Genomic DNA, 56,306 nt, shown 5'->3' on the forward strand with positions numbered 1-56,306 from the left:
GCGGCGTTCGTGCATCAGGCCGTCGACGATTTTCAGTTCGAGCGGCGTCAGCGACGCGAACAGCGCCGATTCTTTCAGGCGCAGCAGGCGTGGCGACAGCTCGGGCGATTTCAGGAAGCCGAAAATCAAGGGGGAACTCCAAGGTAAAGGGGGATGGCGACCTGTATTGTCGCCGGTTTTGTCCGCTTCCTGTGATTTTGTTGTTAAGAAATCACAGCTGCACGGTGCTGTTCAGCGGCAATGCCGGCTCCAGGTGGCTGGTCAGCAGGATGCACTGGCGCGCCAGCCGTTCCGGCGCCGACAGCTGCTGGCGCAGGTAAGCCACCGCGTCGACATCGAGGCCGTTGAACGGTTCGTCGATCAGCAGCAGGCGCACCGGCAGCGCCAGGGCCAGCGACAGTTGCATCTTCTTGTGCTGGCCCAGCGACAGCGTGGTCACCGGCTGGTCCAGCGTCGGCAGCAGATGGAAGGCGGCCAGCTCGGCGTTGAGCAGCGCGGCGTCGGCGCCCGGATACAGCGAGACGTGCATGTCCAGCACTTCGCGCACGGTCAGCCACGGCAGTTGCGGCGTGTCGCCGCCGCAGTAGTAGCAGTGCAGGCGGTAGGCCAGCGGCTGCGCGCGCAGTTCGATGTCGTCGATCCAGACCGTGCCGGCATGCGGCGTCAGCGCGCCGCCGGCCAGTTTCAGCAGCGTGGTCTTGCCGGCGCCGTTTTCGCCGCGCAGCCAGGTGACGCCGGCGCCGAGGCGCAGGCTGAACTGGCGGAACAGCGGATGGCTGGCGTATTCAAAGGTGAGCTGCTCGATTCTTAATTCCATAATTCGCTTCCGATGGCGGTCAGGATGAGGATGGCGCCGAGGACCAGGCCGACGCGGCCGCGCACACTGAGCTGGCGCAGAACAATGAGCGCCAGCTGGGCGACGGCGGCGGCGCACAGCCAGACGATGGCGACCGTGTGGCTGTAGCCTGGCGTGCTGCGGCCCAGCGTCAGCACGGCGAAGCACGCCATCACGGCCAGCGCCGGCAGCAAGGTGAACAGCATCGCCAGCCGGTACAGGCGTTCGGTGCGCAGCGGCCAGTCGGCGGCGAGCGGACGCAGCAGCGCGATCTGTTCGGCCACCGCCTTGTCGCCACGGTCGGTGAGCAGCATCAGCAGCAGCGCGGCGCAGGCGCCCCACAGCGCCGGCGGCACCACGGGCGGATGCCACATCCAGGCGCCGACACTGAGCAGCGCGCCTGCCAGCAGCAGGGTTTGCTGAATGCCGACCACGTTCTCGGCGCGCCAGTAGGGCAGCCAGAACAGCTGGAACCAGAAGCGCGCCAGACCGCCGCGCGACGGCACGTAGCTGGTCGGCGCGGGTCGCGCGCGGCCCGGCTGGCGCGCCGCCGGCATGCGGGCGCGATGGAACAGCATCAAGGTGGACAGCAGCCATGCCAGCAGCAGCGAGGCCAGCGTCAGCAGCAGCGCCTGCGGCGCCACGGGGCGCAGCCAGTCCGGCCACTGCTGCAGCCAGATCAGGGTGGACAGGGCGTAGGCCGCCGCCAGCGGCCCGACGATCATGCCGGCCACCGCCGCTTCGGCGATCCACTTGCTGCGCGCGGCGATCGGCAGCGGCAGGCTCCACGTCACCACCGCCGCCGGATGCAGGCGCTTGCGCAGCAGCCATACCGGCGCGCTGGCCAGCACGACCTGGCCGGCGAACAGTCCCAGCGCTTGCGGCCACGGCAGGGTGGCGGCAAACAATCCGGGCAGGGCGATGCAGGCGAGCAGTCCGACCATCACCGGGCCAAACGCCAGCAGGATGTATTCGAGCGAGCTTTGCAGGCTGCGGGCAAACTGCAGCAGCGCGTGGCGGGCCAGCCTGAGGCGGAAGCGGAGGTAGGAAGTTTTCATTGCCAAGCAGCTTACACCGACAATCTGAGGCGGAAATGAAAAAAGGCCTGATGCGAACATCAGGCCTTCTTCGGAATATTGGCGGAGCGGACGGGACTCGAACCCGCGACCCCCGGCGTGACAGGCCGGTATTCTAACCAACTGAACTACCGCTCCAATTCGTTGTTTATAAGTTTAGCTGGTGGGTGCTGAGAGGCTCGAACTCCCGACCTACGCCTTGTAAGGGCGCCGCTCTACCAACTGAGCTAAGCACCCAGAAAACTTATCAGCGTTGTTTCATTTAACTGCTACAACTGCTGAACGAGGCCGTATTCTATAGGAGCCTGATTCGATTCCGCAAGGGGTTTTGTAAATTATTTAGAAAATTGTGCCGGCGGCAGCGCGTCGAGAATTTCGCGCGTGCCGTCATGGAACAGCTGGCGCGTGATGTCGGCGCCCAGATAGTGTTCGTACAGGTGCTGCATGGTGCCGTCGGCAACAATGGAGCGCAGCGCGTCGGCATAGCGTTGCAGCACTTCCGGCGGCACCTTGTTGGCGACATACAGGCCGACCATGGCGCGCGGCGATTCCGTCACCATCGACGCGCGCATCTTGCCGAGCATGCCGAACTGGCGCTGGTTCAGCAGGTGGATGGTGGCCGGCGCCAGCGTGCCCTCGGCGCGGCCGGCCAGGATCTTGCGGAACACCACGCCGTAATCGTTGACGTATTCGAGCCGCCCCAGCTTTTGCAGGCGGTCCAGCTGCACCTGCGTCTCCGGCGTGTAGAAGATGCCGCGCGTGATGTTCAGGCGCGCCGTGCTGTGTTCGACGAATTCGGCCAGGCTGCGGAATTTTCCCGCGTGCTGGTTCAGCAGCACCAGTTCAAAGCGGGTGTAGGTGTAGGGCAGCCAGGTGCCGTAGCGGTCGCGTTCGGCGGTGCGCAGCGAGGCGCCGGTCATGTCCAGCTGCTTGTTGAAGAATTCCGCGTACAGGCGGCTGCGCGGGAACCAGCGCACTGTCAGCGGGCAGCCGCTGCGTTTTTCGATCGCTTCCAGCACATCCACATTGCTGCCGCGAACGACGCCGCCGTCCAGGTAGGACGAGTAGCCGAGATCGCTGACGCCGACCGTGGCCGGCGGACAGGCAGGCGCAGCCGCCGCGTGCGCACAGGCGAGCGGCAGCCACGAAGCCAACAAAACGGTGGTCAGGCGTTTGGTCATGCGAAGAGTGTAGCACCGACAACTTGCAGAATGGCTGGTTTCGAGAGATACTGTATGTATCCACAGTAATCATCTCCGACCATGGCTGAAATGGCTGAAATGGCTGACGCCGCGCGCCGCATTGCCCACATCGACATGGATGCGTTTTTCGCATCGGTCGAGCTGTTGCGTTATCCGCAGCTGCGCGGCCAGCCGGTGGTGATCGGCGGCCGTGGCTACGATCCCGAGCAGCGCGAGGACGGTTCCTACGTCTTCAAGCGCCTGCGCGACTATGTCGGTCGGGGCGTGATCACCACCGCCACCTACGAGGCGCGCGCCTTCGGCGTCGGTTCGGCCATGGGCATGATGAAGGCGGCCAAGCTGGCGCCGGACGCCATCCTGCTGCCGGCCAACTTCGACGCCTACCGCCACTACTCGCGGCTGTTCAAGGACACCGTGGCCGCCATCGCGCCGGACATCGAGGACCGCGGCATCGATGAAATCTACGCCGACCTGACCGACGTGCCCGGCGAAACGCATGAGCTGGCCACGCGCATCAAGCAGGCCGTGCACGCGGCCACCGGGCTGACCTGTTCGGTGGGCGTCACGCCCAACAAGCTGCTGTCGAAGATCTGCTCGGACCTGGACAAGCCCAACGGCCTGACCGTGCTGGGCTTTGAAGATATCCCGGCGCGCATCTGGCCGCTGAATGTGCGCAAGGTCAACGGCATCGGCCCCAAGGCCACCGCCAAGCTGGCCTCGCTGGGCATCGAAACCGTGGGCCAGCTGGCGCTGGCCGACCAGGGCCTGCTGCAGGATTATTTCGGCGCGCATTACGCCGCGTGGCTGGCGCGCGTGGCGCACGGCATCGACGAGCGCGAGATTTCCACCAGCCGCGAAAGCAAGTCGATCTCGCGCGAGACCACCTTCGAGCGCGACCTGCATGCGCGCCAGGACCGCGCCACGCTGTCGGGCATTCTGGTCACGCTGTGCGAGCGGCTGGCGGACGACCTGAAGCGCAAGGGCTACGTCAGCCGCACCATCAGCATCAAGCTGCGCTACGACGATTTCCAGATCGTCAGCCGCAACGTGACGCTGCCGCAGTCGGTGGCCGAGCCGGCCGCCATCCTGCAGGCGGCGCGCGAATGTTTAAAACGGGTGCCGCTGCAACGCAAGCTGCGCCTGCTGGGCGTGCGCGCCAGCACGCTCGAACCTCCCGGCGCCATGGCGCGCACGCCACAGCCGGTGCAAGGCGATCTATTCGCCTGAGCCCGTGCGGTGCGTCAGCGTGTAAAATGGCGCTCCTTTTGCAAATCTCCGAAACAAGGCCTGTCAACTTTATGTGGTTCAAGAATCTACAGATTTACCGTCTGCCGGCCCCTTGGGCCTACACTCCCGAACAACTGGAAGAAGCGCTGTCCTCGAACGCCTTCACGCCGGCCAGCAGCAATGAATTGCTGCGCCAGGGCTGGGACAAGCCGCGTCCTAACGGCGGCCTGGTCCACGTGGTCAACAAGCAGATGCTGATCCTGCTGGGCACCGAGAAGAAACTGCTGCCGGCCACCGTGATCAACCAGGTGGCCAAGGCGCGCGCCGCCGAAATGGAAGAAGCCCAGGGCTTCGCACCGGGCAAGAAAGCCATGAAGGAACTGAAGGAACGCGTGGCCGACGAACTGCTGCCGCGCGCCTTCTCGATCCGCGGCAACGTCTGGACCTGGATCGATCCGGTCAACGGCTGGCTGGTGGTGGACGCCGCCAGCCCGGCCAAGGCCGACGAAGTCATCAAGCTGCTGCTGAAGGCGGTCGACCGCATGCCGCTGGAAAGCCTGCGCGTGCAGCGCTCGCCGGTGGGCGTGATGACCGAATGGCTGCAGACCGACGAAGCGCCGGCCGGCTTCACGGTCGACATGGACACCGAGCTGCGCGCCACCGGCGAGAGCAAGGCGGCGGTACGCTACGTCAAGCACTCGCTGGACCCGGAAGAAGTGCGCCGCCACATCGCGGCCGGCAAGCAGTGCACCCGCCTGGCCATGACCTGGGACAGCAAGATTTCCTTCGTGCTGACCGAATCGCTGGCGATCAAGGGCGTCAAGCCGCTGGACGTGCTGGACGAAAAAGACGCCGGCGTGCGCAACGACGACGAACGCTTCGACGGCGATTTCATGCTGATGACGGGCGAGCTGGCCAAGCTGATGGCCGACGTGGTGGAAGCCCTGGGCGGTGAAGCCAAGGCTTGAACCTGAAATTACTTGCCGTTAAAGTAAAAATGCCGTGAAGTCGTTGATTTCGCGGCATTTTTTTTGACTGTTGGTGAAAAATTTCTGCATTGCCACGAAGAAAGTAAGAGAAATTCTGCTATAGTGAAAAGTCTTATCAAAAGAGGAACTTCCTATGAGCGGGCCCATTGGACTGACTACCCAGCAGATCGCCAATCTGACCTCGCAGCAACTGGCGGCCTGGACCACTGATGATATCGCCGCGCTGACCCTGGCCCAGGTGCCGGCGCTCAAGCCCGCCGTGCTGAACGCGGCCAGCAGCGCCACCACCGCGCTGATGGCCGCGCTGTCCGCCGACCAGATCGCCGCGCTGAGCACCGCCCAGGTGGCGGCGCTGGGCACGCGCGCCTTCACCAGCCTGGCGCCGGGAGCGATTGCCTCGTTTGAAACCGCCGACATCGGTGCCCTGAGCACCGCCAACATCGCCGCGCTGGAAACCGCCGACATCGCGCTGATGCTGGACCCGCAATTCGCCGCGCTGAAAGGCGCCCAGCTGGCCGCCTTTTCCACCGCCGACATCCGCGCCATGCGCGACACCGGTTTCGCCCAGCTGACCACGCAGGCCGTGGCGGCGCTGGCCAGCCAGCAGATCGCCGTCCTGACCGCCGCCCAGACCGTGGCGCTGACCACCCGCCAGGCTGCGGTCTGGAACTCGGCGCAGCTGGCGGCGCTGTCCAGCGCCAATCTGGCGGTGCTGGAAGCGGAAGACCTGGGCGCCATGAAAACCGCCGCCATCGCCGGCCTGTCGACCCACCAGGTCGGCCTGCTGTCGCTCGACCAGCTGGGCGGCATGAGCAGCGCCCAGTTTGCCGCGCTGAGCACCAGCCAGGTGGCGGCGCTGAGCAACGCGGCGCTGGCCAGCCTGGTCACTGCCGACTTGGCCGCCTTGAGCACCGCCGCCGTGGCGCAGCTGTCCACCGCCGCGCTGGCGCAACTGAGCAGCGACCAGATCCGCGCCTTCACCACCCAGCAGATCCTGGCGCTCGGCAGCGCCCAGATCGCCGGCCTCGACAGCGACCAGCTGGCCAATCTGCGCACCGCGCAGCTGGCGGTGCTGGGTTCGCGCCAGGTGGCCGGACTGTCGCTGGACGATATCGGCGCGCTGGACGGGGGCGACCTGCCTTACCTGAGCACGGCTGCGGTCGGCGCGCTGACCTCGGCGCAGTTCAGCGTGCTGGGCGGTGCCGACTTCAGCGCCCTCGCCAGCCTGACCACGGCGCAGATGGCGGCGCTGCGCACCAGCACCCTGGCCGCGCTGAGCGCCGGCCAGGCCGCCGTGCTGGGCACGCGCCAGGTCGCCGCCCTCAGCAGCGCCCAGGTCAGCGTGCTGTCGGCCGCCGCCATGCAGGCGTTGCCGGCCGCCGATCTCGGCGCGCTGCGCACCAATGCGGTGGCCGCGCTGTCGACCCAGCAACTGGCGGCGCTGACCAGCGAGCAGCTGGGCGCCTTCACCAGCGCCCAGTTCTCGGCCCTGGGCAGCCGCCAGCTGGCGGCGATCAGCAGCGACACCTTGGCCGGCCTGAGCAGTTCGTCGCTGGCGGCGCTGAGCACCAGCGCTGTCTCGCAACTGAGTCCATCCCTGCTGGCGGCGCTGAGCGTGGCGCAGATCGCCGGCTTCAGCTCGCGCCAGCTGTCCGCGCTGAGTTCGGCGCAGATGGCGGCCTTCGACGAGAGCCAGGTGGCGTCGCTGAGCACCGCGCAGATCGTCGGCCTGGGCAGCACGCAGATCGTCGCCCTGAGCGACAGCGACGTCGCCGCGCTGAGCACGCGCGCGCTGCGGGCGCTGGGCACCGGCGCCATCGCTGCGCTGGGCTCGAACCAGCTGGCCGCCATTGGCGGCTTCGACAACGGCGCCTCGTTTGCCGCGCTCACCACGGCGCAGATCGCCGCGCTGCGCACCGGCGCGCTGAGCGCCATCACCAACGACCAGGTCATCGCGCTGACCACGGCCCAGGCCGCCGCACTGAGCAGCAGCCAGGTCGCCGCCATGCCCGGCGCGATGCTGGCGTCGCTGGACACCGCCGACCTGGCGGCCTTGAAGACCAGCGTCATCGCCAGCCTCAACACGGCGCAGCTGGCGCTGCTCGGCAGCGACCAGGTCACGGCGCTGACCACCGCCCAGGCCGGCGCGTTGACGTCGAGCCAGGTGGCCGCGCTGACGGCCGAGAGCCTGGCCGGCCTGCAAAGCGCCGACCTGGGCGCGCTGGCCACCGCCGCCATCGCCGGCTTCGACAGCGATACCCTGGCGGCCCTGAACACCGCGCAGTTGAGCGGCCTGGCCACGCGCCAGATCGCCGTGCTGAACAGCAGCCAGCTGAACGCCCTGAGCACCGAACAACTCGCCAGCCTGCGTTCGGCGCAGGTGGCCGCGCTGAACTCGCGCCAGATCACCGGGCTGAGCGTCGATGCCGTGGCCGCCCTCAGCAGCACCGGCGTGGCCGCGCTGAGCACCGCCGCGATTGCCGCACTGAGCGCGCCGCAGCTGGGCGCGCTGCAACTCGACGTCCAGGCCTTGAGCACCACCCAGATCGCCGCGCTGCGCACCAGCGCGCTGCTGGGCCTGACCGTCGACGAAGTGGTGGCGCTGAGCACGCGCCAGGTCGCGGCCCTGAGCAGCAGCCAGGTGCGGGCCCTGCAGACCGAGGTGTTGCACGCGATGGAGGCGGCCGACTTTGCCGCCCTGCGCACCGCCGCCATCGCCGCGCTGAGCAGCGACCAGATCGGCGCACTCAACAGCGACCAGCTGAGCGCCATGACGCCGGCGCAGTTCGCCGCGCTCAGCTCGGCCCAGCTCAACGCCCTGCCGACCGACTCGATCGCCGGCTTCTCCAGCGACAGCCTGGCCGCGCTGGGACCGGGCTTCCTCGCCACCATGTCGGCGGAGACCATCGCCAGCCTGAACGCGGCGCAACTGAGTTCGCTGACCTCGCAACAATTCGGCGTCTTCAGCAGCGCCCAGCTGGCGGCGCTGAGCGCGGAGCAGGTGACCTTCCTCGGCAGCAAGCAGATCGTCGGCCTCAGCACGCGCAGCCTGGCGGGCCTGAACGCCGAAGACATCGCCGCCCTCGGCAGCGACAGCCTGCGCGCGCTGAGCAGCAGCATGCTTCAGGCGCTGAACACGGCGCAGCTGGCGGCGCTGGGCGCCAATCCCGATGGCAACCTGTTCGGCACCCTGAGCACCGCACAGATCGGTTCGCTGAGCACGCGCGTCATCAGCCAGCTGACCACCGACCAGATCGTCGCGCTGAGCACCGCCCAGGCCGCCGTGCTGAGCAGCACGCAGCTGCGCGCGCTGACCACCAGCGACATCGTGGCGCTGGAGACGGCCGACCTGGCCGCGCTGCGCACCGCCGTGCTGAGCACGCTGACCACGCTGCAGGTGGCCACGCTCAGCAGCGAACAGGTGACGGCGCTGACCAGCGCCCAGATCGCCGCGCTGACCGCCGCCCAGTTCTCCGCGCTGAGTTCGGATGGCGTGCAGGGCCTGGCGCTGTCCGATATTCCCGTGCTCAACACCGGCGTCATCGCCGGCATGGGCACGCGCGCGCTGGCCGCGCTCAGCACCGAACAGGTCGCCGCGCTGGCGACGCGCCAGATCGCCGTACTGGGCACCGCGCAGCTGAACGCGCTGACCAGCGACCAGATGCTCAACCTGCAATCGGCGCAGATCGCCGCGCTCAGCTCGGCGCAGGTGGGCGGCTTGTCGCTGCGCGAAATCGCCGCCATCAATCCCGACCTGCTGGTGGCGCTGAAAACCTCCGCCATCGCCGCGCTGAATTCCGCGCAGCTCAGCGTGCTGGGCAACGATCCCTTCGGCAGCGGCGAGACCGCGATCGCGGCGCTGACCACGGCGCAGATCGCCGCGCTGCGCACGGCGGCGCTGGCCGGGCTGCGGGTGCAGCAGGCGGCGGCGCTGAGCTCCGACCAGGTGGGCGCGCTCAACAGCGCGCAGCTGGGCGCCTTGTCGAACGCCGATGTCGGCGCCTTCGACCTGGAAGACATCGTGGCGCTGAAAACCAGCACCATCCGCGGCCTGTCGTCGGGCCAGCTGTCCGGCCTCAGCGGCGATCAGTTCGGCGTGCTCAGCACCAGCCAGTTCGCCGCCCTGGGCAGCGGCGCCATGCGCGGCCTGACCGGCGCGCAGGCGGTGGCGATCACCGTCGAGCAGGCCAGCGTGATGACCAGCAGCCAGCTGTCGGCGCTGTCGCTGGGCGCCATCGGCCAGCTGGAAGGGGAAGATGTCGCGGCGCTGCGCACCAGCACCATCACCGGCCTGACCTCGGCGCAGATGACGGCGGTGACCGCCGCGCAACTGGCGGCGCTGTCGACCGCGCAGGTGGCGGTGCTCAACAGCGCGCAGGTGGGGGCGCTGTCGGCCGCCAACGTCATCAGCCTGTCGGGCGAGGACCTGGCGGCGCTGAGCACCGCCGCGATCAGCGCGCTGAATACCGCCGGCCTGTCGCAGCTGAACGGTGACCAGATTCTGAGCCTGACCACGCGCCAGATCGCCAGCCTGACTTCGCGCCAGATCAGCGCGCTGCAGGCGTCGCAAGTGACCGCGCTGAGCGCGGAACAGGTGGCGGCGCTCAACGTGCGCCAGATCGGCGGCCTGTCGCAGGCCGACATCATCGCCCTCGACAGCGACGTCGGCGCGCTGAGCACGCAGGCGGTGGCGGCGCTGACGGCGTCGCAGATCGGCGCGCTGGGCATGGCCGGCAACGGCACGGCCGGCAATTTCGGCCTGATCACCACGGCGCAGATCGCCGCCATCGCCACGCTGGCGCTGCAATTCCTCAATGCCGCGCAGTTGCAGGCCTTCAGCAGCGAGCAGGTCGGCGCGCTGAACCCGGCGCAGATCAAGGCGTTCTCGCCGACCTTCCTGTCGACCTTGAACGGCGCGCAGCTGGCCGGTCTGACCACGGCCCAGATGAGCGCCCTGAGCACGGCCCAGCTGGGCGGCATGAAACCGGCCCAGTTCGCGACCTTGAGCGCGGCCCAGGTGCATGCGCTGACGGCGGCGCAGTTCGCCAGCCTGACGGTGGACGACATCGCCGCGCTGAGCAACGAGGCGCTGGCGGCGGTCAGCGTGGCGGCGATCGCCGGCCTGACGCCGGAGCAGCTGAACGCGCTGGGCGGCAAGGGCCAGGGCATCGCGGCCCTGAGCGCGGCGCAGATCGCGGCGCTGAGCACCAAGGCCATCGCCGCCCTCAGCACGGCGCAGGCGGTGACGTTGACGGTGACCCAGGCGGCGGCGCTGAGCGCGGCCCAGGTCGGCGCCATGCCGCTGACCGTGGTGGGCGCGTTGGACGCCGACGATATCGCGGTACTGAAACCGGCGGTGGTGGGCGCGCTCAAGACCCATCAGCTGCTGGCGCTGAAGAGCGACCAGATCGCCGCGCTGAGCGCCGACCAGGTGGCGGCGCTGGGCAGCGCGCAGCTGGCGGCGATGGCGGCCACGCAGGTGGTGTACCTGGACCCGAACGACGTGGCGGTCATCAACCCGGTGCTGCTGAACGCCGCCGCGCGCGACGGCAACCTGCTGGCGGCGCTGAACACCGCGCAATTGCAGGCGATGACGGTGGCGCAGTTCGGCGCGCTGAACTCGTCGGCCATCGCGCGCCTGCTGCCGTCGTCGCTGGCGGCGCTGGAAGCGATCGACGTCGCCGCCCTGAGCACCGGCGTCATCAGCGCGCTGAGCGACGCCCAGCTGCTGGCGCTGACCGTGCGCCAGATCTCGGCGCTGACGCTGACCCAGGTGGCGGCGCTGACGCCGCGCGACAACGTCAACCAGTTCACCAGCGGCCAGATGGCGGCCTTCTCCGGCGCCCAGCTGGCGGCGATGAGTACGGCGCTGATCGCCGACCTCAGCCCCGACAACCTGCGCGCCATCGAAGTGGCGGACATCGCCAGCCTCGGCACGCGCCAGATCCGCGCGCTGACGCCGTTCCAGATGGCGGCGCTGACCAACGCCCAGCTGACGCAGCTGACCACGGCGCAGACCCATGCGATGACGGCGACGCAGTACAACACCATGTCGGCGGCGCAGCAGGCGGTCTTCACGGCCGAGCAGAAAGCGGCGATGACCTTCGTCACGCCGCTGGTGCTGGACCTGGACGGCAACGGCGTGCGCACGCTGGGGCTGGAAGCCGGCGTGCGCTTCGACCTGGCGGCCAGCGGCGAGCAGCGCGCCACCGGCTGGGTCGGTTCCGGCGACGGCCTGCTGGCGCTGGACCGCAACCATGACGGCGTCATCAACGACGGCAGCGAACTGTTCGGCTCGGCCACCAGGCTGGCGGACGGCAGCACCGCCGCCAACGGTTACGTGGCGCTGGCGGCGATGGACAGCAATGGCGATGGCGTGATCGACGCCAAGGACGCGCAATACGGCGACCTGCGCGTGTGGGTGGACGCGGATGCCGACGGCGTCAGCCAGGCAAGCGAGCTGAAGACGCTGGCCGAGCTGCACATCACCAGCCTCAAGCTGGACGCGCAGCGCGGCGGCGCCACCGACAATGGCAACCTGATCGGCATGACCTCGACCTACACCACGGACGACGGCGCGTCGCACGCGGCGGCCGACGTCTGGTTCGCGCAGGGACTGAGCGGCAAGGTCAGCGGCATGGCGCAAGCCTTGTCGGCGTTTGCCGGCGACGGCGGCAGCGGCGGCGCGGCGGCGAGCGGACAGCTGGCGTCGCACACCGCGCGCCTGGCCGAAGCGCTGCATCAATACAGCGCCGCACCGCTGAGCGCCGGCGCGGCCCATGCGGAGCACGACACGCTGCGCCTCAAAGCGCTGCAATCCGCCGCCGCCCAGGGCCTGCTGGCGGCCCGTTAAACCCGGGGTCAGGTCCTTCATTTCTACACGAGCTGTGCCGTAGCGCCTGCTACGGCACAGCTCGTGTAGAAATGAAGGACCTGACCCCGGAGCTTACAGCGGCTGGAACACGCCGGCCGCCTTGTTTTTCTGTACATTGTCCCAGGCGAAGATCTGGCCGTTCATGGCGACGTAGACGCCTGGCGGCAGGGTCTGCGCCACGCCGGCCGCAAAGCCGAGGTTGAACAGGGCGTCGGAGTTGGCGATCTCGTAAGGAATCATGGCGCCGGTCAGCACGATGGTCTTGCCCAGGTTGGCCGGACCGACCACCTGCGCCGTCTGCGGCATGGTGTCGGTGCCGTGGATGATGACGATGGCTGTTTCCGGCGCCGCCTGGCACGCCGCCAGGATGCGCGCGCGGTCGGCGTCCACCATGTCCAGCGAATCCATCAAAGGCAGCTGCTCCAGCGCCACATCTATGGTCAGACGGCAACGTTTCAGCAGGTCCGGCACGTGGCTGTCGGCAAAGCCCAGAGTGCCGTTCAGTTCGTTGTAGTGTTTGTCGAAGGTGCCGCCGGTGGCGAGTATGCGCAGGGTCATGATAAAAGCTCAAGCTGATGAAAAATGATCTGCATCATAACCCAAACGCCGGACTGGAAACTTGGGCATACTATGTCTACACTGGTTTCTTTGTTCGTCTGCAGACTATGAAAGCGCTCGCTCCCGGCACCGTTATTTTTCACCGCCACCGCGGCTATGGCGTCATCACGGCGGTCAATTTGTTGACCGGCTGGATTTCCGCCCGCTTCGGCAACGAGTCGCGCACGCTCGATTTGAACCTGTCCACCGACGAGGTGCAGTTTGCCGACGGCGAGGCCATCCTGTTCCGCCGCGCGCCGCCCGACCGCATGCCGCACGCGCGCCTGATGGCCATGGTGCGCGCGCTGCACCAGGCCGGCTATCAGAAACTCTATCTGTATGCGTGGCCCAAGCCGTCCGGCCTGCACTGGCGCTGGCACCTGTTCACCGGCCAGCGCGACTGGATGCAGCGCTCCTGGCGCGAGGGCTGGTACGGCTCGGGCGCCGACTACAACGGCAACCCGGTGATGGGCTGGGGCGACACGCCCGGCGCCACCACCGAGGAGCTGATCCATGCGCTGGCCAAGTTCGATCCGCAAGGCCTGGCGCAGGCGCTGGGCCGCGACGAGGACCACACCGCCTGGTTCGCCGGCGTCTGCGATGCCTTGCTGCCAGGCTATATGTACAGCCTCGACATGCAGCGTCCCAACGGCGGTCCGCTGACCGAGATGCCGCCGGTGCCGGTGATCCCGGTGCGCGCCACGCTGCCGCCCTACGCCGGCCCGGACATCGGCTGGCCGCCCGGCTGGGCCGGCCTGTGGAGCAAGGTCCATGTGATGCCGGCGCCGCGCATCAATCTCACCGGCCGGCCGGAAGTGCCGGAACAGACCGACTAGCCGCGCGCCTTGGCCTGGTAGTCCGGATTGTGGATGTTGCTTGGCGTGCCGTTGGCGAAGTTCACCACGTTCTGGAACGCGTGCTGGAAGTACAGCTCATAGCTGTCCTGCTCGACGTAGCCCAGGTGCGGCGTCGCCAGCACGGTCGGGATGCGCAGCAGCGGCGCATCGGCCGCCAGCGGCTCCGAGGTGAACACATCCAGCGCCGCATGGCCGGGACGGCCCCTGGTCAGCGCCTGCTCCAGCGCATCGGTCTGCACCAGCTCGGCACGGCTGGTGTTGACGAACAGCGCATCGGGCCGCATGCGCGCCAGATCCGCCGGCGTGACGATGCCGCGCGTGGCGTCGTTGAGCCGCAGGTGCACGCTCAACACATGGGCCTGCTCGAAGAACGCCTCGCGCGACGGCGCCGCCGTGTAGCCGTCGGCCACCGCCTTGTCGCGGCTGGCCTGGCTGCCCCACACCATCACCTGCATGCCGAAGGCGCGGCCATAGCCGGCCACGGTCTGGCCGATCTTGCCATAGCCCCAGATGCCCAGCGTGCGGCCCTTGAGCACAAAGCCCAGTCCGTTCAGTTCCGGGTTGATGGACGCCGTCTGCCACAGCCCGTCCTTCAGATTGTTTGCGTACGGCACGATCTTGCGCGCCGCCGCCATGATCAGCGCCCAGGTCAGCTCGGACGGCGCGGTCGGCGAGCCGATGCCTTCGGCGATGGCGATGCCCAGTTCGGTCGCGGCGGCCACATCGACGTGGCCGGCCAGCTTGCCGGTCTGCGAAATCAGTTTCAGGTTGGGTAATTTTTCCAGCAGCGCGCGGTTGAAGGCGGTGCGTTCGCGGATCAGCACCAGCGCATCGTAGGGCTGCAGGCGGATGGCCAGCTGGCCCAGTCCGCGCGTTGTACTGTTGAACACTTTTACGTCGTGGCCTGCCAACAACTCATAGCTTTTCAGGCTCTGGGTTGCATTTTGGTAATCATCAAGAATGGCGATTTTCATGGAAGATAAACGATCTTTTAATAAATTTCGTAGGGAAATAACAAGCTGCAGGCCAAGCCAAATAGCCTACTACTTTACTCAACTAATTCTCCTACATTTTTGTATGGAACGCCTGTTGACGGGTGTACAATCGGCCGAAAAACAGCGCCCGTCGACCAGATCCGGGCCGCCGCACGACCGCCGTATGACCGCCGACCCATTTCGAATGGACCTCTGAGCGCCTGGCCAAAAGCTGACGACGATCCTGCCGCTATCGAATTCTTAATTAGCATTGGAGGTACCATGAATCAGCCCGTGATGGGTGGCGTTGCACCATTGAACGCCCCAGCTTACATCAAACAGCAAAAGCTCATCAATTGGGTGGCGGAAATCGCCGCCCTGACCAAGCCTGACCGTATTTACTGGTGCGATGGCTCGCAGGAAGAGTACGACCGCCTGTGCGCCGAGATGGTTGCCGCCGGCACCATGAAGAAGCTGAGCCAGGAAAAGCGTCCGAATTCCTACCTGGCCTGCTCGGACCCGACCGACGTCGCCCGCGTCGAAGACCGCACCTTCATCTGCTCCAAAACCAAGGAAGAAGCCGGCCCGACCAACAACTGGATGGACCCGGCCGACATGCGCGCCACCCTGCATCCGCTGTTCGACGGCTGCATGACCGGCCGCACCATGTATGTGGTGCCGTTCTCGATGGGCCCGCTGGGTTCGCCGATCGCCCACATCGGCGTGGAACTGTCGGATTCGCCTTACGTGGCGGTCAATATGCGCACCATGACGCGCATGGGCAAGGCCGTCTACGACGTGCTGGGCGCCGACGGCGACTTCGTGCCGTGCGTGCACACCGTCGGCGCGCCGCTGAAAGCCGGCCAGAAGGACGTGGCCTGGCCATGCAATCCAACCAAGTACATCGTGCACTACCCTGAGACCCGCGAAATCTGGTCCTTCGGCTCCGGCTACGGCGGCAACGCGCTGCTGGGCAAGAAATGCTTCGCGCTGCGCATCGCCTCCAACATGGGCTTCCAGGAAGCGCAGCAGGGCGGCGCCGGCTGGCTGGCCGAGCACATGCTGATCCTCGGCGTGGAATCGCCGGAAGGCAAAAAGCACTACGTGGCGGCGGCCTTCCCATCGGCTTGCGGCAAGACCAACTTCGCCATGCTGATCCCGCCTGGCACCTTTAACGGCTGGAAAATCACCACCATCGGCGACGACATCGCCTGGATCAAACCGGGCGCCGACGGCAAGCTGTACGCCATCAATCCGGAAGCCGGCTACTTCGGCGTGGCCCCAGGCACCAACGAAAAAACCAACTACAACTGCATGGCCTCGCTGCGCGAGAACACCATCTTCACCAACGTCGCGCTGACCGACGACGGCGACGTCTGGTGGGAAGGCCTGACCAAGCAGGCGCCGGATCACCTGATCGACTGGCAGGGCAAGGACTGGACGCCGGCCTCCGGCACCAAGGCCGCGCACCCGAACGCCCGCTTCACCGTGCCGGCCACGCAGAATCCGGTGATCGACGCGGCATGGGACGACCCGGCCGGCGTGCCGATCTCGGCCTTCATCTTCGGCGGCCGCCGTTCGACCACCGTACCGCTGGTGACCGAGGCGCGCAACTGGGTGGAAGGCGTCTACATGGCCGCGACCATGGGTTCGGAAACCACCGCCGCCGCCGCCGGCCAGATGGGCGTGGTGCGCCGCGATCCGTTCGCCATGCTGCCGTTCATCGGCTACAACATGAGCGACTACTTCCAGCACTGGCTGAACCTGGGCGAGAAAGTGGCCAAGATCGACGGCGCCACGCTGCCGAAGATCTTCTGCGTCAACTGGTTCCGCACCGATGAGCAGGGCCACTTCGTCTGGCCTGGCTTCGGCGACAATATGCGCGTGCTGAAGTGGATGCTGGAGCGCATCGAAGGCGAAGCCGGCGGCATCGAAAACATCTTCGGCACCACCCCGCGCTTTGGTGACCTGAAGTGGGACGGCATCCCGTTCTCGCCGGAAGAGTTCGAGACCATCACCTCGATCGACAAGGACGCCTGGCGTGAAGAACTGAAGCTGCATGAAGAACTGTTCACCAAGCTGGCCTACCGCATGCCGGAGCAACTCAAGGCGGTGAAAGCCGACCTGGAGAAGCGCCTGGCACGCTAAGCCAAACTAAGCCAAAACCGGGGTCAGTTCTGCCAATCGCACACGAGCTCAACCATTGCAAGGTTGAGCTTGTGTGCGATTGGCAGAACTGACCCCGGTTTTTTTGCTTGTTATTTCGCACACCTGTGCTAAAGTTCAGTCCATGGATACGTTGACAGCAAAAAGCGAAGCCACCTACGCCGCCATCCTGGAGGCGGCGCTGGACATGGCGGCCACCGAAGGCATCGGCCGGCTGTCGCTGGGCGAGCTGGCCAAGCGCACCGGCATCAGCAAGAGCGGCGTGTTTTCGCGCGTCGGCTCGCTGGAAGCCTTGCAGGCCGCCGTGCTGGACGAGTACGACCGCCAGTTTGCCGCCGAAATCTTCCTGCCCGCGCTGCAGCAGCCCAAGGGGCTGCCGCGCCTGATCGCCCAGGTCAACGCCTGGTCGCGCCGCGCCGCCGACGAGGGCTTGCGCAATTCCTGCCTGTACAGCGCCGGCGCCTTCGAATTCGACGACCAGCAGGGTCCGTTGCGCGACCGCCTGCAACAGGGCGCCGTCGCCTGGCGCGCCTCGCTGCGCAAGACCATCCTGCAGGCGGTGGAGCTGGGCCAGCTGCGGCCCGACACCGATCCCGGCCAGCTGGTGTATGAAATCTACGCCCTGATCGTGGGCCTGATCCACGACACCCGCTTCCTGCACGACGACCAGGCCCTGCGCCACATGCAGCGCGCCTTCAGCCGCCTGATTTCGACCTACAAGAGTTTCAACGATATGGAATAACCTGGCCGCAGTCCGTCTGCGGTTTTTCGTCAATCAATTTCGCACACATGTGCGAAAAAAGGAATGCAACCATGGCCGCTTTGCTCCTGCTGATCCCCGTCGCGCTGTACCTGATTTGCAAAAGTCCGCTGGCGCGCGTGCTGCGCTCGCTTCCGGACAGTAACGACGATTTCAGCCTGTTTTGAAAGACCACGGCATAATGGGATACCTCACATTGTGCCGGGAGCCACTTGGACCGCAAGCTCATCATCTTTGATTTCGACGGCACGCTGGCCGATACCTTGCCGGTGTTTCTGCAGATCTTCGACGAGGCCGCCGACAAATACGGCTTCAGGCGCCTGGACCAGAGCCGCAAGCAATCGCTGCGCGAGCTCGACGCGCGGCAGCTGATGGCGATCCACGAAGTGCCGTTGTGGAAGGTGCCGGCCATTGCCACCTTCATGCGCGCCAGCATGGGCCGCAACATTGATGGCATCCGCCTGTTCGCCGGCATGGACCAGGCGCTGCGCGCGCTGAAAGCCCGGGGCGTGGAGCTGACCATCGTCAGCTCCAACTCGCGCAGCAATGTGCTGAAGATCCTGGGACCGGAAACCGCCGCCCTGTTCAGTCACGTCGAATGCGGCGCCTCGCTGTTCGGCAAGCTGTCGAAGATCCGCAAGGTGCTGGCCGCCACCGGCGTCGCGCGCGAACATGTGATGCTGATCGGCGACGAGATCCGCGACGCCAAGGTGTCGGCCGAAGCCGGCGTCGCCTTTGGCGCCGTGGCCTGGGGCTTCAACCACGTCGACGCGCTGATCGCCGAGCAGCCGCACCGGGTGTTTCGCGAGGTCGCCGACCTGCTGGCTTAACGGTATTGCGCCGCTTCGCCGAGGATGGCTTTCGGCTCCAGGTAGGCTTCCAGCCCGTAGGGACCGAACTCGCGGCCGATGCCGGATTGCTTGAAGCCGCCGAACGGCGCGATCAGGTCGTCGTGGATGCCGTTGATGTGCACCCGGCCGGCCACCAGCCGGTCCGCCACGCGGTTGGCGCGCGCCAGGTCGGTGGAGCTGACATAGGCTTGCAGGCCGTACGGCGTGTCGTTGGCGATGGCGATCGCCTCCTCTTCGGTTTCATAGCTCATGATCGACAGCACCGGACCGAAGATTTCGTCTTTGGCGATGGTCATCGACGGCGTCACCCCGGCAAACACGGTCGGCTTGACGAAGTAGCCCGCCTCCAGCCCGGTCGGTTTGCCCAGGCCGCCCGTGACCAGCTCCGCGCCCTCCTCGATGCCGACCGCGATGTAGTGCTGCACGCGCTCGAACTGCTTCTGCGTGACGATCGGTCCCAGCGCCACCGCCGCGTCATGCGGATCGCCGACCACAATCGCCTCCGCCGCCATTTTGGCCAGCAGCTTGACTTCCTCCAGACGATGCGCCGGCACCAGCAGGCGCGAACCGGCGATGCAGGCCTGGCCGTTGTTCATATAGCAGGCCGCCACCGCGTTCGGAATCGCCTTGGCGAAATCGGCGTCGTCCAGGATTACGTTGGCGCTCTTGCCGCCCAATTCCAGCGTCACGCGCTTCATGGTGTCGACGCCGAGGCGGGCGATCTGCTTGCCGACCGGCGTCGAGCCGGTGAAGGAGATCTTGTTGATATCCGGGTGTACGCTAAGCTCCGCGCCAACCACGTCGCCACGGCCGTTGACCACATTGACCACGCCCGGCGGCAGCTCGGCCGCATGTATCGCTTCGAGCAGCACCTGGTTCTGGCGCGCGCTCAATTCGCTCGGCTTGACCACCACCGTGCAGCCGGCCGCAATCGCCGTCGCCACTTTATTCGCGATGAACCACGCACTGGAATTCCACGGCGTGATGATGCCGACCACGCCCACCGGCTCCAGCACCACCTTGGACTTGTTCACGGTCTTCACGAATGCGTGATCGTCCATCACCTTTTTCACGTCCAAAAACATATTGGCGGTGTAGCGGGAGCGGCCCACGCTGCTGTTGCGCGGGCCGCCGTATTCTTCGATCAGCGCGTCGGCGGCGTCGTCGGCGCGCGCCAGTACCGCGTCGTGCAGGCGTTGCAGCATGGCGCCGCGCTGCGCCTTGGTGGTGCGCGAGAAGGCCGGGAAGGCTGCCCTGGCGGCGGCGATGGCGCGGCGCGTGTCTTCGACGTCGCCCAGGCGCACCTGGCCGTCCAGTTGACCGGTGGTGGGGTTGACCAGGTCGAACAGCTCGGTGCCGTGCGGCGTGACGAACTGGCCGTTGATGTAGATGTGATCGATGGTGTGCATGACAGCTCCTTGGGTAGGTGATGCAGTCATTCTAGGAATCGGCGCGCCGGCGCGTCAGTGGGGTTTCTGCCGCATGGTTGCCTGATTCTGCATTCCAGGCCCGGGTTTTGGCATTTCGTCACAATTGCCGCGCGCCTTGTCCCGCCGCCGTCTACAGTGCAAGCTCGACATCCCCTTTTCAAGATAGGCCGACATGACCACGATTCCCCGTATCGGCGCCGCCAGCGCCTTGTTGTTCTCCCTGATCCTGGGCGCTGCCCATGCCGACACCGGCGCACCCGACCTGGAAGCGCGGCGCGCGGCGCTGAATAACCTGATCAAGGAGCAGTGGCAGTACACCATGCGCACCAGCCCGGAGTGGGCCTCGATGATCGGCGACAAACGCTATAACGACAAATGGTCGGACTTCTCGCAGGCCGGCATCGACGCCGACATCCGCGCCAGCGCCGATTTCCTCAAGCGCTTCGAAGCCGTGGACACCACCGGCTTCCCGCTGCAGGAACAGCTGAACCGCGAACTGATGGTGCGCCAGCTGCGCCAGAACGTCGATGGCGCGCGCTTCAAGGACTGGGAAATGCCGCTGGCGCAGAATTCCGGCGTGCATATCGATACGCCGATGATCATCTCGGCCCTGTCGTTCGACACGGTCAAGGATTACGAGGACTACATCAAGCGCCTGCATGCGCTGCCCAAGCTGTTCGAGCAGACCCGCGTGCAGATGGAGAAAGGCGTGCACGATCACCTGATGCCGCCGCAGTTCCTGATTCCTAAAATCGTCAAGCAGTGCGAAGACGTGGCGGCCATGAAGCCGGCCGATTCGCCGTACGCCGAGCCGCTGAAGAAATTCCCGAAAGAGTTCTCGGCCGCCGACAAGGCGCGTCTGAGCAAGGAGATCCTGGCGGCGGTGAAGAACGACGTCACGCCGGCCTACAAAAATCTGGCCATCTACACCAAGACCCGATATCTGCCGAACGGCCGCAAGGATGTAGGCATGTGGTCGCTGCCGGATGGCGCGGCGCGCTACGCCTTCAAGGCCCAGTCGTCCACCACCACCGAGATGACGCCGGAGCAGATCCACCAACTGGGCCTGTCCGAAGTGGCGCGCATCGAAGCGCAGATGCTGGCGACCGCGCAGAAGCTGGGCTATAGCGACCTGAAATCCTTCAACAAGGCGGTGGCCGACAATCCGGCGCTGCATCCCAAGTCGCGCCAGGAGATCATCGACCTGTATCAGAAATACACGGACCAGATGTATACCCAGCTGCCCAACCTGTTCACCGTGCTGCCGAAGGGGAAAGTGGAAATCAAGCCGGTGGAGGAATTCCGCGAGAAGGGCGCGTCCGCCGCGGCCTACATGCCGGGTTCCCAGGACGGCAAGCGTCCCGGCCGCGTAATGGTCAACACCGGCGATTTCGCGCACCGCTCCACCATCGACATCGAAACCACCGCGCTGCATGAGGGCGTGCCCGGTCACCACATGCAGCTGACCATCGCGCAGGAGATCCAGGGATTGCCGGACTTCCGCCAGCAGGGCAACTACACCGCCTACGCCGAAGGCTGGGCGCTGTACTCGGAACGCCTGGGCGAGGAGCTGGGCTTCTACAAAGACCCTTACAGCTACTACGGCCATTTGCAGGACGAGATGCTGCGTGCGATCCGCCTGGTGGTGGACACGGGCCTGCACTACAAGAAGTGGAACCGCGAACAGGTGGTGGACTTCTTCCACGACCACTCGGGCATCGAGGAAGTGGAAGTGCAGAGCGAGACCGACCGCTACATCGTGTGGCCGGGCCAGGCGCTGGGCTACAAGATCGGCCAGCTGAAGATTCTTGAGCTGCGCGACTACGCCCGCAAGGAACTGGGCGAGCGCTTCGACCTGCGCGCCTTCCACGACCAGGTGCTGGGCGCCGGCGCGCTGCCGATGGATGTGCTGGAGACCCACATCAAAGACTGGGTGGCCAGCCAGAAGAAGGCGTGACGTCATGCTGTCGCCGCATGCCGCCGCCTTTGCCGCCGTGATGATGCTGAGCGCAGGGCCGTCGCAGGCCACGTTTTCCATCGTGGCCTGCGACCGGGACGGCAATTGCGGCGTCGCGGTCGCCACCAACAACCTGGCGGTCGGCGCCAGCGTGCCCTATGCGCAGGCGCGCGTGGGCGCGCTGGTGTCGCAGTTCGAAACCAATCCATCATACGGACCGGCGGGGCTGGCGCTGCTGGCCTCCGGCGCCGCGCCCCAAGCCGCGCTGAACACGCTGCTGGGCGCCGACGGTGATTTCGACGGTCAGACCATCGCTGCGCGGCAGGTCGGCATCGTTGCCGCCGACGGCCGCGCCGCCGCGTTCACCGGCGCCGAAGCGCAAGCCTCTGCATGGGCGGGCGCGGTGAGCGGCGACGGCTATTCGGTTCAGGGCAACGGTCTGGCAGGTGAGCAGGTGCTGACCGACATGCGGCACACGTTTGCATCGACCTCCGGCACGCTGGGCGAACGCCTGATGGCCGCGCTGGAAGCCGGCGAGAGCGCCGGCGGACAAAGGACCGGCAGGCTGTCCGCCGCGCTGCTGGTGCGCACCGTGGACGGCGACTGGCAGGACATCGACCTGCGCGTCGACGCGGCGGCGGAACCGGTGAAGGATTTGCGCCGCCTGATGGAGCGGCACTATGCGCTGCAATCCATGCTGCGCGCGGAACGGCAACTGCGCAAGGGACTGAAAGCGGAGGCGCGCATGTCGCTGTCCGAGGCGCTGCGCAGAAGCCAGGGGTGGGACCGCATCTGGCGCCGCGCCGCGCGGCTGGCGATAGCCATGGACGACCAGGCGGGCGCGCTGGATTATCTCGGCGTGCTGCTGTCGCTGAATCCGGCGTGGGCGCACATCGAAATGCAGGACAGCCTGTACGCGCCGTTGCGCGACCATCCCCTATTCATGGCGTGGCGCTAGCAGCGGCGGCAGACGGCGCAGATCGATCCTGCTCACCCACCATGCGCGGTTCTGGAAGGTGAAGTCCAGCGCGCTGACGGAAACCACCTTGCCGTCGCTGGCCTGCACGTCGCCCGGCTTCGGCAGGATGCTGGTATCCGGCTTGCTGTCGGCCAGCGCGTCCAGCGCCTGCAACAGGCGCGGATCGTCGCGCTTCATGGCGGCGCAGGCGCCGTACTGGTCGCACACCTTTACCGGGAAGGCGATGAAGCGCACCGCGCGGTCCAGCATTTCTTCATTGCCCAGATAGTTGAATACCCAGCCGGCCGTATCGCCCAGGTCGCGCGCGCGCGACAGGATGGCGTCGTTCTCCTGCTGGATCTCCTGGCGCATCGAGCGGCCATCGGAGAACAGCATGTCGTCCACGCGCCAGCCATCGTCCTCCTCCACCAGCACGTAGCGGATCTGGCGGTCGTAGGCCGTGCCCATGTCGGGATAGACGTTGAAGCTGGCCTCCACGATGTTTTCGCCGACGCGGCTGACCTTGAAGCTGGAGCGGTCGAAGTCCAGCGTCGGCGAGGCTTCCTGCGTTTGCAGGAACACGTCCACGTCGGCGCCGTAGCCGCAGACATCGTCGCCGCGCGACAGGCTGTAACACAGCTGGCTGTTGGCGTCGACCAGCGTTTCCAGTTGCTTGGAGTAGAACGTCCCCGGCGGCAGCTGGCTGGCCAGGCGGCTGTCCGGTCGTGCCAGATGGTCGCGGTAGAAATCCGTGATCAGGTCGAGCTGCTGCTGCTTTTCCGACCAGGCCTTGTCGGCCAGCAGACCGGCGATGGCAAGCACCAGCAATACCGCGCCAAATGGCAGCAAACGTTTCTTGTTGATCTTCATGGTGCGGCTCGTAGTTTTTTGATGTCCTGCATCGGCGGCGCGCCGAACAGGCGGCGGTATTCGCGGCTGAATTGCGAGGCGCTTTCGTAGCCGACCTTGTAGGCGGCGGTGGTGGCGTCGACATCGCCGTTCAGCAGCAGCGTGCGCGCCTGCTGCAGGCGCAGCTGCTTCTGGTACTGCATCGGTCCCATGGTGGTCACGGCCTTGAAGCGGTGGTGCAGGCTGGAGACGCTCATATTGGTGGCCTGCGCCAGCTCTTCCACCTTGATCGACTGGTCGTAATGGTCCTTGAGCCAGGCGATGGCCTTGCTGATGCCGCGGTCCTGCTGGTCCAGCACCACGTTCTGGTACAACTGGCGGCCGTAGGCGCCGGTCAGCAGCCGGTAGATGATTTCGCGCTTCAGGCCCACGGCCAGGAAGGCTGCTTCGGCCGCCGGCGCCTGCAGCAGGCGCACCAGCTGGTACAAGGACTCCTGCAAGGCGTCGTCGCTCTTGCCGACGAAGGCGCCGCGCACCGGCTGTTCGGAATCGATGGCGATCTTCGCTTCCAGCACGATGGCGGCGATTTCCTGCGGATCGAGTTCGATGTTCAGCAGCAGGTAGGGCTTGTCGGCCGTGGCGCTGACGATGTGGCCGGAGGCCGGCATGTCGATCGACACCACCAGGTATTCGCCGGGGCCGTAGTCGAGCACTTCTTCGGCGAGATGCACGCGCTTGTGACCCTGCAGGATCACGCAGCACGACGGTTTGAGCACGCCGCGTGTCACCGGCGTGGGATGGGAGGAGCGCAGCAGCGACAGGAACGGGATGGCCGTCGCCACCCGCCGCTCGTCCGGCGCATGCTGCCGGACGATGTCGATCATGTGATCGAGGCGGGTGGGGCTGAGATCCCGCTTCATGATTACTTCAGCAGCGGCACCAGGTATTTGCCGGTCACGCTGGCCGGATTGGCCGCCACGTCTTCCGGCGAACCGCTGGCGATGATCTTGCCGCCGCCCGCGCCGCCTTCCGGTCCCAGGTCGACCAGCCAGTCGGCGGTCTTGATCACGTCGAGATTGTGCTCGATGATGACCAGCGTGTTGCCCTGGTCGCGCAGGCGATGGATCACCTTCAGCAGCAGGTCGATGTCGTGGAAGTGCAGGCCGGTGGTCGGCTCGTCCAGGATGTACAGCGTGCGGCCGGTGTCGCGCTTGGACAGTTCCAGCGACAGCTTGACGCGCTGCGCCTCGCCGCCCGACAGCGTGGTCGCGCTCTGCCCCAGCTTGATGTAGCCCAGGCCGACGTCCAGCAGCGTATGCAGCTTGCGTGCAATCAGCGGCACCGGCTTGAAGAACTCGTGCGCGTCTTCGACCGTCATGTCGAGGATCTCGGTGATGTTCTTGCCCTTGTACTGGACTTCCAGCGTTTCGCGGTTATAGCGCTTGCCGTGGCAAACATCGCACGGCACGTAGACGTCCGGCAGGAAGTGCATCTCGACCTTGATCACGCCATCGCCCTGGCACGCTTCGCAGCGGCCGCCCTTGACGTTGAACGAGAAACGGCCGGCGCTGTAGCCGCGTTCCTTGGCGGTCGGCACCGTCGCGAACAGATCGCGGATCGGCGTGAACAGACCGGTGTAGGTGGCGGGATTCGAACGCGGCGTGCGGCCGATCGGCGCCTGGTCGACCGAGATCACCTTGTCGAAGTGTTCCAGGCCGCTGATGGTGTCGTGCGGCGCCGGTTCGGTCTGCGAACCGTACAGGTGGCGCGACAGCGCCGGGAACAGCGTGTCGTTGATCAGCGTCGACTTGCCGGAGCCGGACACGCCGGTCACGCAGGTCATCAGGCCGACCGGCAGCTTCAGCGTCACCTTTTTCAGGTTGTTGCCGGTGGCGCCGGTGATCACCAGCTGGCGATCCGGATCGGCCACGTGGCGCTTCTTCGGCACTTCGATCTTGCGCGTGCCGTTCAGGTACTGCGCGGTCAGCGACTTCTTGTTCTTCAGGATGTCCTTCAGCGAACCGGCGGCGATCACTTCGCCGCCATGCACGCCGGCACCGGGGCCCATGTCGACCACGTAGTCGGCGGTGCGGATCGCGTCTTCGTCGTGCTCCACCACCAGCACGCTGTTGCCGATGTCGCGCAGGTGGCGCAGCGTGTCGATCAGGCGGTCGTTGTCGCGCTGGTGCAGGCCGATCGAGGGTTCATCCAGCACGTACATCACGCCGGTCAGGCCAGAACCGATCTGCGAGGCCAGGCGGATACGCTGCGCTTCGCCGCCGGACAGCGTATCGGCGCTGCGGTCCAGCGACAGGTAGTCGAGGCCGACGTTGTTGAGGAACTGCAGGCGCGAGATGATCTCTTTCACCACGCGGTCGGCGATGTCCTTCTTCGCGCCCTTGAGCTTCAGCTGTTCGAAGAACGACAGCGTTTCGCGCAGCGGCTTCTCGGCGATCTCGTAGATCGCGCGTTCCTGCTTGCCGCTGCCGACCTTGACGTAGCGCGCCTCGATGCGCAGGCGCGCGCCTTCGCACGACGGGCATTTTTTCTCGTTGATGAACTTCGCCAGTTCCTCTTTCACCGCCATCGAATCGGTTTCGCGGTAACGGCGCGCCAGGTTGGTGACCACGCCTTCGAAGGCGTGTTCCTTGACCACGGTGCGGCCGCGCTCATTGATGTAGGTGAACGGGATCTGCTGCTTGCCCGAGCCGTGCAGGATCACTTCCTGCGACGCCTTCGGCAGCTGCTCGAACGGCAGGTCCAGGTCGAACTCGTAGTAAGCCGCCAGGTTGGACAGCATCTGGAAGTAGAACTGGTTGCGGCGGTCCCACCCTTTGACCGCGCCGGACGCCAGCGACAGGTTGGGGAAGGCGACGATGCGCTTCGGATCGAAGAACTCGATGTGACCGAGGCCGTCGCATTCCGGGCAGGCGCCCATCGGGTTATTGAACGAGAACAGGCGCGGTTCCAGCTCCTGCAGCGAGTAGCCGCAGATATTGCAGGCGAACTTGTTGGAGTAGACGTGCTCCGTGCCGCTGTCCATTTCCAGCGCCACGGCGCGGCCGTCGGCCAGGCGCAGCGCGGTCTCGAAGCTTTCGGCCAGGCGCTGCTTGATGTCGGCGCTGACCTTGACGCGGTCGATCACCACGTCGATGGTGTGCTTCTCGGTTTTCTTCAGCTTCGGCAGGTCGTCCACTTCGTAGATCTTGGCGTCATGGGTGCCGCTCTGCACGCGGAAGCGCACGAAGCCCTGCGCCTGCATCGATTCGAACAGGTCGGAATGCTCGCCCTTGCGGTTGGCCACCACCGGCGCCAGGATCATCAGCTTGGTGTCGGCCGGCAGGGCCAGCACGGCGTCGACCATCTGCGACACGGTCTGCGCGGCCAGCGCCTGGTCCGGGTGGTTGATGCAGTACGGCGTGCCGACGCGTGCGTACAGCAGACGCAGATAGTCGTGGATCTCGGTCACGGTGCCGACCGTCGAACGCGGATTGTGCGAGGTGGCTTTCTGCTCGATCGAGATGGCCGGCGACAGGCCTTCGATCAGGTCGACGTCCGGCTTTTCCATCAGTTGCAGGAACTGGCGGGCGTAGGCCGACAGCGATTCCACATAGCGGCGCTGGCCTTCGGCGTACAGCGTGTCAAACGCCAGCGAAGACTTGCCGGAACCCGACAAGCCGGTGATCACGATCAGCTTGTTGCGTGGCAGATCAAGATTGATGTTTTTCAGGTTGTGCGTGCGTGCGCCGCGAATGCGGATCTGTTCCATGGGATTTTGGGCCTTTAGAGTCAACCCGTCACTATAGCCGGGTTTGATTACTTGCGCCGGGGGCACGCAGGTTTGTGCGTGCGGAGGCTAACACTGTACATAATACCAGTATTTTCTTGCGCTTGTTCAACTTGGCTGGTGGGAACGTTGTTGCAGCGCTTCGCCGATCATCACCAGCACCGGGCCTTGCGCCGCGTCCAGGCCGCCGGCCAGTCCGGTCAGCGTCATGCGCAGGATGCGCTGGTCCGGGCGGCTGCAATTTTCCACCACCACCACCGGCAGATCGGGGCGGCGGCCCTCGGCCAGCAGGCGCGCGGCGGTGGCGGCCGCTTCCCGGCCGCCCATGTATTGCACCAAGGTATCAGTTTCCGGCAATGCAGGATGGTCCGGCTCGTTGGGCGCGGTGCTGGAAGTAAAGAACGCTACGCTGCGGGCAACGCCGCGCCGGGTCAGCGGTTGCTTGGTGGCGGCGGCGGCGGCCAGCGCGGTGGTGATGCCGGGCACCACTTCCACCTCGATACCTTCGGCTTCCAGCGCGCGCAATTCCTCGTCGGCGCGGCCGAACAGCATCGGGTCGCCGCCCTTCAGGCGCACCACCAGCTGGTAGCGCTGCGCGCAGTCGACCAGTTGCTGGTTGATCACGGTTTGCGCGGTGGAGCGCTGGCCGGAGCGCTTGCCGACCGAAATCAGCTTCGCCTGGGCACACAAGGCCAGCATTTCCGGCGTGACCAGGGCGTCGTACAGCACGACCTCGGCTTGCGCCAGCAGACGCGCACCGCGTACGGTGATCAGGTCGGCGGCGCCCGGCCCTGCTCCGATCAAATAGACTTTCCCCAGCGCTGACATTGCATTCCCTTTTTGATGTTCCAGAACGAATGATACCGGCTGCGGCGGCGTTTGGGTTTCGCTTGGCACGGTTCAAGCTGCTAGTGTAAGATGCGATCCTTGGGTGCGCCGAATTTTTAGGCGTTAAACGGGAAACCGGTGTAATTCCGGTGCAGCCCCCGCTGCTGTAAGCCAGACGACTCCGTCAACACGTCACTGCCGTAACACGCGGGAAGACACGGAGAAGGATGAAGGCGAGCCAGAATACCGGCCCAAAAAGTCCAGCACCATTCCCCGGGGTTACGGGAAGCCGCTGTCGACCGGCTTTTCGCCTGCCGCCCCCGTCGACCGTCCTTTCCTGCTCCCGCCTTGGTGTCCATATAGCCCATTCGACGGGAGGTTTCGAATGCACATCATGGAAGGCTTTTTGCCGCCAGCGCACGCGCTCGGCTGGGCAGCCGTTTCCTTACCTTTTTTAGCCTGGGGCTTGCGCTCCATCGGCCGCGATTTGCAGGCCCATCCCGAGCGGCGCATGCTGCTGGGCGTGGCGGCGGCGTTCGCGTTCCTGCTGTCGGCGCTGAAGCTGCCGTCGGTGACGGGCAGTTGTTCGCATCCCACCGGCGTTGGCCTCGGCGCGGCGCTGTTCGGGCCGGCGGCGATGGTGCCGGTCGGCTTTGTCGTGCTGCTGTTCCAGGCGCTGTTGATGGCGCATGGCGGCCTGACGACGCTGGGCGCGAACGTGTTCTCGATGGCGATCGTCGGTCCGTTCGTGTCCTATGGCGTGCTGCGCGCGGTGGCGGCGCTGGGCTTGTCGCGTTCCGTGGCGGTGTTTCTGGCCGCGTCCATCGGCGACCTGGCGACGTATGTGACCACGTCGGTGCAACTGGCGCTGGCGTTTCCTGCGGCGGTGGGCGGCTTTAGTGTTTCCTTCTTCAAGTTTGCCGGCATCTTCGCGTTGACGCAGGTGCCGATCGCCATCAGCGAAGGTCTGCTGACGGTGCTGGTGGTGAACGCCATGGTGCGCTTCAACGCCCACGAACTGCGCGCGCTGCCGGTGATGACGCTCGGCGCGCGGAAAGGCAGCGTATGAAGGCGCGCACCTGGCTGGTGTGCCTGGCCATCGTGCTGTTGACGGTGCTGCCTTTGTGGCTGATCAGCGCACCGCCGGCGGTGCCGGGTGGCGAGGTTAGCGCCATCTTCACCGGCGCGGATGACCGCGCGCAGCGCGCCATCGGCGATATCTCGCCTGGCTACAAGCCGTGGTTCTCGCCCGTATTCGAGCCGGCCAGCGACGAAATCGCATCGCTGCTGTTCGCCCTGCAAGCAGCCATCGGCGCCGGCGTCATCGGCTTCTGGCTCGGCATGTCCGTCGCCCGCGAACGCGCGCGCCGCGAAGTGGCATCCACACAGGATCACCGTGCTGATTGAGTCGTCGGCATACGCCAGCCGCTGGCGCGATGTGGCGCCGTCGGCCAAGGCGCTGTTTGCGCTGGCGGGCTTCATCGCTGCCTGGCTCGCACACAGCCCTGTCGCTTTCGCCGCGTTGACGGCGGTGCTGGTGCTGGCCGCCCTGCTCGGCGCGCGCGTGCAACTGCGCAGCTACATCGCCGTCGCGCTGCCGCCGCTTGGCTTCCTGCTGCTGTCCTGCCTGACCATGCTGGTCGGCCCGGACGCCAACGGCCATTGGAACTTCACCACCGCCATGCTGCCGACCGTCGAGCACCTCGCCCTGCGCTCGTTCGCCATGCTGGCCGCCATGCTCGGCCTCGTGCTGACTACACCGATGCCCGATCTTTTAAACCTGCTGCGTCGCCTGCGCACGCCGGAACTGCTGCTGGACCTGATGGTGCTGTGCTACCGCATGCTGTTCGTGATGCAGCAGGCGTGGGACGAAAGCATCACTGCCCAAAGCGCGCGCCTTGGCTACCGCAACCTGCGCCAGGCCTGGCGCTCCACCGGCCTGCTGGCCGGCCAGATGGCGGTGCAAGTGTGGCAACGCGCCGCCGCCCTGCAAATGGCTGCCGACGCCCGCGCCTACCAGGGTACGCTGCGTTTCCTGCCCACCGCCTACCCGCAAGCACGGCGCCAACAAGCCTGGGCCGCACTGGCCGGCGCGCTGATGCTCGCCATCGCCCTGGGAGATCGCCTGTGAGCGCACTCCTGGAACTGCAAGCCGTCGATCACATTTACCCGGACGGCAGCACCGGCCTGCGCGACTGTACGCTGACGCTGCAACGTGGCCGCCGCTATGCCCTGCTGGGACCCAACGGCGCCGGCAAGACCACCGTCCTGCAGCACCTGAACGGCCTGCTGCAACCAACCGCCGGCACGCTGTGCTACGACGGACAGCCCTTCGACTACCACCGCAAAGGCCTCACCGCGCTGCGCAGCCGCGTAGGCCTGGTATTCCAGAATCCGGACCGCCAGCTGTTCTCCGCACTGGTGGAAGAAGATGTATCCTTCGGCCCCCTCAACCTCGGCCTGCCCGCCGACGAAGTACGCGCCCGCGTCGCCGCAGCATTGGACGCCGTCGGCCTGCTCGGCCACGCCCGCCGCGCCGTGCACCAACTGAGCTTCGGCCAGAAGAAGCGCGTCTGCATCGCCGGCGTGCTGGCGATGGAGCCGGAAGTGCTGCTGCTCGACGAACCCATGGCCGGCCTCGACGCCCCCATGCAAACCGAATTGACCGCACTGCTGGACCGCCTCGCCGCGCGCGGCGTCACCATCCTGCTGTCCACCCACGACATCGACTTCGCGCTGCGCTGGGCCGACGACATTCACGTCATGGCGGCCGGCCGCTGCATCGCCTCCGGCCCCGCGCAGCAACTGGCCGCACAGACCGCAGTGCTGCAAGCCGCCGGCCAGCGTCCACCGGCCGCATTGGCGCTGCACGCCGAACTGGTGGCGCTGGGCGTGCTGCCCGAGGGCCAGGTGCCACGCAGCATCGACGCCTTGCTCGACAGCCTGCGCGCACTTAAAAATTCAAGAGAGATCACCGCATGACAAGCTTCGGAAAAATCTGGTTCGTCGGCGCCGGCCCCGGTGACCCGGAACTCATCACCGTCAAAGGCCAGAAACTGCTGTCGCAGGCTGGTGCGGTGCTGTTCGCCGGTTCGCTGGTCGACCGCGCCGTCACGCTGTACGCGCCGCCCGGCTGCGCCATCCGCGACTCCAAGGACATGACGCTGGAAGAGATGACCGCCTGGCTGATCGAACAGGCGCGCACCAACGCTACCGTGGTGCGTTTGCAAACCGGCGATCCTGGCCTGTACGGCGCGCTGATCGAACTGGCGCGTCCGCTGACGGCGGAGGGCATCGAATGGTCGGTGGTGCCGGGCGTATCTTCCGCCATGGCCTCGATGGCCGCTGCCGGTGAATCCATGACGTTGCCGGAAGTGACGCAGACCGTGATCCTCACACGCGTCGAAGGCCGCACGCCGATGCCGGACGGCGAAGATCTCGCCAGCCTGGCCGCGCACCGCACCACGATCTGCATCTTCCTGTCGATCACCCTGATGCACAAGGTGGAAACCGCATTGCGCGCCGCCGGCTGGGCCGAGGATTCGCCAATGATGGTGGTGCACAAGGCAAGCTGGCCGGGCGAACAAAAAATCGTCCGAGGCACCTTGGCAGATATTAAACAGCGATGCCGGGAGGCCGGTATCGCAAGCCAGGCGATGATCGTCGCCAGCCCCACGCTGGGCGCGCTGCACTGGGAAACCCTGGCGCGTTCCAAGCTGTATGACCCCACATTTACCCATCGTTTCAGAAAGGCGAGCGCATGAACCAACTTAATCTCGACACGATCCTGATTGTCGGCCACGGTTCCCGCGAGGACTCCGGCAACCAGGAAATTCGTGACTTCACGGAGCAGTGGCGCGCGCGCCGGCCAGACTGGCGCATCGAGTTGTGCTTCATCGAATTCGCGCCGCCGGAAATGAACGCCGCCTTGCTGAAGGCCGCGCGCAGCTCGCGCCGCGTGCTGGTGGTGCCGCTGATTTTGAATGCGGCCGGCCACGTGAAGATGGAGATTCCGGAAGCGATCGAACACGCGCGCGAAGCCTGCCCGCAGACCGAGATCCTGCTGGCGCCGCACCTGACGGCATGCGATCCGATTCTGGCGATCCTGAAGCGCCGCCTGCGCAAGGGCATGAACGCGCTGGACATGCCTGATCCAACCACCACGGGCGTAGTGGTACTGGGCCGCGGCTCGTCGGACCGTGGCGCGAACGGCGAGATGGCCAAGATGGCGCGCTGGCTGCTGGAAGAGGGCGATCATGAACTGGTGGACCTGGCATTCACCGGCATCACGTGGCCGCGACTGGAGAAGGTCGTGCAGCGCCAGGTGCTGCTGGGCATGCGCCAGGTCGTGGTGTTGCCGTATTACCTGTACACCGGCACGCTGATGCAGCGCATTCATCGCCAGGTGGAGCATCTGCGCGGCCAGTATCCGCAAGTGCGTTTCTTCTGCGGCGAGCACTTCGGCTTTGAGAACGAGATCTTTGAACTGATGGACCAACGCGTGGAAGACCTGCGCGCCGGGGTGCCGGACAGCCGCCTGCCGTGCGACGGTTGCAGCTACCGCGAAATCGCCCACGATCTGGGCCACGGCCATTCGCATGCGCACACGCACGACCATGCCGCCGCGCCAGCGCATGACCACGGCCATGAACATGGACACGATCACGGTCATGACCACGCACATGACCACGATCATGGCCACGATCATGGCCACGACCACGCCAAGCCGGAGGGCCAGCCAGCATGAGCACCGTGAACACCGTCACAGAGCAGCTCACGCGCGCCGGCCAGGTCATTGAGCACGACAGCTTCGCCATCATCGACGCCGAAGTCGGCCCGCACAATTACACCGAAGGCCAATGGCCGATCGTGCGCCGCATGATCCACGCCAACGCTGACTTCGACTTCAACGGACTGACCGACTTCCATGCAAACGCGGTGGAAGCCGGCATCAGCGCCATGCTGGCCGGCGGCACGCCCGTGGTGGCGGACGTCGAAATGATCTGCTCCGGCCTGTCGCAACCGCGACTGGGCCACTTCGGCATGAAGACCCACCAGTTCATCAGCGACGCCGACGTCATCGAAACCGCCAAGGCCGAAGACACCACGCGTGCCGTGCAGGCAATGCGCAAAGCCCACCGTCTCGGCCTGCTGGACAAAGCCATCATTGGCATCGGCAACGCGCCGACAGCGCTAATTGAGCTGGTACGCCTGATCCGCGAAGAAGGCGTGCGTCCCGCGCTGGTGGTCGGCATGCCGGTGGGCTTCGTCTCCGCCGCCGAATCCAAAGACCTGATGGCCGAACTGACCGACGTGCCGTGGATCGTCATCCGTGGCCGCAAGGGCGGCTCCACGCTGGTGGTGGCGACGTTGCATGCGCTGCTGTCGCTGGCCGAAGCCCGCCAAAAGGCCGCACCATGAAGGAAAAAACGGCTGCCGAACGTGGCACCCGTACCGGTTTCACCACCGGCGCCTGTTCCGCCGCCGCCGCCCGCGCAGCGGTGCTGGGCCTCGTCCACGGACAGGTGCCGGCAGAAATCGAAAGCCTGCTGCCCAATGGCAGCCGGGTGAACTTCCTCATTCATGACGGCAGCTGCGGCGATGGCCGCGCGCACGCCATGGTCATCAAGTTCGCCGGCGACGATCCCGATTGCACCGATGGCGCGCACATGACGGTCGACCTGCGCCTGCTGCCCGGCGAGGCCGGCGTGGTCTCCTATGTGGCAGGCGATGGTGTCGGCACCGTCACCATGAAAGGCCTGGGGCTGGAAGTGGGCGGACCGGCCATCAATCCTGTGCCGCGCAAGAACATCGCCGACAACCTGCGCGAAGCCGCGCCGCAGCTGATGGCGGAACACGGCATCGAAGTCACCATCAGCGTGCCGGACGGCCAGGTGATGGCGAAGAAGACCACCAACGCCCGACTCGGCATCCTGGGCGGCATCAGCATCCTCGGCACCACCGGCATCGTCAAACCGTATTCCACCGCCGCCTGGCGCGCCAGCGTGGTGCAGGGTGTGCAGGTCGCCGCCACCGCCGGCTACAACCTGGTGGCACTGACCACCGGCGGCCGCACCGAAACCTTCGCCATGACCACGCTGCGCGCCGAGCGCCCGGAACTGCCGTCCGCGTGCTTCGTGCAGATGGGCGACTTCCTGCGCTATGCGCTGGATGAAGTGGTGGCGCAAGGCATACAGCTGGTGGTACTGGCGGTCATGGTCGGCAAGCTGACCAAGATCGCGCAGGGCGAAACCATCACCCACGCCAACCGCAGCGAAGTCGATACCGACCTGGTGGCGGAAATCGCCCGCCGCATCGGCGCCACGCCGGAAGACTGCGCCGCCATGGCCGCCGCCGAAACCGCGCGCTTCGGCGCCGAGTTGATGGTGGAGCGCGGCCTTGGCGACGCCTTCCACCACGCGCTGGGGCAAGCCGCCATCGACACCCTGACCGCGCCGGACCGCTACGGCCGCGCGTTCCAGCTGCGCGTGCTGGTGTGCGATTTCAGCGGCGTGCAAGTGGCCGACGTCTGGTCCGCGCCAGCCGATCCGCTCCAACGTCCTGCGAGCGCCGGCCGTACCGGCATCGATCATCTACCGGAAGCATAAACATGGACATCAAAGATCCCAATCCCTGCCGCGTCATCGGTGTGCTCGATGATGGCACCGCCAGCTTGAGCCAGACCGCATTGGCCTTGCTGCGCAGCGCCGATGTCGTCATCGGCGGCGCCCGCACGCTGGCGCTTTTCGAGCGCGAATTCAAAGCCGGCGCCGTGCGCCACGACCTGACCGGCAAGCTGAAAGAAGTACCGGAATGGGTACGCGCGGCGCGCGCCGACAACCTGTCCTGCGTGGTGCTGGCGACCGGCGACCCGCTGTGCCACGGCATCGCCCCGTATCTGGCACAGCACCTGTGCGTCGAAGCGCTGGACATCCTGCCCAACCTGTCGACCTTGCAGTTGGCCTGCGCCCGCATCGGCCTCGCGTGGCAGGATGCGTGCATCGTCTCCGTACACGCCAAGGATGCCGGCGAATGGCAGCGCGGCAGCGTGCCGGGTCACGGCCTGTACGCACTGGCGCAGGCCGCGCGCCAGCACGCCCGCCTGCTGATCCTCACCAGCCCTGACAACTCGCCGGACCGCATCGCACGCCTGCTGCTGGCCGAAGGCATGGGCGATGACTTCCTGATGGCGGTGGCGGAAAACCTGCTGCAACCGGAAGAGCGCGTGCTGGCCGAACTGACGCCGCAACAGGCGGCCGAGATGAAGTTCGCCGCGCTGAATGTCGTGCTGCTGTGGCGCATAACGCCGTTTGCGCGGCCGGTGCGTTTCGGCCTGGCCGATGCGGAGTTCGCGCAGCGCCAGCCCGAGAAAGGCCTGATCACCAAGCAGGAAGTACGCGCCGTCAGCCTGGCGCGCCTGCAACTGCGGGCGGACAGCGTGGTGTGGGACATCGGCGCCGGTTCCGGCTCGGTGGGCCTGGAAGCGGCGCGCCTTTGCCCGCAAGGCCACGTCTACGCGACCGAAAAGAACGACGCCGATTACGCCATCGCCGGCCAGAATCACGCCAGCTTCGGCGTCAGCAACTACAGCCTGTACCTCGGCAAGGCGCCGGAGGGGCTGGATGCCTGGCCCGATCCGGACGCGGTATTCATCGGCGGCTCCGGCGGCGAACTGGCGACGCTCATCAGCGGCATCATGGCGCGCATGCGCCCCAACGGCACGCTGGTGATGAACTTCGTCACGCTGGAAAACCTCGCCACCGCGACCGCCACGCTGCAGGCGCTGGAAGGCGTGAGCTGGGACGTGCTGCAACTGCAAGCCGCGCGCAGCAAGCCGATTCTGCATATGCACCGCATGGCTGCCGAAAATCCGGTGTGGATCGTTTGCGCGCGCCGCGAGGCCGGCCATGACTAAGCCGGGCACCCTGTGGGGCATCTCGCTCGGCCCAGGCGACCCAGGCCTGATTACGCGCGCCGCGTGGGAAGCGCTGCAACGCCGCGACACCATCTGGGTCTACCCGGCGCGTAGCGGCAAGACGCCAAGCTACGCCTTCGACATCGTGGTGCGCGCCGGCGTCACGCCGCCGGAACAGCACACGCAACTGCTGTTCCCCATGACGCACGACGGCGAAAAGCTCGGCCGCGCATGGCTGCGCGCTGCCGACACCGTGCTGCCATGGCTGCGCGAAGGCCGCGACGTGCTGTTCCTGGTTGAAGGCGACGCCAGCACCTACGCCACCTTCGGCCACCTGGCCCGTACCTTGAACGCCATCGACGCCCAGGTGCAGGTGCAGATCATCGCCGGCGTCAACTCCTTTACCGCCGCCTGCGCCAAGGTGCCGGTGCCGTTCTCGGAGCAGGACGATACGGTCGCCATCGTGCCGGCGGCCTACGGCGTCAGCGCAGTGGACCGCCTGCTGCCGGACTTCGACACGCTGATCCTGATGAAGGTAAAACCCATCCTAGACGAATTGATCGACTGGATGCAGCAGCGCGACCTGCTGGACGGTGCGCACTTCATCGAACGCGTCGGCGCACCGGACGAACGCCGTTTCAGCGGCAACGACATCCTGACGCTGCGCGGCACCAAGGTCAGCTACCTGTCGCTGCTGATCATCAAACACTCACACCGCATACGCGGTGAACGCATCAAGGGCTGCCTGCGCAAGGACGGCCCACAACCTCACCTCCTGGAGACCGCATGAGCACCATCACCAACCAGCCGGCACCGCGCGTATGCCTGGTCGCCATCACCAAGCACGGCGCCGCACAGGCCGCGCGCCTGGCCGCCGACCTGCCGGAAGCCGACATCTGCACCTCGGCCAAATTCGCCGTCGTGTTTGCGGAAGCCAGCAACACCGTGCGCGCCTATGACGGCGCGCTACGCGACGAAATCGGCCCGCTGTTCGCCGGCTACGACCAGATCATCTTCTTCGTCTCGCTGGGCGCCGTGGTGCGTCTGATCGCGCCGCACCTGCGCAGCAAGGACGAAGATCCGGGCATCATCGTCGTGGATGACGCGGGCCAGTACGTGATTCCGGTGCTGTCCGGCCACGTCGGCGGCGCCAACGAATGGAGCGAGCGCGTGGCCGACCTGCTGGGCGCCGCGCCGGTGCTGACCACCGCTTCCGACGTTGGCCGCACGATTCCGGTCGATATCCTGGGACGCCACTTAGGCTGGAAGGTGGAGGCGCCGAAGATCAACATCACGCGCGTATCCGCGCACGTGGTCAACGGCGAGCCGATCGCCTTCGTGCAGGAAGCGGGCAGCCCGGATTGGTGGACCCGCCCGACGCCGCTGCCGGACAACATCCACCGCTTCACGCGCTTCGACGATGTGCCGCTGGACCGTTACGCGGCGCTGCTGTGGGTCACCCACGCCGACGTCACCGACGAACGCTGGACCACGCTGAACGAACGCCTGGTGGTCTACCGCCCGCCGCAGGAAGCATGAGCGAATTCACCATAGGTCTCGGCTGCGACCGCGGCGTGCTGCTGGAGACGCTGCGTGCAGCCGTGCAGGCCGCGCTGGCCGATGCCGGCGCGCAGCCGCAGCAGGTGGTTGCCGCCGCCAGCATCACGTTGAAGAAGGACGAAGTGGCGCTGCTGGCGCTGGCCGAGGAAAACGGCTGGCCGCTGCATTTCTACGAAGCGCATGAACTGGCCGAAGTCGAAGTGCCGCATCCCTCCGAAACCGTGCGCCGCTACACCGGCACGCCATCGGTGAGCGAAGCGGCCGCGCTGCTGGCCGCCGGACCGGATACGCCGATGACCGCACTGGTCGTCGAAAAACACAAACTCAAAGGCGCTGATGGCCGCAATGCCACCGTCTCCATCGCAAGGAAAACATCATGAGTGAAGCAGGAAAAATTATGCTGGTGGGGATAGGCCCCGGCAGCGTCGACCACATGACCAAGCGCGCGCGCGACGCCATCGCCGAATCCGACGTGGTGATCGGCTACGTCACCTACATCAAGCTGGTGGCCGATCTGATCGAAGGCAAGGAGATCATCCGCAAGTCGATGACCGAAGAGCTGGACCGTGCCGTCAGCGCGCTGGAAGCGGCGCGCGCCGGCAAGAAGGTGGCGCTGATTTCGTCGGGCGACGCCGGCGTCTACGGCATGGCCGGGCCGACCTTCGAAGTGCTGTTCCAGGCCGGCTGGACGCCGGACGATGCGGTGCAGGTGGAAATCATCCCCGGCGCCTCGGCGCTGAACAGCTGCGCCGCCCTGGTCGGGGCGCCGCTGACGCACGACTTCTGCGCCATCTCGCTGTCCGACCTGCTGACGCCGTGGCCGACCATCGCCCGCCGCCTGGACGCGGTGGCCATGGCCGATTTCGTCGTCGCGCTGTACAACCCGAAGAGCGGCCGCCGCACGCGCCAGATCGTTGAAGCGCAGCGCCTGTTCCTGCGCCATCGCCGTCCGGACACGCCGGTGGCGATCGTCAAAAGCGGCTACCGCCGCCGCCAGAACATCGTCTTCACCACGCTGGACTCGATGGCCGAAGCCGACATCGGCATGCTGAGTACCGTCCTGATCGGCAACAGCAACACCTTCGTGCGTCACGGCCTGATGGTCACGCCGCGCGGCTACGCCAACAAGTACGACATGGAAGAGGGCGGCGCCACGCGCGAAGGCGAGAAGGCCGGCCGTTCGCTGTCCACCGGCCTGCTGGGCTGGCTGGAAACGCTGCAAGCCGAACACGCGGCCGGCGACAGCATCGACACGCTGGCGGCGCGCCACCGCCTGCCGGCCGACTACATCCGCGACACCCTGAACGAACCAGTGGTGGCCGAAGCCGCCGCCAGCGAAGAGAGCGAAGCATGAGCGAACCCGTCGTCAAGCCAAAGATCGGCAATTACTACCGTCACCTGCTGGTGTGCACCGGCCCGCGTTGCAGCGAGGACGGCGCCTCGCAGGCGCTGTTCGACAGCCTGGGCGCCAAGTTCAAAGCCGCCGGGCTGGACGCGGGCGAGTTGCGCGTCAAGCGCAGCCGCGTCAGCTGCTTTGCCGCCTGCAAGGGCGGCCCCATCGTCTGCGTGCAGCCGGATGGCACCTGGTACTACAACGTCACGTCCGAAAACATGGACCGCATCGTCGAAGAGCACCTGTGCAACGGCAAGCGCGTGGAGGAGCTGGTGTTCCATCAGGCGGGCGCGACGGATTTTGAGGCATAACAAGATCCCGGCACGCGGATTCTAGGGTTCCAACCCAAAAGTGAGCTAAACTTCTACTTTCGCCGAACATCTTGGAGTTTTAATAAAATGGCATCAGTCAACAAAGTCATCATCGTCGGCAACCTGGGTCGTGATCCGGAAATTCGCTACATGCCTAGCGGTGATGCGATCGCCAACATCGCCGTGGCGACCTCGTACAGATCGAAAGACCGCAACACCGGTGAGCAGAAAGAGCTGACCGAATGGCACCGCATCTCGTTCTTCGGCCGCCTGGCGGAAATCGTCGGCCAGTACCTGAAAAAAGGTTCGTCGGTCTACGTCGAAGGCCGTCTGCAGACGCGCAAGTACACCGACAAGGACGGCGTGGAGAAATACGCCACCGACATCATCGCCGAGCAGATGCAAATGCTGGGTGGCCGTCAAGGCATGGGTGATGGCGGCGGCATGGACGACAGCGGCGGCTACGAAGCCCCACCACAGCGTCAGGCTCCGGCACCACGTCCACAAATGGCGCCACCGGCACCAGCCCCACGCCCGGCCCCACGCCCAGCGCCGAACTTCTCGGATATGGATGACGATATTCCATTCTGATAAGAAGTTAAGTAAAATGCAAAAAAGCCCGTAACCCTGGTGGTTACGGGCTTTTTTTACGTTTGCTGGAATGCCGAACATCTCATGAAAAAAGCTGTGCTTGTCGCGTTGCCGGTGGTGGCGTTTGTCTTATCCATTTTCCTGCTTCGCCTCGCGCATGTTGGGCACGATGCCTCGTTGTTGGTCACTTCGCTCAGCTTTCCGATTGCTGCGCTGGTTTCCTATGCCGTGCTCGGCAGGCGCGACATCACATCGGTGCTGTCTGGCCTGGTGCTGGCGATACAGGCGGCGGCGTTCTCTGCATCGCATTTTCACAAGTCGCCGCTTTTTTACGTGCAGGCGTTCGTCGCCGGGATGTTTTTCGGCTGGACGGTGCTGAAGAGCCGATACCTGTGGTTTGCCATCGGCTTTCACTTCGGCTGGGATCTGATGATTGTTTTCGCCACCGGCTATCACAGCATGAACTTCGGCCATGTGAGAGGCATGGTGGTTTTCGAACCTGATTATGCCCAGGTGGAGAATGTCATTTTTTCGCTGGCGGTCGGCGTCGCGGCACTGCTTTACTCGCGGGCGTCGCGGCTGCCGCATATTGCTTCCAGTCCGCCACCACCTGGCCATGATAGCACTGCGCATAATCCATCAGCGCGGGACGCCATTGCGCCGCGTTGAGGCCGTGCTCTATCCATGCGTCGGCGCAGGCTGAGCCTTGCCTGCCGCCCGAGCGCAGGTGGGCCCAGGCGACGATGCCGCCCATGGTGCGCATCACGCTTTCCAGTCGACGCAGCTTGCCTCCCCACAGGTTGAGCGAGAGGCGGTCCTGCTGCGGCAACAATTCCCTCAACACGTACGACTCGCTGCCGAGGCTCACCGCCGACAGGAACGCGGGCGACACCGCCTGCATCCGTTTCTGTATGGCGACCACGCGTTCAGCCTCGGTTCGCCATTCCGGTTGCGCGGTGGGCACGTATGGCGCCAGCGCGGAGGTCGGCGCGAACTTCAGGTCGAGCAGGAAGTTGCCATCCAGTCCGCCGCGGCCACGCACCAGCACCGCGTAGCGCTCCAGTCCCAGGCTGCCGGTGCCGGCGATGCGCCGGGCCACGTCCTGCACGCGGAAGAATGCCGGCGTCGGTTGGGCGTGCGCATAGGCGGCCATGATACGTTTCACCTTGTCGCACTCGCCGTCGTTGAGCGGCAGCGTCTTGATGTGGTCCAGGCGCAGCCTGCGCTTGCCTTTGACGATATCGGTGCGGCGGTCGAGGAAGGCGGGCCGTTCGCGCGAGCGCAGGTCGCGCAACAGGTCGCGTACCATGCCGTCCGCCGTGGCGCGCTCCACCCAGCGCGGTTTGCCGTCGATCAAGTTGGTGACGTAGGCGTCGAGGAAGCAATGGCACAGCGCGACGGCGTCGGCGGCACGCACTTTCAAGGTGTCGGCCGCCACCAGCACGCTGACCAGAAAGCGCGCCAGCTCCCAGCTGCCCGGCGCCAGGATGGCTTCGTCAAAATCGTTGAGATCGAAGTAGGACAGGCGGTTGTCGCCCTTGTAGGTGCCGAAATTTTCCAGGTGTAAATCGCCGCAGCTCCAGGCGGGCGGCGCCTGGTTGAAAGAGGTGTCGGCCGGAAAGTCCTGGTAAAACAAATGGCAGGTGCCGCGCAGGAAGGCGAAGGGATTGGCGGCGATCAGGCGGTATTTTTGCGCAACGCGCTCCGGATCGCGGCCCGCGTTGAATGCCGCGATCAGGCCCACCACATCACGTTTGCGTAACTTCGCCATGGCCGCTCCTGAAAATGGCATTCTGCCACGAAGACGGCGTTTCAATCGGACGCCTCGCTGATCGGTAAACTGCCAGAATCAATCCGAGGTAACACGCACGGCCTCGGCGCCCTATCGGTTTCCTCGTCTTCTCTCCACCCACACGAGGAAACCATGCGACTTCCGTTGATTCCCCCTGCCGAACTCTCGGCCGAACAAAAAACGCTGTACGACAGCATGCGCAAAGGCATCGCCAGCAACTTCAACGCGTTCAAGGTTGAACGCGAGGACGGCGCCCTGATGGGCCCATGGAATCCCTGGCTGCACGAGCCGGGCATCGGCAAGGCGATCTGGGATTTGACGCTGGCCATGACGGCCAACGCCGTGTTGCCGGACAACGTGCGCCAGATCGCGATCCTGGTGGTCGGCGCCCGCTACGACGCGGCGTATGAGTTGTACGCGCACGTTGCCGTCGCGGAAAAAGAAGGCATGTCGTCCGAACGCCTGTCGGCACTGGTGGCGGACCTGAAACCGGCCGACCTGTCGAAGGAAGAAAACGTCGCCTTCGATTTCTCCTACGCCCTCAGCCGCGGCGGCACGCTGCCCGAACCGCTGTACCGGCAGGCCATCGCCACCTTCGGCCAGCACGGCACGAACGAGCTGATCTACCTGGTCGGCCTGTACGCGCTGGTGTCGACCACGCTGAACGGCTTCAACGTCCCGGTTCCCGAACGTGAATAACCACCCAACCTATTGAAGAGACCATCATGAGCATACAAGACAAAGTCGCCATCGTCACCGGCGCGGCCAGCGGCATCGGCAAGGAAATCGCCACGGTATTTTTCCAGAACGGCGCCAAGATCGTCATCGCCGACCTGAACCTGGAGGCGGCGCAGGCCGCCGCCAGCGAACTCGATCCATCCGGCGCGCGCGCCATCGCGGTGGCGATGGACGTCACCAATGAGGAGCAGGTTGACGCCGGCATCGCCGCCGCTGCAAGCAAGCTGGGCGGCATCGACATCCTGGTTTCCAACGCCGGCATCCAGATCGTCGCGCCGGTCGATGCCTTCGACTTCGGCAACTGGAAGAAAATGCTGGCGATTCACCTCGACGGCGCCTTCCTCACCACGCGCGCCTGCCTGAAGCTGATGTATGGGCAAAAACGCGGCGGCAGCGTGATCTACATGGGCTCGGTCCACTCCAAGGAAGCCTCGGTGCTGAAGGCGCCGTACGTCACGGCCAAACACGGCCTGATCGGCCTGTGCAAGACGGTGGCCAAGGAAGGCGCGGCGCATGGCGTGCGCGCCAACGTCATCTGCCCCGGCTTCGTGCGCACGCCGCTGGTGGAAAAGCAGATTCCCGAGCAGGCCAGGGAGCTGGGCATCACGGAAGACCAAGTCATCAAGAATGTGATGCTGAAGGAGACCGTCGACGGCGAGTTCACCACCGTGGACGATGTGGCGCAAACGGCATTATTCCTGGCCTCGTTCCCGTCGAATGCGCTGACCGGCCAGTCCATCGTCGTCAGTCACGGCTGGTTCATGCAATAAATCGCTTGCGAACAAACCTACTAGTTGGTATATTGGCGGCATGAGTTCAGATACCGCCAACCGCATCCTCGATACCGCCCAGCATTTGATTGTGACGCGGGGCTATAACGCCTTCAGTTATGCCGACATCGCCGAGGTGGTCAGCATCAGCAAGCCCAGCATTCATTTCCACTTTGCCACCAAGGCGGAGCTGGTGCGGCAGCTGCTGCTGCGTTACCGGGAAACGGTGCAGGTGAATCTGGCGCAGCTGGCGGTGCAGGTGCCCGATCCGGTGGCGCAGCTGCGTGCCTACGCAGGCCACTGGGAGAAGTGCATCCGCGACGACACGGCGCCGTTCTGCCTGTGCGCGATGCTGGCGTCGGAACTGCTGTCGCTGCCGTCGGACGTGGCGGTCGAGGTCAAATTGTATTTTGGCGACCTGGCCGACTGGCTGACGCACACGCTGGAAAAGGGCGCCGCCCAGGGGCAGCTGGTATTGCCCCGTGGCGCGGCGGTCGAGGCCGAGTCGTTCATGGCCAGTGCGCATGGTGCCATGTTGTCGGCGCGGGTGTTTGGCGATGCCGATGTCTTTGTCCGTATCGTCGGCGAGGCCATCGACAGGCTGCTTGTGAAGTAATCACCGCTGTATATTTTCGGCCATGGATTGCATGGCCTTTTATTGAAACCAAGCACCTACCAACTAGTAGATCAAAGGAGTTTTATCATGGCCCATCCTATGTCCGCCTTCGGCGCTGTCCACACGATACTGAGTCTGGTCCCGCTGGTCGCCGGCCTTGTCGCCTTCAAGCGTCATGGAAAAATCGATCCAGCCACCAGCATCGGCAAGGTGTACTGGATCGGCATGGCTGCTTCGGTGGTGACGGCTTTCGGCCTGTCGAGCACTGGCGGCTTCAATCCCGGTCACGCGCTGGGCCTGCTGACGCTGGTGGTCATGGCGGTTGCCACGCTGGTGACACGCGTGGCCTTCCTCGGCCGCGCGGCCGCCTACCTGCAGGTGGTGCTGATGTCGTTCAGCTTCCTGCTGCTGATGGTGCCGGGCACCAACGAAACCCTGAGCCGCCTGCCGGCCGGCCATCCGATCGGCAACGGCCCCGACTCCGCGCCGGTGCAGATGGCGCTGGCCGGGGTGTTCGTGCTGTTCGTGATCGGCACCATCTACCAGCTGGTGCAACTGCGCCGTCACGCCGTCCGTCAAGCTTAAAAGCGTTCGCCCGTCAGCGCTTCGGCCTTGGCCCACAGCGCGTCGGCGCGCGCCGGGTCGAGGGCATATGGACGCACGCCGGCGCTGAAGGCGCTGACCGTCGCGTCGTCCGCCAGGATTTCGCCGACGTGGCAGTCTTCGCAGTATTTGCCGCCTATGGTGGCCGCATCGGCGGTAATGCCGGCCCACAGCGTGGTGGCCGCGCCCTGGGCGACGGTCTTCACCGCGAATGGCGGGAAGCCTTGCGCCAGATGCTGTTCGTTCATTGACGTGAACGCTGCCTGGAAGTTGGCAGGATCCATATTCCGCGTGAGTTCGGTGAGGATCACGCCGGGATGGATGCTGGCCGCGCGCACGCCGCGATGACGGTGGCGCGCATCGAAGGCCACCGCCAGCAGCGCGTCGCCGGTCTTGGAGCGGCCGTAGGCCAGCCACGGATCGTATGGCGTGTTTGCGAAGTTCGGATCGTCCAGATCGACGTCGGCGAAGCGGTGGCCGTTGGAGGACAGTACGATCAGCCGTGCACCGTCGCGCATCAGCGGCGCCAGGCGGTTGACCAGCACGAAGTGGCCCAGCACGTTGGTGCCGAACTGGCTTTCGAAGCCGTCCCTGGTGTGTTCGAACGGCGTGGCCATGACGCCGGCGTTGGCCACCACCAGGTCGAAGGGCTGCCCGGCGGCGCTCATCGCATCGCTGACCTTGCGCACCGACGCCAGGTCGGCCAGGTCCATGTGGATGATCTGGAAACTGCCGCCGCTGTGCGCCGCCGCGTCGCGCACCACTTTGGTGTTGACGTGTGCCTTGTCGAGATCACGCACGGTGCCGATGACGTCGGCGCCGTGCGCCACCAGGGCGCGGGCGGTTTCCACGCCCAGTCCGGCCGAAACGCCGGTGATGAAGACGCGCTTGCCGCGCAGGTTGATGCCGTCCAGTACCTCGTCGGTGGTCGATGTTGCGCCAAAAATTTTCATGGTGTAGTTCTCCGGTAGGTCAAAAGAGAGCGCGCACCCAGCGCGCCCGCCTTGCCCAAGATACGCCGCCGCCTTGCCGGCCGCTCGCCAAAATTGGTCAATTTCTTGCCTGATCCGCTCAATCCGGTACACTGGACCGATGGACGACTTAATTGACCAGATGTGCCGACGGGTGCTGCGCCACATGGATGAGCAGCACATGGAGACGGCGATTCCCCGGCTGGCGATCGGCGCGTTCCGCAATCCCGAACCGACGATGACGGCGGTGGGCGCCGGCGTCTGCCTGGTGCTGCAAGGCGCCAAGCAGATGATGGTGGGGAAGAAGATGCTGCGCTACGGCGTGGGCGGCTGCTACGCCTCGCTGATCGATTTGCCGACCACGCTGTGCGTGTTCGAAATGGACGGTGACAAGCCTTACCTGGGCACCGGGCTGACGCTGAACCACGCGCTGTTTACTTCGTTAATCGCCGACATGCCGGAGGCGCCGCCGGATAACGCGGTGCTGGGCTTTCACGTGGGCACGGTGTCGCGTGCCGTGCTGGAAGCGTGGGATCATTTGCTGGCGCTGCTCGACACGCCGGAAGATATCCCGATCCTCGCGGCGGCGCGCGAGCGCGAACTGCTGTATCGCCTGCTGCAAAGTCCGCATGGGCCGCTGTTGCGGCAAATCGGGCGCGAGGAGGGCCGGCTGGCGCAGGTGCGGCGCGCGATCGACTGGATGCGCCATCATTTCGACGAATCGTTTCCGATCGAGACGGTGGCCGAGATCGCGGGCATGAGCGTGTCATCGTTCAACCGCCACTTCCGCGAGGTCACCTCGACCAGTCCGCTGCAGTATCAGAAAACGCTGCGACTGCAGGCGGCGCGCCGCCTGCTGGCCTCCGACATGGACGCCACCCGCACCGCCTACGCCGTCGGCTACGAAAGCCCGTCGCAATTCAGCCGCGAATATGCCCGCTTGTTCGGCCGCCCGCCCAAGCAGGACGCCTCGCAACTACGCGAGCATATCAGCGAGATCTCCAGCGTTGTGATCTGATCAGCGCGTGCAGCGTGCGCGCCGCCAGTCCGAGCACGGTCACCGTCAGCGCAATCACGCCGATGGCGTGCGGCAATGGTGGCGCCTGAGGAAAGGGATTAGCAGCTTGGCCATCTTGAGTGCGAGGTCATGGCCCCAGTCCTCGGCGTGGTAATGCGGATAGTCGTGGTGGACCTTGAACTCCATGCCGCTGGAGCACATCACGCCGTCCGGCCGTTCGCCGACCAGCGTGATGTCGTAGTGATCCTTCTTCGGCAGAAAGCGGTTGGCCTCCGTGATTCCCTGTCTTTGCTGTGCGACGCATCAAAGTACCTCATGCGCGCAAGCTTGGACAGGGAAGCGGCTTAGCGTGGCCTCAGTACTTCGACCTGGCGGTCCGCCAGCAGCGCCAGGGCGCGGCCCACTACCAGCGACTGATAGTGCTCGGACTGCTTGTGCGCTTCCAGCGCTGCTTCGTCGCGGTACTGCTCCACCAGGAGCAGCGTGTGCGGCTGGTCGACGCCACGGTAGGCCTCGTAGCTCAGACAGCCTGGCTCGGCCAGCGATTTCGGGCGCATTTCCGCCACGATCGCCAGCACGTCACCGAGCTTGCCATCGACCGGCTGCCAGCGGGCAACCACGGTGAGTGCGCCGGCGCTCATTACTGCGCTCCCTGCAGGGCTTTGACGATTTCCTTCGCCAGGCCAGCGCCCGAGGCTGGATTCTGGCCGGTCATCAGACGGCCGTCCACCACCACGTGCTCTTGCCAGACGCTGGCTGCTGCGTACTGGGCGCCTTCGGCACGCAGCGCGGTTTCCAGGTTGAACGGCACGTCGGCCTGGGCGTAGCCGGCTTCCTCGTCATTGGAGAACGAGGTCAGCTTGCGGCCGTAGACCAGCGGCGTGCCGTCTTCCAGCTTCACGCCCAGCAGCGCGGCAGGGCCGTGGCAGACGGCGGCGACGATCTTGCCAGCGTTCCAGGCTTGCAGCACGGCGGCTTGCACCTGCGGGTTGTTGGCGATGTCGACCATCGGGCCCAGGCCGCCAGGGAAGAAGATGGCGTCGTAGTCGCGCACATCCACTTCCGACAGCTTGCGGCTGTGGTTCATGCGGCGGATGGCCGCGCTGTTGCGGAAGGCCAGTTGTGCCGGATCGTTGGCGTCATAGCCGTCTTCCGGGATGGCGCCGCCTTCCAGCGAAGCGTATTCCACCGCCACGCCGGCGTGGTCGAACACTTCGTAAGGGTGGGCGACTTCAGGGAAGAAATAGCCGGTGGCGCGTTTGTTAGGGCCGATTTCGGCAGCGTTTGTCAAAATAAACAGTACGTGTTTGGTAGTCATGGCGAGCTCCTGATTTAGTTGAGAATCCGCATAACGGTGCGGGTTGAGGTAACTATAGGAGCATCTGGCAGGGCCGGGTAGATACTGCTAGGATGACGCAATGTCAAACGAATTAATACAATCATGAGCGATCCTGCCCCGATACTCGATGAATTGCGCGCCATGGCGGTGTTTGCCACAGTGGTGCGCAGCGGCAGTTTTGCCGCCGCCGCCCGCGCGCTGGGGTTGACGCGCGCCGTGGTCAGCCACCACATCCGCGCGCTGGAGATCAAGCTGGGCGTGCCGCTGGCCCAGCGCAGCACCCGCAGCTTCAGCCTGACGCCAGCCGGCGAGGCCTTCCGCGTCCATTGCGAGCGCCTGCTGGACGAGGCCAACGACGGCATCCGCGGCATGGAACTGCTGCGCGCCGAGCCGCGTGGCGAGGTGCGCATCACCTGTTCGCACCACTTCGGCAGCAAGCGCATCCTGCCGGGGCTGCTGGAATTCCGGCGCCGCTATCCGGCCATCCGCCTGCACGTGTCGATGAACGACGCCAATGTCGACCTGGTGCAGCAGGGCATCGAGCTGGCGGTGCGCGCCGGGCCGCTGCCCGATTCGTCGCTGGTGGCGCGGCGGCTGGTGCGCGAGCCGACCATGTTGTGCGCGTCGCCGGCCTATCTGCGGCGCTACCGGACGCCGGCCTCGGTCGCCGAGCTGGAGCAGCATCGCTGGGTGGTGTATCCGGCCAGCCAGCGCGGCATGACGGTGCGCGTCGACGGCCAGGAAGTCCAGGTGCCGGTGCGCGGCGACGTGGTGACCGACAGCGCGGCGTCGCGGCTGGCGTTCGTGCTGGCGGGCGAGGGCATCGCGCGCCTGCCGGCCTACGATGCGGCCTCCTTGCTGGGATCGGGCGAGCTGGTGCGCGTGCTGCCGGAAGTCGAGACAGCCGCGCTGGAAATCTACCTGGTCCACTCGCAGCGCATCGGCCCCAGCGCGCGGCTGCTGCGCGACTTCCTGCTGGCTGGGCAACATGATGAGGAAGGCAACAAAAGCCCACTCTTTACGTGAATTTACGCGATTTTCGGCCGTACCTAGCCAATAAGTAAGACATTTCCATGTGGAAATTTGTTAGTATTTGCTGGCCCCCTCTTTTCCCGATCCGAGAGATTGCCATGCAAGATTTCCTCCGAAACAAGCGCCTCTGGGCGTTGCCGCTGACCTGCATCGCTGCGCTGCTGAGCGCTTGCGGCGGCGCCGATACCTCCGCCGACAGCGCGCAGGCGCAGAGCGCCGCGCCGCTGGCGACCGCTTCCACCATCCTGACGCTGGATCCAGGCAGCCTGGCGCCGGCCGATGCGCAGCAGTTCGCGCAGCCGTCGTTCCACATGGCGCCGGTGCTGCTCGATACGCCGGCCGATGCCGCGCCGGGTGACGCGGCGCCGGCCAGCGTGCACACGCAAACCGTGCCGACCGCCTTCCGCCGCCTCGACTCGCGCCGCCTGACGGTGGAGGCCTTGCGCCAGGTGCAGGCGCTGCGCAGCGCCGACAGCACGACCGACGCCGACACCTCGGCGGCCACGCCGCTGGCCACCACCACCACGGTCGCCACCTACACCCCGGCGCAGATCCGCGCCGCCTACGGCCTGCCGACGCTGCCGGCCAGCTTCACCGGCCTGACCACGGCCCAGGCGGCCCAGCTTGGCGCCGGCCAGACCATCTACATCGTCGACGCCCAGCACAACCCGAACGTGGCGGCCGAACTGTCGGCCTTCAACACCAAGTTCGGCCTGCCGGCCTGCGCCACCAAGGCCATCGCCACCAACGCCAGCCTGCCGCTGGCGACCGCGTCATCGACCGCCTGCGAACTGTCGGTGGTGTACAGCACCGCAGCCGGCGCGATGACCAGTTCGGCCCCGAGCTACGATTCGGGCTGGGCCACCGAAATCGCGCTGGACGTGCAATGGGCGCACGCCACCGCGCCGCTGGCGCGCATCGTGCTCATCGAAGCGGCCAGCTCTAGCTATGACAATCTGCTGGGCGGCGTGCGCCTGGCCAACAACCTGGGCGCCGGCATCGTGTCGATGAGCTTTGGCGGCAGCGAAAGCAGCGGCACCAGCTCGGCCGACAGCGTATTCTCGGCCGCCAACATGACCTACCTGGCCGCCACCGGCGACTCCGGCGCCGGCGTGGCGTGGCCGTCGGTTTCGCCGAAGGTGCTGGCGGTGGGCGGCACCACGCTGACCTATACTGGCGGCGCCCGCTCGGAAGTGGTGTGGTCCAGCACCGGCGGCGGCGTCAGCCAGTATGTTGCGACGCCGTCTTATCAAAGCACGGCGGTGCCGGGCATGGGCACGGCGGCGCACCGCACCGTGGCCGACGTCGCCTTCAACGCCGACCCGAACAGCGGCCAGTACGTGGCGGTGATCGCCTCCGGCAGCAGCACCGTCAAATGGACCAGCGTCGGCGGCACCAGCCTGGCGACGCCGCAGTGGGCCGGCCTGATCGCCGTCGCCAACGCGCTGCGCGCCGTCAACGGCAAGGCCGCGCTGGCGGCGCCGCATACCGCGCTGTACACCAATATCTCCACCGTGGCCGGCACTTACGCCAGCGTGTTTGCCGACATCACCAAGGGCAGCCACGGCAGCTGCAGCGCCTGCAGCGGCGAAGTCGGCTACGACCAGGCCACCGGCCTCGGCACGCCGAACGCCACCGCGCTGCTGTCGACTCTGTCCGGCCTGACCGTGCAGACGGCGCCGGTGGTCACGTCCGCCAGCATCAGCGGCAAGGCCGGCACCGCCCTGAGCTTCACCGTGTCGGTTACCGCCAGCAACGCGGTCACCTACACGCTGACGGGTGCGCCGTCCGGCATGAGCATCAGCAGCGCCGGCGTGGTCAGCTGGGCGGCGCCGGTGGCCGGCACCTATAGCGTGACGGTCACCGCCAAGGACAGCAAGACCGGCCTGAGCGGGCAGGGCGTGTACTCCGTCGTGATTACCGCCGCCAGCACCACGACCACCGGCACCACCGGCACCGGTACGACCGGCACCACCACCGGCGGCGGACCGGTGATCAAGGCGTCGGCCATCACCGGCGTCGCCGGCCGCGCGTTGAGCGGCACCATCTCCATCAGCGACACGACCAGCAAATCGGTGTCGGTCAGCATCAGCGGCGCGCCGCTGGGCATGTCGTTCCAGGTCAGCGGCATGCAGATCGTCGCCAGCTGGGCCTCGCCGGTCACCGGTAGCTACCAGCTGAAAGTGGTGGCCACCGACGGCAACGGCGCCAGCGCCCAGGTCACCGTTCCGGTCACCGTCAGCGCCCGCTAAACCGCTCCCCGCTGCACCCGCGCGCCCGGATATCCTCCTTCTTGGAGGTATCCGGGCGCTGTCATTCCCGCTACATTCCTGTTATAGTCCCGCCGAAATTGGTCTGACCAATTTGTTTCGTGGTCAGGCCATAAATTCACAAATGTATAGTTTGACTGTGTAATAAAACTGTTTTAAACTGCCTTCAGTTTTTGCGCTAGATCAAGTTTCAATCAAGTTTTTCGCCCGCCGCAGGGTCTGCCGCCGGGTGCATCCTCTTCACTCTCACTACATACGCTACCTATGTCCACAGGCAAATTCAGTCCCTCGCGACGGACTATTCTCATGGCCACCGCAGCGGCGGTTCCCCTTGCGTCGATTCCGCTGGTGCGCCAGGCGCGCGCCGACGGCCTCGAAGGCGTCGAACTCAGCCAGTACCAACCGGTGTTCTTCACGGCGCCAGAATGGCAATTCATCCTGGCGGCCTGCGACCGCCTGATCCCGGCCGAGGGCCGCGGTCCGGGCGCGCTGGAAACCAACGTGCCGGTGTTCATCGACCAGCAACTGCACAACGGCCTGGGCGACGACGTCTACATGGCCGGTCCGCATAAGGCCGATGCCGCGCCGACGCTGGGCTTCCAGGGCACCTTCACGCCGCAGCAGGCCTACCGCACCGGCATCAAGCTGGCGCAGCAGGTCGCGCAGCAGAAGCATGGCAAGCCGTTCGAACAGCTGGCGGCGGCCGACAAGGACGCCCTGCTGACCGCGCTGCAAAAGAACGAGATCGTGTTTGCCGACCTGGGCGAGCCGGGCCTGAAAGCCTCGTCGTTCTTCAACCAGATGCTGGGCGACGCCAAGAACGGCTACCTGGCCGACCCCATGTACGGCGGCAACAAGGACATGAAGGCCTGGGTGGCGATCGGCTTCCCCGGCGCCCGCGCGGCGTACACGGAATGGGTCGACCAGCACAACGTGAAATATCCCCTGGGCCCGGTCAGCGTCAGCGGCAAGCGTGCTTAAAAAGAAGAAAGTTAAAAATGCCAAACATTACTAACGACGAAGTAGACGTCGTCATCGTCGGCCTTGGTTGGGCCGGCTCCATCATGGCCATCGAACTGGCCCAGGCCGGCCTGAAAGTGCGCGCGCTGGAACGCGGCCCGGACCGTCCGCCGGAAGATTTCGCCTATCCGAAACCGGCCGACCAGTACGCCTACGCGATCAAGAACAAGGTGTTCGCCACCCCGCGCGACGCCGCGCTGACGGTGCGCTACAACGACGCCGAAACCGCGCTGCCAACGCGCAAATGGGGCGCCTTCGCGCCCGGCACCGGCGTCGGCGGCTCCGGCCTGCACTGGACCGGCGTGCTGATCCGCCCGACCACCACCGACATCAAGCTCAAGACCTACGCCGACCACGCCTACAAGCGCGGCATCCTCGATCCGGACATGCGCATCAAGGACTTCCCGTTCACCTGGGATGAGATCGAGCCGTTCTACGACAAGTTCGACAAGATCTGCGGCCTGTCCGGCACCACCGGCAACCTGAAGGGCGTGATCCAGCCGGGCGGCGATCCGTTCGAAGGTCCGCGTTCCAGCCCGTACCCGCTGCCGGCGCTGCACGACACCTACAATAGCTCGCTGTTCGCCGCCACCGCCAGGAAGATGGGCTACCACCCGTTCCCGAATCCATCGGCCAACGTGTCGCAGGCGTGGACCAACCCGTACGGCGCGCAGCTGGCGCCGTGCAACTACTGCGGCTACTGCTCCAAGTACCCGTGCCTGAACTACTCCAAGGCATCGCCGCAGACGGCGATCCTGGACGTGGTCAAGCGCATGCCGAACTTCAGCATGCGCACCAACGCCAACGTCATCCGCGTCGACCTGCACGACGACAAGAAGACCGCCAAGGGCGTCACCTACATCGACGAGAACAAGCGCGAAGTGTTCCAGCCGGCCGGCATCGTCATCCTGTCCAGCTTCCAGTTCGCCAACGTGCGCCTGATGCTGTTGTCGGGCATCGGCCAGGTGTACAACCCGCTGACCGAGACCGGCACCATCGGCCGCAACTACGCCTTCCTGAGCAACGGCGACGCCACCTTGTTCTTCAAGGACAAGCACTTCAACCCGTTCGCCACCGCCGGCGCCACCGGTGAAATGTTCAACGACATTTCGCCAGGCAATTTCGACGGCGCTTCGCTGGGCTTCATCGGCGGCGCCAAGATCCACAGCTCGCAGGCCACCGGCGCGCCGATCGGCACCTCGCTGCCGAAGGGCACGCCAGGCTGGGGCAAGGGCTGGAAGGAAGGCATGGTCGACTGGTATGGCCGCTCGATGAAAATCGGCATCACCACCACCTGCATGTCGTACCGCGGCCACCATCTGGACCTGGACCCGAACTACAAGGATCCATGGGGCCAGCCGCTGCTGCGCATGACCTTCGACTGGCGCCAGAACGAACTCAAGCTGCAACGCCACCTGCGCGACATCGTGCTCGGCATCGCCAAGGAACTGGGGCCGGATTCGATCAGCGAAAACTTCCTGGCGCTCGATTCGCACTGGGACATCACCAAGTACGTGTCGACCCACAACGTGGGCGGCGCCATCATGGGCGATTCGCCGCGCGACTCGGCGCTGAACCGCTACCTGCAATCGTGGGACGTGCACAACGTGTTCGTACCGGGCGGTAACGCCTTCCCGCAAAACTTCCAGGCCAATCCGACCGCAACCATCGGCGCCATCACGCTGTTCGCGGCCGAAGCGATCAAGAACCACTACCTGAAAAACCCTGGCCCGCTGGTGCACGTATGATGAACAAACTGACGCAATTCCTCACCACGGCCGTGCTGGCGCTGGCCGGCGCCGCCAATGTGGCGCACGCCGCAGCGGATCAAACGCTGATACAACGCGGCGAATACCTGGCGCGCGCCGGCGACTGCATCGCCTGCCACAGCGCGGCCGGCAAGCCGGCGTTTGCCGGCGGCCTGGCCATCGACAGCGGCCACGGCATCATCTATTCGAGCAACATCACGCCGGACAAGCAGCACGGCATCGGCGCCTACACCGAGCAGCAATTCGCCGACGCCGTACGCAAGGGCGTGCGCGCCGATGGCACGCACCTGTATCCGGCCATGCCGTACACCAGCTACGCCAAGGTCAGCGATGCCGACATCAAGGCCTTGTACGCGTTCTTCCAGGCGGGCGTGAAAGCGTCGAGCTTCGATCCGCCGGCCACCAAGATGAGCTTCCCGTTCAATATGCGCTGGGGCATGGGCGTGTGGAACTACTTCTTCGCCGACACCAAGCCGTTCGTGGCGCAAGCCGGCTGGAGCGACAAGGTCAAGCAGGGCGCATATCTGGTGGAAGGCCTGGGTCACTGCTCCAGCTGCCACACGCCGCGCGGCTTCGCCATGAACGAGAAAGCCAGCAACAGCGGGCAGGACAAGTTCCTGGCCGGTGGCGAGCTGAACGACTGGCCTGTGCCATCGCTGCGCGGCCTGCCGCGCTGGAGCGAAGCGCAGATCGTCGACTACCTGCAAACCGGCCGCAACCAGGGTTCGGCGGTGGCGGGCGAGATGACCGCCGTGGTCGAGCACAGCACCGCGCACTTGCAGGACGCCGATCTGCAAGCGGTGGCGGCCTACCTGAAGACGCTGACGCCGGTGCCGCCGCTCGGTCCTGCCGTCAAGCCGCAAGGCAAGGAAGAAACGGCGCGCAAGCTGACCGCCGCCGTCAACCTGAGCCTGGGCGAACGCCTGTACCTCGACAATTGCGCAGCCTGTCACTTTGTGAACGGCAAGGGCGCCAGCCGCGTGTTCCCCGAGCTGGATGGCGCGACCGTGATCAACGCCGACAATCCGACCGCGCTGGTGAACGTGATCCTGCACGGCGCGCGCACGCCATCGACCGACAAGGCGCCGTCGATCCTGGTGATGCCAGGCTTCTCGCGCCGCCTCAGCGACGCCGAAGCTGCCGCGCTGGCGACCTTCCTGCGCCAGGGCTGGACCAACAGCGCCGACAGCGTTTCCGAACGCGACGTCGCCAAGATCCGCGCCAAAGCGCATTAAGAAAACTCCGGGGTCAGGTCCTTCATTTCTACACGAGCTCAACCATGTAAGGTTGAGCTCGTGTAGAAATGAAGGACCTGACCCCGGGTTATTTAAGGCTGATGCGGGCCAGCAGCAGGAATAGCAGCGAGCCGAGCAGGTTGTAGACGTAGCCGTGCGCATACAGCAGGCCGGCCGCCGCCGAGCCGAGCGCGATGCCGGAGAAGACGAACGACGCGGTCAGCGCCAGCGCCACGCCGCGCAGTTCGCCCGACAGCTCGACGATGCGGCGCTGCTGCGATGGCCAGACGATGTCGGTGGCAAACGCCCAGAACAGCAGCGCCGTGAACAGCACCGCCATGTTGTGCGGACTGAACATCAACAGCAGCAGGTCGGCCGCCAGCAGCGCCATGCCGGCCAGCAGCATGGCGTTGGCGCTGTAGCGCCGCGCCGCCCGCACCACGAACAGGTTGCCCAGTACACCCGCCACGCCCAGCACCGCCAGCCCCGCCGACACCAGGTGCGCGCCGCCATGGAACACGTCGCGGATGATGGGGGCGATGAAGGCATACGTCGCATACACGCCGGCGGCGATGAAGAACACCACCAGGAACGCCGGCAGCAGTACGGCGTCGGTCAGCACGCGCCACAGCGTGACCAGCGTGATGGCCTGGCCGCCGGGCTGCGCCGGCACGGTGGCGCGGATCAGCAGCGCGGCGCCGGCCGCCGCCACGCCGATCAGCAGGAACAGCTGCCGCGCACCCCAGGCGGCAGCCACCCAGGCCGCCAGCGGCATGCCGACCAAGCCGGCCAGACTGAGGCCCAGCAGCACGGTGGCGATCGCGCTGCCCTGCTGCTTCTGCTCGACCAGGCCGGCCGCCAGTGCGCCCAGCACCGGGCCGATCAGCGCCGCGCCCAGTCCCATCACCACCCGCGCCGACAGCAGCGTGCCGTAACCCGGCGCCAGCGCGAACAGCAGCGCCGCCACACTGAACACCGACAGGCCGGCCAGCACCTGGCGCCGGCGCGGCAGATGCCCCAGCGCCACCTGCAACAGCGGCGCGCTGACCGCGAAGGTGACGCCGAACACGGTAATCAGCAACGCCGCCTGCGTTTCGCTCAGGCCCCATTCGCCGGCGATCGCCGCCAGGCTGCCCACCACCGACA

At 65.8% G+C, this 56,306-nt stretch carries 51 protein-coding genes, 2 tRNA genes, 1 pseudogene and 1 riboswitch (2 of these 55 only partly in view); of the genes and pseudogenes, 35 read left to right on the forward strand and 19 right to left on the reverse strand.

Annotated features, from left to right (window positions below; translation table 11 throughout):
• The 6 genes from GJ698_RS10135 to GJ698_RS10160 all read right to left on the reverse strand — a co-directional run.
• Window positions 1-129 carry the start of a cyclic nucleotide-binding domain-containing protein gene (locus GJ698_RS10135; protein ID WP_154357492.1) on the reverse strand. The gene continues 354 nt to the left of window position 1, outside the view, so the window shows 129 of its 483 coding nt (coding positions 1-129); the start codon lies at window positions 127-129; its stop codon lies off the left edge, out of view.
• An 82-nt stretch (window positions 130-211) separates the two neighbouring features.
• Entirely contained in the window at window positions 212-817 is a 606-nt protein-coding gene (locus GJ698_RS10140; RefSeq protein ID WP_154357493.1) for an ABC transporter ATP-binding protein, read from the reverse strand.
• Window positions 808-1,893, reverse strand: a complete 1,086-nt coding sequence (locus GJ698_RS10145) for a hypothetical protein (RefSeq protein ID WP_154357494.1) — start codon at window positions 1,891-1,893, stop codon at window positions 808-810. Before GJ698_RS10145 ends, GJ698_RS10140 begins: the two co-directional genes overlap by 10 nt.
• A gap of 79 nt (window positions 1,894-1,972) precedes the next feature.
• Window positions 1,973-2,049: transfer RNA gene (locus tag GJ698_RS10150), tRNA-Asp, on the reverse strand.
• Window positions 2,050-2,072: 23 nt separating this feature from the next.
• A tRNA-Val gene (locus GJ698_RS10155) sits at window positions 2,073-2,148 on the reverse strand.
• Window positions 2,149-2,246: 98 nt separating this feature from the next.
• Complete coding sequence (locus GJ698_RS10160) at window positions 2,247-3,092, reverse strand: substrate-binding periplasmic protein (protein WP_154357495.1); 846 nt, start codon at window positions 3,090-3,092, stop codon at window positions 2,247-2,249.
• 99 nt (window positions 3,093-3,191) lie between these two features.
• Between GJ698_RS10160 and dinB the strand changes: the two genes are divergently transcribed.
• The 3 genes from dinB to GJ698_RS10175 all read left to right on the forward strand — a co-directional run bounded on the left by dinB (window position 3,192) and on the right by GJ698_RS10175 (window position 12,182).
• Window positions 3,192-4,340: a DNA polymerase IV gene (gene dinB, locus GJ698_RS10165; protein WP_154357613.1), complete on the forward strand. Its 1,149-nt coding sequence runs from the start codon at window positions 3,192-3,194 to the stop codon at window positions 4,338-4,340.
• Between the two features lie 71 nt (window positions 4,341-4,411).
• Window positions 4,412-5,308, forward strand: a complete 897-nt coding sequence (locus GJ698_RS10170; RefSeq protein WP_154357496.1) for a recombination-associated protein RdgC — start codon at window positions 4,412-4,414, stop codon at window positions 5,306-5,308.
• Between the two features lie 154 nt (window positions 5,309-5,462).
• Entirely contained in the window at window positions 5,463-12,182 is a 6,720-nt protein-coding gene (locus GJ698_RS10175; RefSeq protein ID WP_154357497.1) for a beta strand repeat-containing protein, read from the forward strand.
• 93 nt (window positions 12,183-12,275) lie between these two features.
• Here GJ698_RS10175 and GJ698_RS10180 read toward each other — a convergent pair whose 3' ends face one another.
• Complete coding sequence (locus GJ698_RS10180; protein WP_154357498.1) at window positions 12,276-12,761, reverse strand: asparaginase domain-containing protein; 486 nt, start codon at window positions 12,759-12,761, stop codon at window positions 12,276-12,278.
• A gap of 107 nt (window positions 12,762-12,868) precedes the next feature.
• On the opposite strand from GJ698_RS10180, the gene GJ698_RS10185 reads away from it, so the two are divergent.
• Window positions 12,869-13,636 carry an L-asparaginase gene (locus GJ698_RS10185; protein WP_154357499.1) on the forward strand — a complete coding sequence of 256 codons (768 nt, stop codon included), beginning with the start codon at window positions 12,869-12,871 and terminating at the stop codon, window positions 13,634-13,636.
• On the opposite strand, the gene GJ698_RS10190 is transcribed toward GJ698_RS10185, so the two are convergent.
• Entirely contained in the window at window positions 13,633-14,631 is a 999-nt protein-coding gene (locus GJ698_RS10190) for a D-2-hydroxyacid dehydrogenase family protein (RefSeq protein ID WP_154357500.1), read from the reverse strand. The two genes, GJ698_RS10185 and GJ698_RS10190, sit on opposite strands and share 4 nt — an antisense overlap.
• 282 nt (window positions 14,632-14,913) lie before the next feature.
• Between GJ698_RS10190 and GJ698_RS10195 the strand changes: the two genes are divergently transcribed.
• From GJ698_RS10195 to GJ698_RS10205, 3 genes are all read left to right on the forward strand, one after another.
• Window positions 14,914-16,779 (forward strand): phosphoenolpyruvate carboxykinase (GTP), encoded by a 1,866-nt coding sequence (locus GJ698_RS10195; RefSeq protein ID WP_154357501.1) that lies wholly within the window; start codon window positions 14,914-14,916, stop codon window positions 16,777-16,779.
• Between the two features lie 142 nt (window positions 16,780-16,921).
• Complete coding sequence (locus GJ698_RS10200) at window positions 16,922-17,539, forward strand: TetR/AcrR family transcriptional regulator (RefSeq protein ID WP_154357502.1); 618 nt, start codon at window positions 16,922-16,924, stop codon at window positions 17,537-17,539.
• Window positions 17,540-17,769: 230 nt separating this feature from the next.
• Complete coding sequence (locus GJ698_RS10205; protein WP_154357503.1) at window positions 17,770-18,387, forward strand: HAD hydrolase-like protein; 618 nt, start codon at window positions 17,770-17,772, stop codon at window positions 18,385-18,387.
• Here the strand turns inward: GJ698_RS10205 and GJ698_RS10210 are convergent.
• Window positions 18,384-19,817, reverse strand: coding sequence for an aldehyde dehydrogenase family protein (locus tag GJ698_RS10210; RefSeq protein ID WP_154357504.1), 1,434 nt, complete (start codon window positions 19,815-19,817; stop codon window positions 18,384-18,386). The two genes, GJ698_RS10205 and GJ698_RS10210, sit on opposite strands and share 4 nt — an antisense overlap.
• A 193-nt stretch (window positions 19,818-20,010) precedes the next feature.
• Here GJ698_RS10210 and GJ698_RS10215 point away from each other — a divergent pair, with 193 nt between their 5' ends.
• Window positions 20,011-21,795, forward strand: coding sequence for a DUF885 domain-containing protein (locus GJ698_RS10215; protein ID WP_154357505.1), 1,785 nt, complete (start codon window positions 20,011-20,013; stop codon window positions 21,793-21,795).
• 4 nt (window positions 21,796-21,799) lie between these two features.
• On the forward strand, window positions 21,800-22,753 hold the full coding sequence (locus GJ698_RS10220) for a DUF1028 domain-containing protein (RefSeq protein WP_208023801.1): 954 nt from the start codon (window positions 21,800-21,802) through the stop codon (window positions 22,751-22,753).
• Here GJ698_RS10220 and GJ698_RS10225 read toward each other — a convergent pair.
• The 4 genes from GJ698_RS10225 to cobA all read right to left on the reverse strand — a co-directional run bounded on the left by GJ698_RS10225 (window position 22,733) and on the right by cobA (window position 28,217).
• Window positions 22,733-23,623, reverse strand: coding sequence for a hypothetical protein (locus GJ698_RS10225; RefSeq protein WP_154357506.1), 891 nt, complete (start codon window positions 23,621-23,623; stop codon window positions 22,733-22,735). The genes GJ698_RS10220 and GJ698_RS10225 overlap by 21 nt on opposite strands.
• Entirely contained in the window at window positions 23,620-24,522 is a 903-nt protein-coding gene (locus GJ698_RS10230; RefSeq protein WP_154357507.1) for an AraC family transcriptional regulator, read from the reverse strand. The genes GJ698_RS10225 and GJ698_RS10230 overlap by 4 nt, the downstream gene beginning before the upstream one ends.
• Window positions 24,523-24,524: 2 nt before the next feature.
• On the reverse strand, window positions 24,525-27,371 hold the full coding sequence (gene uvrA, locus GJ698_RS10235; RefSeq protein ID WP_154357508.1) for an excinuclease ABC subunit UvrA: 2,847 nt from the start codon (window positions 27,369-27,371) through the stop codon (window positions 24,525-24,527).
• A 126-nt stretch (window positions 27,372-27,497) separates the two neighbouring features.
• On the reverse strand, window positions 27,498-28,217 hold the full coding sequence (gene cobA, locus GJ698_RS10240; protein ID WP_154357509.1) for a uroporphyrinogen-III C-methyltransferase: 720 nt from the start codon (window positions 28,215-28,217) through the stop codon (window positions 27,498-27,500).
• 84 nt (window positions 28,218-28,301) lie between these two features.
• A riboswitch (cobalamin riboswitch) is annotated at window positions 28,302-28,486 on the forward strand.
• Window positions 28,487-28,602: 116 nt separating this feature from the next.
• On the opposite strand from cobA, the gene GJ698_RS10245 reads away from it, so the two are divergent.
• From GJ698_RS10245 to GJ698_RS30890, 16 genes and pseudogenes are all read left to right on the forward strand, one after another.
• Complete coding sequence (locus GJ698_RS10245) at window positions 28,603-29,286, forward strand: energy-coupling factor ABC transporter permease (RefSeq protein ID WP_154357510.1); 684 nt, start codon at window positions 28,603-28,605, stop codon at window positions 29,284-29,286.
• Window positions 29,283-29,624 carry an energy-coupling factor ABC transporter substrate-binding protein gene (locus tag GJ698_RS10250; RefSeq protein WP_154357511.1) on the forward strand — a complete coding sequence of 114 codons (342 nt, stop codon included), beginning with the start codon at window positions 29,283-29,285 and terminating at the stop codon, window positions 29,622-29,624. The genes GJ698_RS10245 and GJ698_RS10250 overlap by 4 nt, the downstream gene beginning before the upstream one ends.
• Window positions 29,614-30,348 carry a cobalt ECF transporter T component CbiQ gene (cbiQ, locus tag GJ698_RS10255; protein WP_208023802.1) on the forward strand — a complete coding sequence of 245 codons (735 nt, stop codon included), beginning with the start codon at window positions 29,614-29,616 and terminating at the stop codon, window positions 30,346-30,348. Before GJ698_RS10250 ends, cbiQ begins: the two co-directional genes overlap by 11 nt.
• Window positions 30,345-31,199 carry an energy-coupling factor ABC transporter ATP-binding protein gene (locus tag GJ698_RS10260; protein WP_371865226.1) on the forward strand — a complete coding sequence of 285 codons (855 nt, stop codon included), beginning with the start codon at window positions 30,345-30,347 and terminating at the stop codon, window positions 31,197-31,199. The genes cbiQ and GJ698_RS10260 overlap by 4 nt, the downstream gene beginning before the upstream one ends.
• The gene (cobM, locus tag GJ698_RS10265; protein WP_154357512.1) at window positions 31,196-31,981 is read left to right on the forward strand and encodes a precorrin-4 C(11)-methyltransferase; all 786 of its coding nucleotides are present in this window, start codon (window positions 31,196-31,198) and stop codon (window positions 31,979-31,981) included. Before GJ698_RS10260 ends, cobM begins: the two co-directional genes overlap by 4 nt.
• Window positions 31,978-32,964 (forward strand): sirohydrochlorin chelatase, encoded by a 987-nt coding sequence (locus tag GJ698_RS10270; RefSeq protein ID WP_154357513.1) that lies wholly within the window; start codon window positions 31,978-31,980, stop codon window positions 32,962-32,964. The genes cobM and GJ698_RS10270 overlap by 4 nt, the downstream gene beginning before the upstream one ends.
• A complete protein-coding gene (locus GJ698_RS10275; protein ID WP_154357514.1) occupies window positions 32,961-33,638 on the forward strand; it encodes a precorrin-8X methylmutase in 678 nt (225 codons plus the stop codon). The genes GJ698_RS10270 and GJ698_RS10275 overlap by 4 nt, the downstream gene beginning before the upstream one ends.
• Complete coding sequence (locus GJ698_RS10280) at window positions 33,635-34,825, forward strand: cobalt-precorrin-5B (C(1))-methyltransferase (protein ID WP_154357515.1); 1,191 nt, start codon at window positions 33,635-33,637, stop codon at window positions 34,823-34,825. The genes GJ698_RS10275 and GJ698_RS10280 overlap by 4 nt, the downstream gene beginning before the upstream one ends.
• A 2-nt stretch (window positions 34,826-34,827) precedes the next feature.
• Window positions 34,828-36,132 (forward strand): precorrin-6y C5,15-methyltransferase (decarboxylating) subunit CbiE, encoded by a 1,305-nt coding sequence (cbiE, locus tag GJ698_RS10285; RefSeq protein WP_154357516.1) that lies wholly within the window; start codon window positions 34,828-34,830, stop codon window positions 36,130-36,132.
• Entirely contained in the window at window positions 36,125-36,922 is a 798-nt protein-coding gene (gene cobI / locus GJ698_RS10290) for a precorrin-2 C(20)-methyltransferase (RefSeq protein WP_154357517.1), read from the forward strand. Before cbiE ends, cobI begins: the two co-directional genes overlap by 8 nt.
• Entirely contained in the window at window positions 36,919-37,671 is a 753-nt protein-coding gene (locus GJ698_RS10295) for a cobalamin biosynthesis central domain-containing protein (protein WP_154357518.1), read from the forward strand. The genes cobI and GJ698_RS10295 overlap by 4 nt, the downstream gene beginning before the upstream one ends.
• Entirely contained in the window at window positions 37,668-38,072 is a 405-nt protein-coding gene (locus tag GJ698_RS10300) for a cobalamin biosynthesis protein (RefSeq protein ID WP_154357519.1), read from the forward strand. Before GJ698_RS10295 ends, GJ698_RS10300 begins: the two co-directional genes overlap by 4 nt.
• Window positions 38,069-39,046 carry a precorrin-3B C(17)-methyltransferase gene (gene cobJ / locus GJ698_RS10305; RefSeq protein ID WP_154357520.1) on the forward strand — a complete coding sequence of 326 codons (978 nt, stop codon included), beginning with the start codon at window positions 38,069-38,071 and terminating at the stop codon, window positions 39,044-39,046. Before GJ698_RS10300 ends, cobJ begins: the two co-directional genes overlap by 4 nt.
• Window positions 39,043-39,396, forward strand: a complete 354-nt coding sequence (locus GJ698_RS10310; protein ID WP_154357521.1) for a (2Fe-2S) ferredoxin domain-containing protein — start codon at window positions 39,043-39,045, stop codon at window positions 39,394-39,396. Before cobJ ends, GJ698_RS10310 begins: the two co-directional genes overlap by 4 nt.
• A gap of 87 nt (window positions 39,397-39,483) precedes the next feature.
• Complete coding sequence (gene ssb / locus GJ698_RS10315) at window positions 39,484-39,987, forward strand: single-stranded DNA-binding protein (protein WP_154357522.1); 504 nt, start codon at window positions 39,484-39,486, stop codon at window positions 39,985-39,987.
• An 84-nt stretch (window positions 39,988-40,071) separates the two neighbouring features.
• Window positions 40,072-40,407, forward strand: a pseudogene (locus GJ698_RS30890) (CPBP family intramembrane glutamic endopeptidase); the annotation flags it as partial.
• A 103-nt stretch (window positions 40,408-40,510) separates the two neighbouring features.
• Here GJ698_RS30890 and GJ698_RS10325 read toward each other — a convergent pair.
• Window positions 40,511-41,758, reverse strand: a complete 1,248-nt coding sequence (locus GJ698_RS10325; protein ID WP_154357524.1) for a DUF2252 domain-containing protein — start codon at window positions 41,756-41,758, stop codon at window positions 40,511-40,513.
• A 153-nt stretch (window positions 41,759-41,911) separates the two neighbouring features.
• Between GJ698_RS10325 and GJ698_RS10330 the strand changes: the two genes are divergently transcribed.
• From GJ698_RS10330 to GJ698_RS10345, 4 genes are all read left to right on the forward strand, one after another.
• Window positions 41,912-42,478, forward strand: a complete 567-nt coding sequence (locus GJ698_RS10330; protein WP_154357525.1) for a carboxymuconolactone decarboxylase family protein — start codon at window positions 41,912-41,914, stop codon at window positions 42,476-42,478.
• 26 nt (window positions 42,479-42,504) lie between these two features.
• Entirely contained in the window at window positions 42,505-43,287 is a 783-nt protein-coding gene (locus GJ698_RS10335; protein WP_154357526.1) for a 3-hydroxybutyrate dehydrogenase, read from the forward strand.
• Window positions 43,288-43,327: 40 nt separating this feature from the next.
• The gene (locus GJ698_RS10340; RefSeq protein WP_154357527.1) at window positions 43,328-43,903 is read left to right on the forward strand and encodes a TetR/AcrR family transcriptional regulator; all 576 of its coding nucleotides are present in this window, start codon (window positions 43,328-43,330) and stop codon (window positions 43,901-43,903) included.
• 87 nt (window positions 43,904-43,990) lie between these two features.
• On the forward strand, window positions 43,991-44,488 hold the full coding sequence (locus GJ698_RS10345; RefSeq protein ID WP_154357528.1) for a hypothetical protein: 498 nt from the start codon (window positions 43,991-43,993) through the stop codon (window positions 44,486-44,488).
• Here the strand turns inward: GJ698_RS10345 and GJ698_RS10350 are convergent.
• Window positions 44,485-45,459, reverse strand: coding sequence for an SDR family NAD(P)-dependent oxidoreductase (locus GJ698_RS10350; RefSeq protein ID WP_154357529.1), 975 nt, complete (start codon window positions 45,457-45,459; stop codon window positions 44,485-44,487). The genes GJ698_RS10345 and GJ698_RS10350 overlap by 4 nt on opposite strands.
• A gap of 139 nt (window positions 45,460-45,598) precedes the next feature.
• Here GJ698_RS10350 and GJ698_RS10355 point away from each other — a divergent pair, with 139 nt between their 5' ends.
• Window positions 45,599-46,495, forward strand: a complete 897-nt coding sequence (locus tag GJ698_RS10355; RefSeq protein ID WP_154357530.1) for an AraC family transcriptional regulator — start codon at window positions 45,599-45,601, stop codon at window positions 46,493-46,495.
• Between the two features lie 54 nt (window positions 46,496-46,549).
• On the opposite strand, the gene GJ698_RS10360 is transcribed toward GJ698_RS10355, so the two are convergent.
• From GJ698_RS10360 to GJ698_RS10370, 3 genes are all read right to left on the reverse strand, one after another.
• The gene (locus GJ698_RS10360; protein ID WP_154357531.1) at window positions 46,550-46,696 is read right to left on the reverse strand and encodes a hypothetical protein; all 147 of its coding nucleotides are present in this window, start codon (window positions 46,694-46,696) and stop codon (window positions 46,550-46,552) included.
• Window positions 46,697-46,839: 143 nt separating this feature from the next.
• Window positions 46,840-47,136 (reverse strand): putative quinol monooxygenase, encoded by a 297-nt coding sequence (locus tag GJ698_RS10365; protein WP_154357532.1) that lies wholly within the window; start codon window positions 47,134-47,136, stop codon window positions 46,840-46,842.
• A complete protein-coding gene (locus GJ698_RS10370) occupies window positions 47,136-47,813 on the reverse strand; it encodes a type 1 glutamine amidotransferase domain-containing protein (RefSeq protein WP_154357533.1) in 678 nt (225 codons plus the stop codon). Before GJ698_RS10370 ends, GJ698_RS10365 begins: the two co-directional genes overlap by 1 nt.
• A gap of 123 nt (window positions 47,814-47,936) precedes the next feature.
• Between GJ698_RS10370 and GJ698_RS10375 the strand changes: the two genes are divergently transcribed.
• The 5 genes from GJ698_RS10375 to GJ698_RS10395 all read left to right on the forward strand — a co-directional run bounded on the left by GJ698_RS10375 (window position 47,937) and on the right by GJ698_RS10395 (window position 55,160).
• Window positions 47,937-48,860, forward strand: coding sequence for a LysR family transcriptional regulator (locus GJ698_RS10375; RefSeq protein ID WP_154357534.1), 924 nt, complete (start codon window positions 47,937-47,939; stop codon window positions 48,858-48,860).
• Between the two features lie 104 nt (window positions 48,861-48,964).
• Window positions 48,965-51,118: a S53 family peptidase gene (locus tag GJ698_RS10380; RefSeq protein WP_154357535.1), complete on the forward strand. Its 2,154-nt coding sequence runs from the start codon at window positions 48,965-48,967 to the stop codon at window positions 51,116-51,118.
• A 324-nt stretch (window positions 51,119-51,442) separates the two neighbouring features.
• On the forward strand, window positions 51,443-52,117 hold the full coding sequence (locus GJ698_RS10385; protein WP_371865227.1) for a gluconate 2-dehydrogenase subunit 3 family protein: 675 nt from the start codon (window positions 51,443-51,445) through the stop codon (window positions 52,115-52,117).
• Between the two features lie 677 nt (window positions 52,118-52,794).
• Window positions 52,795-53,904 (forward strand): GMC family oxidoreductase, encoded by a 1,110-nt coding sequence (locus GJ698_RS31500; protein ID WP_443090114.1) that lies wholly within the window; start codon window positions 52,795-52,797, stop codon window positions 53,902-53,904.
• Window positions 53,901-55,160: a c-type cytochrome gene (locus GJ698_RS10395; RefSeq protein WP_229259921.1), complete on the forward strand. Its 1,260-nt coding sequence runs from the start codon at window positions 53,901-53,903 to the stop codon at window positions 55,158-55,160. The genes GJ698_RS31500 and GJ698_RS10395 overlap by 4 nt, the downstream gene beginning before the upstream one ends.
• An 88-nt stretch (window positions 55,161-55,248) precedes the next feature.
• On the opposite strand, the gene GJ698_RS10400 is transcribed toward GJ698_RS10395, so the two are convergent.
• Window positions 55,249-56,306 carry the 3' portion of an MFS transporter gene (locus GJ698_RS10400; RefSeq protein WP_154357538.1) on the reverse strand. Its footprint extends 79 nt past the window's final position, so only the last 1,058 of its 1,137 coding nucleotides appear in the window; the start codon falls outside the window, past its right edge; the stop codon is at window positions 55,249-55,251.

Source organism: Duganella aquatilis, from assembly GCF_009674565.1.
Taxonomy (GTDB): Bacteria; Pseudomonadota; Gammaproteobacteria; order Burkholderiales; family Burkholderiaceae_D; genus Rugamonas; species Rugamonas aquatilis.

Bases quoted from the DNA above. Each gene is read 5' to 3' on its own strand.
- GJ698_RS10140 (WP_154357493.1), bottom strand. From the start codon at position 817: ATGGAATTAAGAATCGAGCAGCTCACCTTTGAATACGCCAGCCATCCG.
- GJ698_RS10145 (WP_154357494.1), bottom strand. From the start codon at position 1,893: ATGAAAACTTCCTACCTCCGCTTCCGCCTCAGGCTGGCCCGCCACGCG.
- GJ698_RS10160 (WP_154357495.1), bottom strand. From the start codon at position 3,092: ATGACCAAACGCCTGACCACCGTTTTGTTGGCTTCGTGGCTGCCGCTC.
- dinB (WP_154357613.1), top strand. From the start codon at position 3,192: ATGGCTGACGCCGCGCGCCGCATTGCCCACATCGACATGGATGCGTTT.
- GJ698_RS10170 (WP_154357496.1), top strand. From the start codon at position 4,412: ATGTGGTTCAAGAATCTACAGATTTACCGTCTGCCGGCCCCTTGGGCC.
- GJ698_RS10175 (WP_154357497.1), top strand. From the start codon at position 5,463: ATGAGCGGGCCCATTGGACTGACTACCCAGCAGATCGCCAATCTGACC.
- GJ698_RS10180 (WP_154357498.1), bottom strand. From the start codon at position 12,761: ATGACCCTGCGCATACTCGCCACCGGCGGCACCTTCGACAAACACTAC.
- GJ698_RS10185 (WP_154357499.1), top strand. From the start codon at position 12,869: ATGAAAGCGCTCGCTCCCGGCACCGTTATTTTTCACCGCCACCGCGGC.
- GJ698_RS10190 (WP_154357500.1), bottom strand. From the start codon at position 14,631: ATGAAAATCGCCATTCTTGATGATTACCAAAATGCAACCCAGAGCCTG.
- GJ698_RS10195 (WP_154357501.1), top strand. From the start codon at position 14,914: ATGAATCAGCCCGTGATGGGTGGCGTTGCACCATTGAACGCCCCAGCT.
- GJ698_RS10200 (WP_154357502.1), top strand. From the start codon at position 16,922: ATGGATACGTTGACAGCAAAAAGCGAAGCCACCTACGCCGCCATCCTG.
- GJ698_RS10210 (WP_154357504.1), bottom strand. From the start codon at position 19,817: ATGCACACCATCGATCACATCTACATCAACGGCCAGTTCGTCACGCCG.
- GJ698_RS10215 (WP_154357505.1), top strand. From the start codon at position 20,011: ATGACCACGATTCCCCGTATCGGCGCCGCCAGCGCCTTGTTGTTCTCC.
- GJ698_RS10220 (WP_208023801.1), top strand. From the start codon at position 21,800: ATGCTGTCGCCGCATGCCGCCGCCTTTGCCGCCGTGATGATGCTGAGC.
- GJ698_RS10225 (WP_154357506.1), bottom strand. From the start codon at position 23,623: ATGAAGATCAACAAGAAACGTTTGCTGCCATTTGGCGCGGTATTGCTG.
- GJ698_RS10230 (WP_154357507.1), bottom strand. From the start codon at position 24,522: ATGAAGCGGGATCTCAGCCCCACCCGCCTCGATCACATGATCGACATC.
- uvrA (WP_154357508.1), bottom strand. From the start codon at position 27,371: ATGGAACAGATCCGCATTCGCGGCGCACGCACGCACAACCTGAAAAAC.
- cobA (WP_154357509.1), bottom strand. From the start codon at position 28,217: ATGTCAGCGCTGGGGAAAGTCTATTTGATCGGAGCAGGGCCGGGCGCC.
- GJ698_RS10245 (WP_154357510.1), top strand. From the start codon at position 28,603: ATGCACATCATGGAAGGCTTTTTGCCGCCAGCGCACGCGCTCGGCTGG.
- GJ698_RS10250 (WP_154357511.1), top strand. From the start codon at position 29,283: ATGAAGGCGCGCACCTGGCTGGTGTGCCTGGCCATCGTGCTGTTGACG.
- cobM (WP_154357512.1), top strand. From the start codon at position 31,196: ATGACAAGCTTCGGAAAAATCTGGTTCGTCGGCGCCGGCCCCGGTGAC.
- GJ698_RS10270 (WP_154357513.1), top strand. From the start codon at position 31,978: ATGAACCAACTTAATCTCGACACGATCCTGATTGTCGGCCACGGTTCC.
- GJ698_RS10275 (WP_154357514.1), top strand. From the start codon at position 32,961: ATGAGCACCGTGAACACCGTCACAGAGCAGCTCACGCGCGCCGGCCAG.
- GJ698_RS10280 (WP_154357515.1), top strand. From the start codon at position 33,635: ATGAAGGAAAAAACGGCTGCCGAACGTGGCACCCGTACCGGTTTCACC.
- cbiE (WP_154357516.1), top strand. From the start codon at position 34,828: ATGGACATCAAAGATCCCAATCCCTGCCGCGTCATCGGTGTGCTCGAT.
- cobI (WP_154357517.1), top strand. From the start codon at position 36,125: ATGACTAAGCCGGGCACCCTGTGGGGCATCTCGCTCGGCCCAGGCGAC.
- GJ698_RS10295 (WP_154357518.1), top strand. From the start codon at position 36,919: ATGAGCACCATCACCAACCAGCCGGCACCGCGCGTATGCCTGGTCGCC.
- GJ698_RS10300 (WP_154357519.1), top strand. From the start codon at position 37,668: ATGAGCGAATTCACCATAGGTCTCGGCTGCGACCGCGGCGTGCTGCTG.
- cobJ (WP_154357520.1), top strand. From the start codon at position 38,069: ATGAGTGAAGCAGGAAAAATTATGCTGGTGGGGATAGGCCCCGGCAGC.
- GJ698_RS10310 (WP_154357521.1), top strand. From the start codon at position 39,043: ATGAGCGAACCCGTCGTCAAGCCAAAGATCGGCAATTACTACCGTCAC.
- ssb (WP_154357522.1), top strand. From the start codon at position 39,484: ATGGCATCAGTCAACAAAGTCATCATCGTCGGCAACCTGGGTCGTGAT.
- GJ698_RS10325 (WP_154357524.1), bottom strand. From the start codon at position 41,758: ATGGCGAAGTTACGCAAACGTGATGTGGTGGGCCTGATCGCGGCATTC.
- GJ698_RS10330 (WP_154357525.1), top strand. From the start codon at position 41,912: ATGCGACTTCCGTTGATTCCCCCTGCCGAACTCTCGGCCGAACAAAAA.
- GJ698_RS10335 (WP_154357526.1), top strand. From the start codon at position 42,505: ATGAGCATACAAGACAAAGTCGCCATCGTCACCGGCGCGGCCAGCGGC.
- GJ698_RS10340 (WP_154357527.1), top strand. From the start codon at position 43,328: ATGAGTTCAGATACCGCCAACCGCATCCTCGATACCGCCCAGCATTTG.
- GJ698_RS10345 (WP_154357528.1), top strand. From the start codon at position 43,991: ATGGCCCATCCTATGTCCGCCTTCGGCGCTGTCCACACGATACTGAGT.
- GJ698_RS10350 (WP_154357529.1), bottom strand. From the start codon at position 45,459: ATGAAAATTTTTGGCGCAACATCGACCACCGACGAGGTACTGGACGGC.
- GJ698_RS10355 (WP_154357530.1), top strand. From the start codon at position 45,599: ATGGACGACTTAATTGACCAGATGTGCCGACGGGTGCTGCGCCACATG.
- GJ698_RS10360 (WP_154357531.1), bottom strand. From the start codon at position 46,696: ATGTGCTCCAGCGGCATGGAGTTCAAGGTCCACCACGACTATCCGCAT.
- GJ698_RS10365 (WP_154357532.1), bottom strand. From the start codon at position 47,136: ATGAGCGCCGGCGCACTCACCGTGGTTGCCCGCTGGCAGCCGGTCGAT.
- GJ698_RS10370 (WP_154357533.1), bottom strand. From the start codon at position 47,813: ATGACTACCAAACACGTACTGTTTATTTTGACAAACGCTGCCGAAATC.
- GJ698_RS10375 (WP_154357534.1), top strand. From the start codon at position 47,937: ATGAGCGATCCTGCCCCGATACTCGATGAATTGCGCGCCATGGCGGTG.
- GJ698_RS10380 (WP_154357535.1), top strand. From the start codon at position 48,965: ATGCAAGATTTCCTCCGAAACAAGCGCCTCTGGGCGTTGCCGCTGACC.
- GJ698_RS10385 (WP_371865227.1), top strand. From the start codon at position 51,443: ATGGCCACCGCAGCGGCGGTTCCCCTTGCGTCGATTCCGCTGGTGCGC.
- GJ698_RS10395 (WP_229259921.1), top strand. From the start codon at position 53,901: ATGATGAACAAACTGACGCAATTCCTCACCACGGCCGTGCTGGCGCTG.